43 protein-coding genes and 2 pseudogenes (2 of these 45 only partly in view) are annotated in these 57,671 nt (G+C 68.7%); 28 read left to right on the top strand and 17 right to left on the bottom strand.

Translation table 11 applies throughout. The annotated features are described in order from the left end of the window. Positions 1 to 1,128, bottom strand: partial view of a hypothetical protein gene (locus tag A5745_RS05255; protein ID WP_076115348.1) — the 5' portion only. It extends 195 nt beyond the left edge of the window; the window shows 1,128 of its 1,323 coding nt (coding positions 1-1,128); its start codon is at positions 1,126 to 1,128; the stop codon falls past the left edge of the window. Between the two features lie 139 nt (positions 1,129 to 1,267). Here A5745_RS05255 and dop point away from each other — a divergent pair, with 139 nt between their 5' ends. The 11 genes from dop (at position 1,268) to A5745_RS05200 (ending at position 13,132) form a co-directional block, all read left to right on the top strand. Further along, the gene (gene dop, locus A5745_RS05250) at positions 1,268 to 2,776 is read left to right on the top strand and encodes a pup deamidase/depupylase (protein WP_076115347.1); all 1,509 of its coding nucleotides are present in this window, start codon (positions 1,268 to 1,270) and stop codon (positions 2,774 to 2,776) included. 74 nt (positions 2,777 to 2,850) lie between these two features. Continuing rightward, entirely contained in the window at positions 2,851 to 3,045 is a 195-nt protein-coding gene (locus tag A5745_RS05245; protein ID WP_076058487.1) for a ubiquitin-like protein Pup, read from the top strand. Continuing rightward, positions 3,042 to 3,962 carry a proteasome subunit beta gene (prcB, locus tag A5745_RS05240; protein ID WP_076115346.1) on the top strand — a complete coding sequence of 307 codons (921 nt, stop codon included), beginning with the start codon at positions 3,042 to 3,044 and terminating at the stop codon, positions 3,960 to 3,962. The genes A5745_RS05245 and prcB overlap by 4 nt, the downstream gene beginning before the upstream one ends. Next, positions 3,959 to 4,744, top strand: coding sequence for a proteasome subunit alpha (gene prcA / locus A5745_RS05235; protein WP_076115345.1), 786 nt, complete (start codon positions 3,959 to 3,961; stop codon positions 4,742 to 4,744). Before prcB ends, prcA begins: the two co-directional genes overlap by 4 nt. Positions 4,745 to 4,811: 67 nt before the next feature. Next, positions 4,812 to 6,170, top strand: a complete 1,359-nt coding sequence (gene pafA / locus A5745_RS05230) for a Pup--protein ligase (protein ID WP_139329450.1) — start codon at positions 4,812 to 4,814, stop codon at positions 6,168 to 6,170. A gap of 11 nt (positions 6,171 to 6,181) precedes the next feature. Next, positions 6,182 to 7,195, top strand: coding sequence for a YafY family protein (locus tag A5745_RS05225; protein WP_076115344.1), 1,014 nt, complete (start codon positions 6,182 to 6,184; stop codon positions 7,193 to 7,195). Further along, the gene (locus A5745_RS05220) at positions 7,192 to 8,166 is read left to right on the top strand and encodes a YafY family protein (RefSeq protein ID WP_076115343.1); all 975 of its coding nucleotides are present in this window, start codon (positions 7,192 to 7,194) and stop codon (positions 8,164 to 8,166) included. The genes A5745_RS05225 and A5745_RS05220 overlap by 4 nt, the downstream gene beginning before the upstream one ends. A 90-nt stretch (positions 8,167 to 8,256) precedes the next feature. Beyond that, positions 8,257 to 8,535: a Sec-independent protein translocase subunit TatA gene (gene tatA, locus A5745_RS05215; RefSeq protein ID WP_076058498.1), complete on the top strand. Its 279-nt coding sequence runs from the start codon at positions 8,257 to 8,259 to the stop codon at positions 8,533 to 8,535. Between the two features lie 56 nt (positions 8,536 to 8,591). Next, entirely contained in the window at positions 8,592 to 9,548 is a 957-nt protein-coding gene (gene tatC / locus A5745_RS05210; protein WP_371336853.1) for a twin-arginine translocase subunit TatC, read from the top strand. Between the two features lie 6 nt (positions 9,549 to 9,554). Beyond that, entirely contained in the window at positions 9,555 to 12,317 is a 2,763-nt protein-coding gene (locus A5745_RS05205; RefSeq protein ID WP_076115342.1) for an RNA helicase, read from the top strand. Between the two features lie 50 nt (positions 12,318 to 12,367). After that, positions 12,368 to 13,132 carry a DUF4333 domain-containing protein gene (locus A5745_RS05200; protein WP_076058501.1) on the top strand — a complete coding sequence of 255 codons (765 nt, stop codon included), beginning with the start codon at positions 12,368 to 12,370 and terminating at the stop codon, positions 13,130 to 13,132. An 18-nt stretch (positions 13,133 to 13,150) separates the two neighbouring features. Here the strand turns inward: A5745_RS05200 and A5745_RS05195 are convergent, their stop codons facing one another. After that, a complete protein-coding gene (locus tag A5745_RS05195; RefSeq protein ID WP_076115341.1) occupies positions 13,151 to 14,107 on the bottom strand; it encodes a 5'-3' exonuclease in 957 nt (318 codons plus the stop codon). A 52-nt stretch (positions 14,108 to 14,159) separates the two neighbouring features. Between A5745_RS05195 and A5745_RS05190 the strand changes: the two genes are divergently transcribed. After that, positions 14,160 to 15,287 (top strand): Xaa-Pro peptidase family protein, encoded by a 1,128-nt coding sequence (locus A5745_RS05190; RefSeq protein ID WP_076115340.1) that lies wholly within the window; start codon positions 14,160 to 14,162, stop codon positions 15,285 to 15,287. A 37-nt stretch (positions 15,288 to 15,324) separates the two neighbouring features. Next, positions 15,325 to 17,580 (top strand): alpha/beta hydrolase-fold protein, encoded by a 2,256-nt coding sequence (locus A5745_RS05185; protein WP_076115369.1) that lies wholly within the window; start codon positions 15,325 to 15,327, stop codon positions 17,578 to 17,580. Here the strand turns inward: A5745_RS05185 and A5745_RS05180 are convergent. Together A5745_RS05180 and A5745_RS05175 are read right to left on the bottom strand one after the other, a co-directional pair. Beyond that, positions 17,577 to 17,897, bottom strand: coding sequence for a DUF2563 family protein (locus A5745_RS05180; RefSeq protein ID WP_076115339.1), 321 nt, complete (start codon positions 17,895 to 17,897; stop codon positions 17,577 to 17,579). The two genes, A5745_RS05185 and A5745_RS05180, sit on opposite strands and share 4 nt — an antisense overlap. Positions 17,898 to 17,951: 54 nt before the next feature. After that, positions 17,952 to 18,983 carry a DUF5631 domain-containing protein gene (locus tag A5745_RS05175; RefSeq protein WP_139329449.1) on the bottom strand — a complete coding sequence of 344 codons (1,032 nt, stop codon included), beginning with the start codon at positions 18,981 to 18,983 and terminating at the stop codon, positions 17,952 to 17,954. 606 nt (positions 18,984 to 19,589) lie between these two features. On the opposite strand from A5745_RS05175, the gene A5745_RS05170 reads away from it, so the two are divergent. Further along, entirely contained in the window at positions 19,590 to 20,066 is a 477-nt protein-coding gene (locus A5745_RS05170; RefSeq protein WP_076115337.1) for a hypothetical protein, read from the top strand. A gap of 74 nt (positions 20,067 to 20,140) precedes the next feature. Here the strand turns inward: A5745_RS05170 and A5745_RS05165 are convergent, their stop codons facing one another. From A5745_RS05165 to A5745_RS05150, 4 genes are all read right to left on the bottom strand, one after another. After that, entirely contained in the window at positions 20,141 to 20,605 is a 465-nt protein-coding gene (locus tag A5745_RS05165) for a hypothetical protein (RefSeq protein ID WP_076115336.1), read from the bottom strand. Between the two features lie 219 nt (positions 20,606 to 20,824). Then, positions 20,825 to 21,457, bottom strand: coding sequence for a hypothetical protein (locus tag A5745_RS24215; RefSeq protein ID WP_139329448.1), 633 nt, complete (start codon positions 21,455 to 21,457; stop codon positions 20,825 to 20,827). 60 nt (positions 21,458 to 21,517) lie between these two features. Continuing rightward, on the bottom strand, positions 21,518 to 22,465 hold the full coding sequence (locus A5745_RS05155; RefSeq protein WP_139329447.1) for a hypothetical protein: 948 nt from the start codon (positions 22,463 to 22,465) through the stop codon (positions 21,518 to 21,520). Positions 22,466 to 22,764: 299 nt separating this feature from the next. Continuing rightward, on the bottom strand, positions 22,765 to 23,175 hold the full coding sequence (locus A5745_RS05150; RefSeq protein WP_076058517.1) for a F420-dependent biliverdin reductase: 411 nt from the start codon (positions 23,173 to 23,175) through the stop codon (positions 22,765 to 22,767). Positions 23,176 to 23,210: 35 nt separating this feature from the next. On the opposite strand from A5745_RS05150, the gene A5745_RS05145 reads away from it, so the two are divergent. From A5745_RS05145 to A5745_RS05130, 4 genes are read left to right on the top strand one after another with little or no spacing between them, the layout of a single operon-like run. Beyond that, positions 23,211 to 23,960, top strand: a complete 750-nt coding sequence (locus A5745_RS05145; protein WP_076115335.1) for an SDR family NAD(P)-dependent oxidoreductase — start codon at positions 23,211 to 23,213, stop codon at positions 23,958 to 23,960. Further along, a complete protein-coding gene (gene cbiE / locus A5745_RS05140; protein ID WP_076115334.1) occupies positions 23,957 to 25,126 on the top strand; it encodes a precorrin-6y C5,15-methyltransferase (decarboxylating) subunit CbiE in 1,170 nt (389 codons plus the stop codon). Before A5745_RS05145 ends, cbiE begins: the two co-directional genes overlap by 4 nt. Next, positions 25,123 to 25,875 (top strand): precorrin-4 C(11)-methyltransferase, encoded by a 753-nt coding sequence (gene cobM, locus A5745_RS05135; RefSeq protein ID WP_076115366.1) that lies wholly within the window; start codon positions 25,123 to 25,125, stop codon positions 25,873 to 25,875. Before cbiE ends, cobM begins: the two co-directional genes overlap by 4 nt. Next, positions 25,875 to 26,609 (top strand): cobalt-precorrin-6A reductase, encoded by a 735-nt coding sequence (locus A5745_RS05130; RefSeq protein ID WP_076115333.1) that lies wholly within the window; start codon positions 25,875 to 25,877, stop codon positions 26,607 to 26,609. The genes cobM and A5745_RS05130 overlap by 1 nt, the downstream gene beginning before the upstream one ends. On the opposite strand, the gene sigC is transcribed toward A5745_RS05130, so the two are convergent. Together sigC and A5745_RS24955 are read right to left on the bottom strand one after the other, a co-directional pair. After that, positions 26,606 to 27,160, bottom strand: coding sequence for an RNA polymerase sigma factor SigC (sigC, locus tag A5745_RS24960; RefSeq protein ID WP_240562958.1), 555 nt, complete (start codon positions 27,158 to 27,160; stop codon positions 26,606 to 26,608). The genes A5745_RS05130 and sigC overlap by 4 nt on opposite strands. A 147-nt stretch (positions 27,161 to 27,307) precedes the next feature. After that, positions 27,308 to 27,967, bottom strand: a pseudogene (locus tag A5745_RS24955) (DUF2275 domain-containing protein); the annotation flags it as partial. Between the two features lie 159 nt (positions 27,968 to 28,126). On the opposite strand from A5745_RS24955, the gene A5745_RS05120 reads away from it, so the two are divergent. Continuing rightward, positions 28,127 to 29,629: a PPE family protein gene (locus tag A5745_RS05120; protein ID WP_076115331.1), complete on the top strand. Its 1,503-nt coding sequence runs from the start codon at positions 28,127 to 28,129 to the stop codon at positions 29,627 to 29,629. A gap of 12 nt (positions 29,630 to 29,641) precedes the next feature. Here A5745_RS05120 and A5745_RS05115 read toward each other — a convergent pair whose 3' ends face one another. The 4 genes from A5745_RS05115 to cobG are packed head-to-tail and all read right to left on the bottom strand — an operon-like array spanning position 29,642 to position 33,258. Then, complete coding sequence (locus A5745_RS05115; protein ID WP_076115330.1) at positions 29,642 to 30,010, bottom strand: STAS/SEC14 domain-containing protein; 369 nt, start codon at positions 30,008 to 30,010, stop codon at positions 29,642 to 29,644. A 29-nt stretch (positions 30,011 to 30,039) separates the two neighbouring features. Continuing rightward, a complete protein-coding gene (locus A5745_RS05110) occupies positions 30,040 to 31,518 on the bottom strand; it encodes a precorrin-2 C(20)-methyltransferase (RefSeq protein ID WP_076115329.1) in 1,479 nt (492 codons plus the stop codon). Further along, a complete protein-coding gene (locus A5745_RS05105) occupies positions 31,515 to 32,141 on the bottom strand; it encodes a precorrin-8X methylmutase (protein WP_076115328.1) in 627 nt (208 codons plus the stop codon). Before A5745_RS05105 ends, A5745_RS05110 begins: the two co-directional genes overlap by 4 nt. 16 nt (positions 32,142 to 32,157) lie before the next feature. Further along, a complete protein-coding gene (cobG, locus tag A5745_RS05100) occupies positions 32,158 to 33,258 on the bottom strand; it encodes a precorrin-3B synthase (protein ID WP_076115327.1) in 1,101 nt (366 codons plus the stop codon). A 68-nt stretch (positions 33,259 to 33,326) separates the two neighbouring features. Between cobG and A5745_RS05095 the strand changes: the two genes are divergently transcribed. Beyond that, positions 33,327 to 34,784: an NAD(P)/FAD-dependent oxidoreductase gene (locus A5745_RS05095; protein ID WP_076115326.1), complete on the top strand. Its 1,458-nt coding sequence runs from the start codon at positions 33,327 to 33,329 to the stop codon at positions 34,782 to 34,784. Between the two features lie 3 nt (positions 34,785 to 34,787). Here the strand turns inward: A5745_RS05095 and A5745_RS05090 are convergent, their stop codons facing one another. Further along, positions 34,788 to 35,591 carry an SDR family oxidoreductase gene (locus tag A5745_RS05090; RefSeq protein ID WP_076115325.1) on the bottom strand — a complete coding sequence of 268 codons (804 nt, stop codon included), beginning with the start codon at positions 35,589 to 35,591 and terminating at the stop codon, positions 34,788 to 34,790. A gap of 59 nt (positions 35,592 to 35,650) precedes the next feature. On the opposite strand from A5745_RS05090, the gene cobN reads away from it, so the two are divergent. The 3 genes from cobN to A5745_RS05075 all read left to right on the top strand — a co-directional run bounded on the left by cobN (position 35,651) and on the right by A5745_RS05075 (position 40,637). Then, a complete protein-coding gene (cobN, locus tag A5745_RS05085; protein WP_076115324.1) occupies positions 35,651 to 39,238 on the top strand; it encodes a cobaltochelatase subunit CobN in 3,588 nt (1,195 codons plus the stop codon). Between the two features lie 137 nt (positions 39,239 to 39,375). Further along, positions 39,376 to 39,771, top strand: a complete 396-nt coding sequence (locus A5745_RS05080) for a PPOX class F420-dependent oxidoreductase (protein ID WP_076115323.1) — start codon at positions 39,376 to 39,378, stop codon at positions 39,769 to 39,771. Positions 39,772 to 39,776: 5 nt separating this feature from the next. After that, complete coding sequence (locus tag A5745_RS05075; RefSeq protein ID WP_076115322.1) at positions 39,777 to 40,637, top strand: type 1 glutamine amidotransferase domain-containing protein; 861 nt, start codon at positions 39,777 to 39,779, stop codon at positions 40,635 to 40,637. Positions 40,638 to 40,642: 5 nt separating this feature from the next. Here the strand turns inward: A5745_RS05075 and A5745_RS05070 are convergent, their stop codons facing one another. Beyond that, entirely contained in the window at positions 40,643 to 41,350 is a 708-nt protein-coding gene (locus A5745_RS05070; RefSeq protein WP_076115321.1) for a dienelactone hydrolase family protein, read from the bottom strand. A gap of 73 nt (positions 41,351 to 41,423) precedes the next feature. Between A5745_RS05070 and A5745_RS05065 the strand changes: the two genes are divergently transcribed. From A5745_RS05065 to lnt, 3 genes and pseudogenes are all read left to right on the top strand, one after another. Continuing rightward, positions 41,424 to 41,951, top strand: a complete 528-nt coding sequence (locus A5745_RS05065) for an FxsA family protein (RefSeq protein WP_076115320.1) — start codon at positions 41,424 to 41,426, stop codon at positions 41,949 to 41,951. 91 nt (positions 41,952 to 42,042) lie between these two features. Then, positions 42,043 to 43,575, top strand: coding sequence for an amidohydrolase (locus A5745_RS05060; RefSeq protein WP_076115365.1), 1,533 nt, complete (start codon positions 42,043 to 42,045; stop codon positions 43,573 to 43,575). Further along, positions 43,568 to 46,392: pseudogene (lnt, locus tag A5745_RS05055) on the top strand (apolipoprotein N-acyltransferase). Before A5745_RS05060 ends, lnt begins: the two are co-directional and overlap by 8 nt. An 18-nt stretch (positions 46,393 to 46,410) precedes the next feature. Here the strand turns inward: lnt and rbpA are convergent. Beyond that, a complete protein-coding gene (gene rbpA / locus A5745_RS05045) occupies positions 46,411 to 46,746 on the bottom strand; it encodes an RNA polymerase-binding protein RbpA (protein WP_076058549.1) in 336 nt (111 codons plus the stop codon). 150 nt (positions 46,747 to 46,896) lie between these two features. Between rbpA and A5745_RS24870 the strand changes: the two genes are divergently transcribed. Next, a complete protein-coding gene (locus A5745_RS24870) occupies positions 46,897 to 47,256 on the top strand; it encodes a hypothetical protein (RefSeq protein WP_371336852.1) in 360 nt (119 codons plus the stop codon). A gap of 317 nt (positions 47,257 to 47,573) precedes the next feature. Further along, positions 47,574 to 57,671: the 5' portion of a type I polyketide synthase gene (locus A5745_RS05035; RefSeq protein WP_076115318.1), read on the top strand. It continues 2,415 nt past the right edge of the window; only the first 10,098 of its 12,513 coding nucleotides appear in the window; the start codon lies at positions 47,574 to 47,576; its stop codon lies beyond the right edge, outside the window.

Raw genomic sequence — 57,671 nt, 5'->3', positions numbered from 1 at the left:
CAGCGCGCCGAGGAAAAGTGTCATATGGATCAGCGAATCCGGCACCTGGAGCGTCAATCCCAACACCGTCGAAGTGCTCTTGTAGGTGTGGGTCCACTCGTTGAGCAGCTCAGGGCTGAGGATGATCAGCCCCAGGATGAAGTAGATGACGGTGGTGACCACCGCCACCACCAGGATCTGCGCCAACTGCGAGGCGGCGAGCACGAACACGACATTGGCGCGTTCGGTCCTTTTCAGCGGGGCGCAGTCATGCGTATCGAGCATCGTCGCGAACGGCGTCTGGGCGAGCTTCTCAGTGCCGGCGAGCTTCTCGGTGTCGTCGGGCCCGGTGTCGTCGAGCCCTGTGTCATCGGGGCCGGTGTCGTCGGGCCCTGTGTCATCGGGGGGCGTGTCGCTGGGCCGCACAGTCGTCGAGCGCAGCATCGGCCGCACTCGTTCGAGGGTGGCCGACACGACGAAGGCCGCGGCGATCGACACCAGAAACGCCATCGCCAGCACCAGCCGCTTGCCGCTGATCGTTGCGGCCATCAGCCAGACGTAGGTGTTGAAGAACACCAACGCGGTCAGCAGCACCACCGGCAGCGCCCGCACCGCCAAGGCGCCGACGGTGGCAAGGTGCGAGAGCATCATCCGCACCGCCCAGCCCACCACCGAACCCGCGCCGGCGCCGGTCAGGATCAGCACCGCGGCCACGACGACCGCTTCCTGCACCAGCTGCGAGGGTCCGCCCACGGTCGCCGCGACGCACGCCACGACGACGACCGCGACGGTCGCGACGGCCGCGCGGGTGCGGCCGCTGCCTGACCGGGACACCACCCAGCCGACAACGGCCATCAGCGGAAGCGCCAGCCCGATGATTGCGAGCACGATCCATTCGGAAGTTGTCGGCTCGCCGGTGATCTCGACATCGTTGCCGCCGGTGATCAAGTAGACCGGCAGGACGCAGGCCTGCAATGTCGCGTACGCCGCCAGCATGGGAGCCGACCGCGGCCAGAGCCGTCGCCACCGCGCCCGCCTCGTGAGCACCGAGGGCAGGCCCCGCTCCAAGAACCAGCTTTCGGCCGCGGAGCCCGCCGTCTCGCGGCTATCCGTCCGGCGGCCCGAACTCTGGCGCAGCGAGAGGTCCATGCCGGCTCACCCTAGTGTCGAAACGGCCCGCGCGGAGGCTGTTGCCAGGCTCAATTCGGAGCCCGGGAATGTGACCGGTCATGTGCCCGGCTTACCCCCGCTTCGGGGGCCGCGTCGTCGCCGGGCCTATCTTGAAGTAATGCAACGGATTATCGGGACGGAGGTTGAGTACGGCATTTCGTCGCCGTCGGACCCGACCGCCAACCCGATCCTTACCTCGACGCAGGCGGTGTTGGCCTATGCCGCCGCCGCCGGTATCCAGCGCGCCAAACGGACTCGCTGGGACTACGAGGTGGAATCGCCGCTGCGTGACGCCCGTGGCTTCGACCTGAGCCGGTCGGCCGGGCCGCCGCCCGTGGTCGACGCCGACGAGGTCGGCGCGGCCAACATGATCCTGACCAACGGCGCGCGCCTCTACGTCGACCACGCCCACCCGGAATACTCCGCGCCGGAGTGCACCGACCCGCTGGACGCGGTGATCTGGGACAAGGCGGGCGAGCGGGTGATGGAGGCCGCCGCCCGGCACGTCGCGAGCGTGCCCGGAGCGGCGAAACTGCAGCTCTACAAGAACAACGTCGACGGCAAGGGCGCGTCCTACGGGTCGCACGAGAACTACCTGATGTCCCGCCAGACGCCGTTCTCGGCCATCATCGCCGGTCTCACCCCGTTCCTGGTGTCGCGGCAGGTGATCACCGGATCCGGCCGCGTCGGCATCGGGCCCTCCGGTGACGAGCCCGGGTTCCAGCTGTCCCAGCGGTCCGACTACATCGAGGTCGAGGTCGGGCTGGAGACCACGCTCAAACGCGGCATCATCAACACCCGCGACGAACCGCACGCCGACGCCGACCGGTACCGCAGGCTGCACGTCATCATCGGCGATGCGAACCTCGCCGAGACGTCGACCTACCTGAAACTGGGCACCACGGCGCTGGTGCTCGACCTCATCGAAGAGGGCCCAGAACACGGGATCGACCTGACCGACCTGGCGTTGGCCCGGCCGGTGCACGCCGTCCACGCGATCAGCCGCGACCCGTCGCTGCGGGCCGCGGTGGCCCTGGTCGACGGGCGCGAGCTGACCGGCCTTGCGCTGCAACGCATCTACCTCGATCGGGTGGCCAAGCTGGTCGACAGCCGCGACCCCGACGCGCGTGCGGCCGACATCGTCGAGACGTGGGCGCACGTGCTCGATCAGCTCGAGCGCGACCCGATGGACTGCGCCGAGCTGCTGGACTGGCCGGCCAAGCTGCGGCTGCTCGAGGGGTTCCGCCAGCGGGAGAACCTGAGCTGGTCGGCGCCCCGGCTGCACCTCGTCGACCTGCAATATTCGGACGTCCGGCTGGACAAGGGCCTCTACAACCGGCTGGTGGCGCGCGGCTCCATGAAGCGTCTGGTCAACGAACACCAGGTTCTCGACGCGGTCGACAACCCGCCCACGGACACCCGCGCGTACTTCCGTGGCGAATGCCTGCGCAGGTTCGGCGCCGATATCGCCGCGGCCAGTTGGGACTCGGTGATCTTCGATCTGGGCGGCGATTCGCTGGTGCGCATCCCGACGCTGGAGCCGCTGCGGGGCAGCAAGGCACACGTCGGAGCGCTATTGGACTCCGTGGACAGCGCGGCCGAACTGGTGGAACAACTAACCAGCTAGGCCCGTTAAACCGGGAAACGTCGGCGTTGACCGGTACTGTAGAGAAACAGGCCCAGACCTAGCAGGAGGCGGCGATGGCTCAGGAGCAGACCAAGCGTGGCGGTGGCGGCGGTGACGACGACGATGTCACCGGTACCACAGCCGCGGGCCAAGAGCGCCGCGAGAAGCTAGCCGAGGAGACCGACGATCTGCTCGACGAGATTGACGACGTCCTTGAGGAGAACGCGGAGGACTTCGTCCGTGCGTACGTCCAAAAGGGCGGACAGTGACCTGGCCGTTCTCTGATCGTCTGCCCATCAACTCGGCATTTTCCGGAACCTCAGGGTTAAACCCGTCCTCGTTCGCTGATTTGTTGCGCCGCCAAGCGCCCGAGCTGCTACCGGCGGTCCTCGGCGGGAGTCAATCGGGGAGCGGTCAATCGGGGGGTGGTCCATCGGGGAGCGGTCAACCCGGTGGGCAATTTGCGCATGGCACCACGATCGTCGCGCTTAAATACCCCGGCGGTGTCCTGATCGCCGGTGATCGGCGTTCCACGCAGGGCAACATGATCTCCGGCCGCGACGTGCGGAAGGTGTACATCACCGACGACTACACCGCCACCGGCATCGCCGGCGTCGCCGCGATCGCGGTTGAGTTCGCCCGGCTTTACGCGGTGGAACTCGAGCACTACGAGAAACTCGAAGGGGTACCGCTCACCTTTGCCGGCAAGGTCAACCGGCTCGCGATCATGGTGCGCGGCAACCTGGCGGCCGCGATGCAGGGCCTGGTGGCCCTGCCGCTGCTGGTGGGCTACGACATCCACGCGGCCGATCCGGAAAGCGCCGGCCGCATCGTCACTTTCGACGCCGCCGGCGGCTGGAACATCGAAGAAGAGGGGTATCAGTCGGTGGGGTCGGGGTCGATCTTCGCCAAGTCTTCGATGAAGAAACTGTATTCGCAGGTGACTGATGCCGATTCGGGGTTGCGGGTCGCCATCGAGGCGCTCTACGACGCCGCCGACGACGATTCGGCCACCGGCGGCCCGGACCTGGTCCGCGGCATCTATCCGACCGCGGTCACCATCGGCGCCGACGGGGCGGTCGACGTACCCGAGGGCCGCATCTCCGAGCTGGCTCGTGAGGTCATCGAAAGTCGTTCGCGCGCTGACACTTTCGGCCCCGACGCCGAGCCGCGGGGTGACAAGTGAGTTTCCCGTACTTCATTTCTCCCGAGCAGGCGATGCGCGAGCGCAGCGAGCTCGCGCGCAAGGGCATCGCCCGGGGCAAAAGCGTGGTGGCGCTTGCTTACTCGGACGGTGTGCTGTTCGTTGCGGAAAACCCGTCGCGGTCCCTGCAGAAGATCAGCGAGCTTTACGACCGCGTCGGCTTTGCGGCCGCGGGCAAGTTCAACGAGTTCGACAACCTGCGCCGCGGCGGCATCCAATTCGCCGACACCCGGGGTTACGCCTACGACCGCCGCGACGTCACCGGCCGGCAGCTGGCCAATGTCTACGCACAGACGCTGGGCACCATCTTCACCGAGCAGGCCAAGCCGTACGAGGTCGAGTTGTGCGTCGCCGAGGTCGCGCACTACGGCGAGACGAAACCACCTGAGCTGTATCGGATTACCTACGACGGGTCGATCGCCGACGAGCCGCATTTCGTGGTGATGGGCGGCACCACCGAGCCGATCGCCAACGCGCTCAAGGAATCCTACGCCGAGAACGCCGATCTGCACGACGCCTTGCACATCGCGGTGGACGCGCTGCGAGCCGGCAGCGACGGCTCGAACGGCGACCAGGCCTCCCTCGAAGGGGCCAGTCTGGAGGTCGCCATCCTGGACGCCAACCGGCCGCGTCGCGCATTTCGCCGGCTTGGGCGCTCCACCCTGGAACGCCTGCTCGACCAGGCCGGTTCGAAGGGCCCGAAATCCGACTCGAAATCCGACTCGAAATCCGACTCGAAATCCGACGACGAATCCGACGACTGACCCCCCGTAACATCCGTGGGCGCGGCATGCTCACGGTCGCGCTCTGAGAACCAGTACCCTCAATTGTGTGCAGCGTCGAATTATGGGCATCGAGACCGAGTTCGGTGTCACCTGCACGTTCCACGGCCACCGGCGGCTGAGCCCGGACGAGGTCGCCCGCTATTTGTTCCGCCGCGTCGTCTCCTGGGGCCGCAGCTCCAACGTTTTCCTGCGGAACGGCGCGCGCCTGTACCTCGATGTCGGCAGCCATCCCGAGTACGCCACCGCCGAATGCGACAGCCTGGTCCAGCTGGTCACGCACGACCGGGCAGGCGAATGGGTGCTGGAAGACCTGCTGGTCGACGCCGAGCAGCGGCTGGCCGACGAGGGCATCGGCGGCGACATCTATCTGTTCAAGAACAACACCGATTCGGCGGGCAACTCCTACGGCTGCCACGAGAACTACCTGATCGTGCGGGCCGGTGAGTTCTCCCGGATCTCCGACGTGCTGCTGCCCTTTCTGGTCACGCGCCAGCTGATTTGCGGGGCCGGCAAGGTGCTGCAGACACCCAAGGCCGCAACGTTCTGCCTGAGCCAGCGCGCCGAGCACATCTGGGAGGGCGTCTCGTCGGCCACCACCCGCAGCCGCCCGATCATCAACACCCGCGACGAGCCGCACGCCGACGCCGAGAAGTACCGGCGGCTGCACGTCATCGTCGGCGACTCCAACATGTGCGAGACCACCACCATGCTCAAGGTGGGCACCGCGGCGCTGGTGCTGGAGATGATCGAAGCCGGTGTCCCGTTCCGCGACTTCTCGCTGGACAATCCCATCCGCGCCATCCGCGAGGTCAGCCACGATGTCACCGGCCGCCGGCCGGTGAGGCTGGCGGGCGGGCGGCAGGCCAGCGCGCTGGACATCCAGCGGGAGTACTACAGCCGCGCCGTCGAGCATCTGCAGGTCCGCGAGCCCAACGCGCAAATCGAGCAGGTCGTCGACCTGTGGGGCCGTCAGCTCGACGCCGTCGAGAGCCAGGACTTCGCGAAGGTGGACACCGAGATCGACTGGGTGATCAAGCGCAAGCTGTTCCAGCGGTACCAGGACCGCTACGACATGGAGCTGTCCGACCCGAAGATCGCCCAGCTGGATCTGGCGTACCACGACATCAAGCGGGGCCGCGGGGTCTTCGACCTACTGCAGCGCAAGGGTCTGGCCACCCGCGTCACCACCGACGAGGACATCGCGGAAGCCGTCGACCAGCCGCCGCAGACCACCCGCGCCCGGCTGCGCGGCGAATTCATCAGCGCCGCCCAGGCCGCGGGCCGCGACTTCACCGTCGATTGGGTACACCTCAAACTGAACGACCAGGCCCAGCGCACCGTGCTATGCAAAGATCCGTTCCGGGCCGTCGACGAGCGGGTCAAACGGCTGATCGCGAGCATGTAACTCTGGAGCAAATGACGACCTCGAAAGTCGAACGGCTGGTAAACCTCGTCATCGCCTTGCTGTCCACCCGCGGCTACATCACCGCCGACAAGATCAGGTCCAGCGTGGCGGGCTACTCGGATAGCCCCAGCGCGGAGGCGTTCTCGCGGATGTTCGAGCGCGACAAGAACGAGTTGCGCGACCTCGGCATCCCCCTCGAGGTCGGCAGGGTCTCGGCGCTGGACCCCACCGAGGGCTATCGGATCAACCGCGACGCCTACGCGCTGCCGCCCGTCGAACTCACGTCGGACGAGGCGGCCGCGGTCGCCGTCGCCACCCAGCTGTGGGAGTCGCCCGAACTGATCACCGCGACCCAAGGCGCGTTGCTGAAGCTGCGCGCCGCCGGCGTGGACGTCGACCCCTCGGATGAAGGGTCCCCCGTGGCCATCGCCTCTCCGCCCGGGGTGCCGGGCCTGCGGGGGTCGGAGGATGTCCTCGGAATCCTGTTGTCGGCCATCGATTCTCGCCAGGCCGTGCAGTTTCCGCACCGGCCGTCGCGGGCCGAACCGTTCACCACGCGCACCGTCGAGCCGTGGGGCGTCGTCACCGAGAAGGGCCGCTGGTATCTCGTGGGCCACGACCGCGACCGCGACGCCGTCCGCACTTTCCGGCTGTCGCGGATCGGCGCCGAGGTCGTGCCGATCGGTCCCGCCGGCGCGGTCACCGTGCCCGACGATGTCGACCTGCGCAAGATCGTGGCCCGGATCGTCGCCGAAACGCCGACGGGCGGGCAGGCGCGGGTGTGGGTCGCCGAGGGGAGGGCCACCGCGCTGCGCCGGGCCGGACGGTCCACCGGTGAGCGGCAGCTGGGCGGCCGCGACGGCGAGATCCTCGAATTCGAAATCGGCTGGAGCGACCGGCTGGCGCGCGACATCGCGGGCTACGGCGCCGACGCCGTCGTGCTCGAGCCGCAGTCGCTGCGCGACGATGTGCTGGACCGGCTGCGCGCCCAGGCGGGCCTTGGAGGATTGGGGGAGGCCTCATGACCCCGGTGTCCACCCGCCTGGTTCGGCTGCTCAACATGGTGCCGTATTTCCAGGCCAACCCGCGGGTCACCCGCGCCAAGGCCGCCGCCGACCTCGGGGTGTCGGCCAAGCAGCTCGAAGAGGACCTCAACCAGCTGTGGATGTGCGGTCTTCCCGGCTACTACCCGGGCGATCTCATCGATTTCGAGTTCTCCGGAGACAAGATCGAGGTGACGTTCTCGGCGGGCATCGATCGGCCGCTGAAGCTCACCTCGCCCGAGGCCACCGGCCTGCTGGTGGCGCTGCGGGCGCTGGCCGACATTCCCGGCGTGGTCGATCCGGAGGCCGCGCGCAGCGCGATCGCGAAGATCGAGGCCGCCGCGGGCGCGGTCGGGCACGACGCCACGGGTATTGCGGCGGCCGTCGATGAGCAGGCACCGGTCGAGAGCCGGGCCGCGGCCGCGGTACGTGCGGCGGTGCACTACAAACACGCGCTTTCCATCGACTACTACGCCGCGTCGCACGACACGTTGACCAGCCGCATCGTCGACCCCATCCGGGTGCTGCTGATCGGCGGCCAAAGCTACCTGGAGGCCTGGTCGCGGGACGCCGAGGGGGTTCGGCTGTTCCGCTTCGACCGGATCGTGGAGGCCACCGAGCTGGGCGAGCCGGCCGCCGCGCCCGAGTCGGCGCTGCACGCGCCGCCGGACACGTCCCTGTTCGACGGCGATCCGTCGCTGCCGTCGGCCACGCTGCGGGTGGCGCCCTCGGCGTCGTGGATGCTCGAGTACTACCCGATGCGCGACGTGCGCGAGTTGCCGGACGGCTCGTGCGAGGCGGTCATGACCTACGCCTCCGAGGACTGGATGACGCGCCTGGTGCTGGGCTTCGGCTCGGCCGTGCGGGTGCTCGCTCCCGCGTCGCTCGCGCAGCGGGTGCGGGATTCCGCGGCGGTGGCGCTGGAGTCCTATCAGGTCGCGGCCCAGGGGTGAGGCAGCGCGGGACCTGCGCGCCTCGGCGCGGGGAAACCGGCAGTTCTCGCTACTGCGGTAGCATCGGGTGGACGTCTGGAGGTAATCAAAGTGGGCAGTCTTAGTCCGTGGCACTGGGCGATCCTCGCTGTCGTAGTGGTCCTGCTCTTCGGTGCCAAGAAGCTCCCCGATGCGGCGCGCTCGCTGGGTAAGTCGATGCGCATCTTCAAGTCCGAGATGCGGGAAATGCAGACGGAGAACAAAGACCAAACGCCGTCCCTGCAAACCCCGTCGGAGACCCCCGCGGTGAACCCCCAGCCCGTGCAGTCGGAGCGGGTCGACCCGCCGAAGGCGAGCGAGCAGGGTCACCACGAAGCGCGCCCCGCGTAGCCCGGCGTAGTCGCGGTTAGCCGTCGCGGTTGCCCGAGCGCCACTGACCGAGCGTCGTGAAACTTTTCAAGACTTCAGCGCGCACCGCTGCCTTGCTGAAGCGGCTCAACCCTCGTTACCGGCGCAGCCGCACCAACCCCGATGCGACCATGTCGCTGGTCGATCACCTGACCGAGCTCCGCGCACGATTGTTGATCGCCTTGGCCGCGATCCTGATCACCACGATTTTCGGGTTCGTCTGGTACTCGCATTCGATCTTCGGGCTGGAGAGCCTCGGCGAGTGGTTGCGCCATCCCTACTGTTCGCTGCCGCAGTCGGCGCGCGCCGAGATCAGCCCCAACGGGCAGTGCCGCCTGCTGGCCACTGCCCCGTTCGACCAATTCATGCTGCGGCTCAAGGTCGGGATGACGGCCGGGATCGTGCTGGCCTGCCCGGTGTGGCTGTACGAGCTCTGGGCGTTCATCACGCCGGGGCTCTATCAGCGCGAGCGCCGCTTCGCGATCGCGTTCGTGATCCCGGCCGCGGTGCTATTCATCGGCGGCGCGGTGCTGGCCTACTTCGTGCTGTCCAAGGCGCTGGGCTTCCTGTTGACCGTGGGCAGCGACGTGCAGGTGACCGCGTTGTCCGGGGACCGCTATTTCGGCTTCCTGATCAACCTGCTGATCGTGTTCGGCGTCAGCTTCGAATTCCCGCTGCTAATCGTGATGCTGAACATGGTGGGGCTGCTGACCTATGAGCGGCTCAAGTCGTGGCGGCGCGGCCTGATATTCGCGATGTTCGTGTTCGCGGCGGTGTTCACTCCCGGTTCCGATCCGTTTTCGATGACGGCGCTGGGGGTTGCGCTGTCGGTGCTGCTGGAATTCGCCATCCAGATCGCGCGCCTGCACGACAAGCGGAAGGCCAAGCGCGAAGCGCAGGCGGAGATCCCCGACGATGAAGCATCGGTCCTCGAGGAGCCCGAGCCCATACCCGAGCCGTCGTTCACTGCCGGGCAGCATGACGACGTCACTTAGGCCCGCGTGACCGAGCTGGCCGAGCTGGCCCGGTTCAGCGCGCAGCTGCCATTTGGCCTCGATGACTTTCAGCAGCGGGCGTGCGCGGCGCTGGAACGGGGTCACGGCGTGCTGGTCTGCGCGCCGACCGGCGCCGGCAAGACGGTCGTCGGCGAATTCGCCGTGCACCTGGCGCTGGCGGCCGGCGGCAAGTGCTTCTACACCACGCCGCTGAAGGCGCTGAGCAACCAGAAGCACACCGACCTGACGCTGCGTTACGGCCGTGACCGGATCGGGTTGCTCACCGGCGACATGTCGGTGAACGCCGACGCGCCCGTTGTGGTGATGACGACCGAGGTTTTGCGCAACATGCTCTACGCCGATTCGCCTGCGCTGCAAGGTCTTTCGTACGTAGTGATGGACGAGGTGCATTTCCTCGCCGACCGGATGCGGGGCCCGGTGTGGGAGGAGGTGATCCTGCATCTGCCCGACGAGGTGCGGGTGGTCAGCCTGTCGGCGACGGTGAGCAACGCTGAGGAGTTCGGCGGCTGGATCCAGACGGTGCGCGGCGACACGACGGTCGTCGTCGACGAGCACCGGCCGGTTCCGCTGTGGCAGCACGTCCTGGTGGGCAAGCGCCTGCTGGACCTGTTCGATTACGAGAACGAGAAACCGGCCGCCGATCGTCAGCCGCGGGTCAATCCCGAGCTGCTGCGGCACATCGCGCATCGCCGCGAGGCCGACCGGATGTCGGACTGGCAGCCGCGCCGCCGCGGTGGTGGGGGGCGCCCGGGCCGGCCGCGGTTCTACCGCCCGCCGTCGCGGCCGGACGTGATCGCAACCCTGGATTCCGAGGGCTTGTTGCCGGCGATCACCTTCGTGTTCTCCCGGGCGGGTTGTGACGCCGCGGTCCAGCAATGTCTGCGCTCGCCGCTACGGCTGACCACCGAGGAGGAGCGCGCACAGATCGCGGAGGTGATCGAGCACCGGTGCGGGGATCTCGCCGACTCCGACCTCGCCGTGCTGGGCTACTACGAATGGCGGGAGGGTCTGCTGCGCGGGCTGGCGGCCCACCACGCCGGGATGTTGCCGGCGTTTCGGCACACCGTCGAGGAGCTGTTCACCGCCGGCCTGGTCAAGGCGGTGTTCGCCACCGAAACCCTGGCGCTCGGCATCAACATGCCCGCCCGCACGGTGGTTCTCGAGCGGCTGGTGAAGTTCAACGGCGAGCAGCACATGCCGCTGACGCCGGGCGAGTACACCCAGCTGACCGGGCGCGCCGGCAGGCGCGGCATCGACGTCGAGGGCCACGCGGTGGTGCTGTGGCATCCCGCCGAAGAAACCACCGAGCCGTCCGCGGTGGCAGGCCTGGCGTCGACGCGCACTTTCCCGCTGCGCAGTTCGTTTGCGCCGTCGTACAACATGACGATCAACCTGGTCCAGCACATGGGCCCCGAGCAGGCGCATCAGCTGCTGGAGCAGTCGTTCGCCCAATATCAGGCCGACCGGTCCGTCGTCGGCGTGGTGCGTGGTATCGAACGCGGGCGCCAGCTGCTCGACGAGATCGCCGCCGAACTGGGCGGGGCCGATGCGCCGATCTTCGAATACGCCCGGCTGCGGGCCCGGATTTCCGAGCTGGAGCGCGCGCAGTCGCGCGCGTCGCGATTGCAACGACGGCAGGCGGCCAGCGCGTCGCTGGCCGCGCTGCGTCGCGGGGACATCATCAGCATCACCCACGGCCGGCGCGGGGGACTGGCGGTGGTGCTGGAGTCGGCCCGCGACAGCTCCGACCCGCGGCCGTTGGTGCTCACCGAACATCGCTGGGCGGGACGCATTTCGTCGGCGGACTATTCGGGTGCCTCGGCGCCGGTCGGATCGATGTCACTGCCCAAGCGGGTCGAACACCGGCAGCCGCGGGTCAGGCGCGACCTGGCGTCGGCCCTGCGATCCGCCGCCGCCGGGCTGGATGTCCCGACAAAGCGCGGTCGCGGGGGCGGCTCCGACGACGACGGCGCGTTTCACGACCCGGAGCTCGCGTCGTTGCGCGAGCAACTGCGCCGGCACCCCGCCCACAACAGTCCCGGCCTGGAGGAGCGGATGCGGCAGGCCGAGCGCTACCTGCGCATCGAACGCGACAACGCCCAGTTGGAGAAAAAGGTTGCCGCAGCGACCAATTCGCTGGCCCGGACCTTCGACCGGATCGTCGGTCTGCTCACCGAGCGTGCGTTCATAAAAGGCCCGGCCACCGATCCGCGCGTCACCGATGACGGCCGGTTGCTGGCCCGCATCTACAGCGAGAGCGACCTATTGGTCGCCGAATGCCTGCGCACCGGCGCATGGGCGGACCTAAACCCGGCCGAGTTGGCGGCGGTGGTCTCGGCGGTGCTCTACGAGAGCCGCGGCGGGGACGGCCCCGGCGGCCCGTTTGCCGCCGACGCACCCACATCGCGATTGCGGCAGGCGCTGAATCAGACGTCGAAGCTGTCGCTCGCGCTGCGCGCGGACGAGCAAACCCACCGGATCGGCCCGAGCCGCGAACCCGACGACGGCTTTGTCACCGTGGTTTATCGCTGGGCGCGGACCGGCGATCTGGCCGCGGCGCTGGCCGCCGCCGATCCGGCGGGCACCGGTTCGCCATTGTTGGCGGGCGATTTTGTACGGTGGTGCCGCCAGGTGCTCGACCTGTTGGACCAGGTCCGCAACGCCGCCCCGGACGCTGAGCTGCGAGCAACCGCCAAGCGCGCTATCAATGAGGTTCGGCGCGGCGTCGTCGCAGTTGACGCCGGGTAGGCTGAGCCCGAGCTACGGTGGCAGCCAAAGACCAGAGGCGAGGAGACACGATGAGCGGACCCCACGGATCGGACCCGGGCCAGCAATGGCAACCGCCCGGCGAGGGTGGCGATCGGTCCCAGGAACCGACCCAGGTGGGATCGCCGTGGCAACAGCAGCAGCCCGCCCAGGAGCCGACGTGGCAGGCCCCGGCGTACACGCCCCCTGCCGAATACCCGCAGTACCAGCAGCCGACCGAACAGGCCTACCCCCAACAGCCCGGTCAGTATGGTCAGCCGGGTCAGTACGGCCAGCCTCAGTACGGGCAGCCCGGCCAGTACGGCCAGCCTCAGTACGGTCAGCCCGGCCAGTACGGCCAACCGACCCAGTACGGCCAGCCCCCGTACGGTCAGCCCGGCCAGTATGGCCAGCCGGGTCAGTACGGCCAGCCCGGCCAGTACCCGCAGCAGTACCCGACCTACGAGCAACCGGGTAAGAAGCGTTCCGTCGCGCTGATCGGCGGCATCGCCGGGGTGATCGCGTTTCTGCTCATCGCCGTCGTGCTGGTGCTCGGCTTCTGGGAGCCCGGGTTCTTCGTCACCACCAAACTGGACGTCAACAAGGCGCAGCAAGGCGTGCAGCAGGTCCTTACCGACGAGACCAACGGCTACGGCGCGAAGAACGTCAAAGACGTCAAGTGCAACAAGGGCCAGGACCCGACCGTCAAGAAGGGTGGCACGTTCGACTGCAGCGTCAGCATCGACGGTGCCACGAAGCACGTGACGGTGACGTTCCAGGACAACAAGGGCACCTATGAGGTGGGCCGGCCCCAGTAGTCCGCCCCCAGTAACCCGTCAGCCGGGCAGCGCGTCCAGCGCTTTCTGCAGGCGGCCGATCGACGACCCGACGCCCAGCTCGGTCGCCAATTCGGCGGTCCGCTTGGGGTGAGCGGCGGCCAGCGGTAGCTTGTCGGTCGGTGTTGAAAGCGTGACTGGCGCGTCGGTGGCCACGCGCACCACGTGGCCCGCGGCCTCGATGTAATCGGTGGCGGCAAGCAATTTCGCCCGTAGGCCTTTGGCCATCTTGGATTTCGGATCGTGTGCGGCGGCGAGGATCCGCTCCAGCGAGCCGTGTTGGGCCAGCAGGGTGGCCGCCGTTTTCTCGCCCACGCCGGGCACACCGGGCAGGCCGTCGGACGGATCGCCGCGCATCAGCGCCAGTTCGGCGTAGGCGGCCCCGGCCCGATCCGCCGGGACGCCGTATTGTTCGGCCACCTCGGCGGGCCCGAACAGCGTCGCCTTCGACAGCCCGCGGCCCAGGTAGAGCACCCGGACCGGGACGGGATCGTCGGCGACCACCTGCAGCAGGTCGCGGTCTCCGCTGACGACCACGACTGGGTCGCGGCGCTCGCGCGCCGCCAGCGTGCCCAGCACGTCGTCGGCCTCGAAACCTTCCGCGCCCGCCGTCGGAATCCCGAAAGCGTCCAGCAGTTCCATGATCATGTCGATCTGGGGGGTCAGGTCGTCGGGCACTTCCTCGATGTCGGGCTCACCCGGCGGCTCCGGCTCGGCGACCCGATGCGCCTTGTACGACGGGATGAGGTCCACCCGGAATTGCGGTCGCCAATCAAGGTCGAGACAGACCGCGAGCCGGGCGGGCCGCTGCTGGGTGATCACCACGGCCATCGAGTCGATGAAGCCCCTCACGGCGTTGACCGGCCGGCCGTCGGGGGTGGTGATCGACGACGGCACCCCGAAATACGAGCGGAACCACATGCTGGCGCCGTCGAGCAACAACACGGGTGCGGGCATGCCGGCTATGGTCTCACGCCGCCGAACACCGGCGCGGGTTAGCCTGGCTGCCATGGATTCTGACCGATTCGACGCCGCGGTGTATGCCCGCCGGCTGGCCGCCGCGGCCGCCGCCACCGCCGACGCCGGGCTGGCCGGCCTGGTGATCACCCCGGGCTACGACCTGCGCTACCTCGTCGGTTCGCGAGCCCAGACGTTCGAGCGGCTCACTGCGCTGGTGCTGCCGGCCTCCGGTGCGCCGACGGTCGTGGTGCCGCGGCTGGAGTTGGCGTCGTTGCGTGCGTCGGCCATTCCGGAACTCGGCCTGGCGGTGCGTGATTGGGTCGACGGCGACGATCCGTACCGGTTGGTGGGCGCCGCGCTGGGTGGCGGCCCCGTCGCGACGGCTGTCACCGATTCCATGCCGGCGGCGCATTTGTTGCCGCTGGCCGGTGTGCTCGGCGTGCTGCCGGTGCTGGCCACCGGCGTGCTACGCGGGCTGCGGATGGTCAAGGAGGAGTGTGAGATAGACGCGCTGCGCAAGGCCGGCTCGGCCATCGACAGGGTGCATGCGCGGGTGCCGGAGTTTCTGCGTCCGGGCCGCACCGAGGCCGACGTTGCCGCCGACATCGCCGAAGCCATTGTGGCCGAAGGGCATTCGGATGTGGCGTTCATCATCGTCGGCTCCGGCCCGCACGGCGCCGACCCGCACCACGGTTATTCGGATCGTGAACTGCAGATCGGCGACATCGTCGTCGTCGACATCGGGGGAGCCTACGAGCCCGGATATCATTCGGACTCCACCCGCACCTACAGCATCGGCGAACCTAAACCCGATGTGGCCCAACATTATTCGGTGCTGCAGCGAGCCCAGCGCGCGGCGTTCGACGCGGTGCGTCCGGGGGTCACTGCCGAACAAGTCGACGCGGCCGCCCGCGATGTACTGGCCGAGGCCGGGCTCGCGGAGTTCTTCGTGCACCGCACCGGCCACGGCATCGGGCTCTCGGTCCACGAAGAGCCCTACATCGTCGCGGGCAATGACCTTCCGCTGGCCGCGGGGATGGCGTTTTCCATCGAGCCGGGCATCTACTTCCCCGACCGCTGGGGCGCCCGCATCGAGGACATCGTCGTGGTGACCGAGGACGGCGCGCTGGCCGTCAACAACCGGCCGCACGAGCTGATCGTGGTGCCCGCGTCATAGCGATCGGGACAGCGGCTGTGCGCGTAGGTTGGGCGTGGTGTCAATCCTGGACCTAGCCCTGCTTCCGATCCGCATTGCACGACACGTCACCGACGCGGTGTTGCACCCCGTCTCGCCCCCGCCGGCGCCGCCCGCTGAACTCGTCGTGGTCGACGGCATGCCCGAGGGGGCGCCGCCCGCAGCGCGCCGGCCCGAGCCGCAACTTCCGGCGCCGGCCGGATGGCCGTTCGGCGAGGAGTTCCCGCGCACCTGCGGTAGCGGCCGGGTGGCCGGCGGCGCCCTGTTCTGGACCGACTTCCTGTATGACGACCACGGGGCGACGGGCCTGCCGGTCGGCGACCTGAAAATCCAGGCGCCGCCGCGCGGCACCTACGTCTATCCCGACGGCCCCGCGGCCGGCAACGGCGCCGACATCTTTCGCGTCGCCATCGGGCTCACCGACACCCACTCGTGGTGGCGGATCGACTGGAACACGCTGGTGGACGCCTCGGTGCCAATCGCGGTGTTCGCCTTCGACACCGGCCCGAGCCGGTCGGCGCCGGAGCAGTGGCCGGCCGGGGCGGGCGTGCGCTCCGCGGGTATCGACCGGGCCCTGCTGGTTTCGGGCCGCAGCGCCGCACTGATCGACCTGACCACGGGTGTTAGCACGCCGGTGCAGCACAGCGTCGACATGGCGTCGCGTTCGTTCGTGGCGCAGGTCCCGCGGGCGTTGGTGGACCCGGCAGGCAGCTGGACCGTGCGGCTGGTCGCGGGTTTGGCCAACGCCGTGGGGGACGGGTTCGCCGATGTGCCCGCCGGACATGGCGCGCTGCCTGGACAACCGAACGTCTATAACGTGGCATTTCGCACCAACGCGCAGGAACCACCGCACCTGAACTTCTGGTCCGATGCCGCCCAGGCCGCGGCCCTGACGCGGGGCGACGTGTCGGAGTTTGCGGTGACGGTGCAGTGGGAGCAGCTGGCGGCGGGCGAAACCACGCCCGAACCGGTGATCACCGGCCCGTCGACGCGGTGGTACGTGTCCTCGGTCGAGCTCGGGCAGGGCGTGGAACAAGGCTGGGCGGCGGAAAATATCTTGAGCACCAAGCCGCAATTCCTCGGCCGGGTTCAGCCGTATGCGGTATGCCTGCCTTCGACGTATGCGCCTGGTCTGCCGTTGACTCTGCTGCTGCACTCGCTTGCGTTGGGGCAGAGCCAGTTTGCCGCGATCGATCCGCGGCTGCTGCACGAGGTGTGCGAGGGCCGCAATTCGGTGGTGGTAACGCCGCTGGCCCGGGGCCCGTCGACCTGGTACTTCGACACCGGCGAGCTCGACGTGTGGGAAGTGTGGGCGCGGGTGGCCGAACAGCTGGGCACCGACCCCAATCGCACTGTGGTGTCGGGTTATTCGATGGGCGGCTATGCGGCCTACAAGTTCGGGCTGAGCTATCCGGAGGTGTTCGCGCAGGCCGTCGTGCTTGCCGGCCCGCCGACGTGCGGCGTGCGCCTGCTGCCCGATGTCGACATCCCCGCCGACCTGGACCCGGATTCGCCGTGCGCCCGCGAGGGCGACACGTGGAAGTTACTGGTGAACGCCCGCTGGCTGCCGTATGTCATTGCCCACGGGTTGGTCGACGAACTGGTGCCGTTCGCATCGGCCGCCGAGCAGGTGCTCGAACTCGACCGCCTCGGCTACCGACACCGGTTCACCGTGTATCCGTTTGAGGATCACATCGCCTGGGTGTTTCAGGACAAGTTCGCGGATCCGATCGCTCACATGGGAACCGGTGTGCGCCAAGCTGATCCGGGCCATATCACGTTCGCGTGGTATCCACAGCTGGTGCGGGCCGACCTGGGTATCGGTCCCGATCGGGCGTGGTGGGTCTCGGAGCTGACCGCGGATCCGGCGGTTGCCGCTCGGCGCGGGGCGGTCGCATCGGTGGATGCGCGGTCGTATGCCCGGCCGGATCCCACGCACACCGTTCGGCATCGCCGCGGCGTCATCCTCAACTTCGAGCCCTCGCCCGGGTTGTACAGCGAGCTGGATTGGCGCGTGGGATTGCCCGTCGACCCGCTGCCGTATCTGACGTTGCGATTGAGTGGGGTTGCCAGTCTCACAGTGGATCTGCGGCGCGCCGGGTTGGCGTCGTTGCCGTCGTCGACGATCACGGTCGCCGCCGACTCCGCCGCGCGGATCACGCTTGGCGAACTACCCGCCGGGGTTGAGGTGCGCCTCGACGGTGAGCCGGCGGGATCGACCGTGGCGATGCCACCGGGACGGCACCGAATCACGTTGGGGGCCGCGGCTCGCTAACCGAATTTGGCAGAGCCGGGCCGCACCGCTCGCAATTGCGCGGCGTTGCGCTCCTCCATGTCCGTGAACCCGTTCGCGGCCAGGTGTGCGTTCTTGCCGACCGTCGTCAGCGTTTCCTGGTGTGCCTGCAGGGTTTTCACATGCTGAGCATGCGCCGACGTGACCGCCTCGTGAAACGATTCGGCCGCGGCGAACTGACCGAACATCCCGGGCGTCAGCGGCCCGCGCGCCAGGTGACCCGCCGCCTCCTGGGCGTGCCCACCCGCGCGGTGCGACTCGTTGCCCCCCGAATGCAGCAATCCCGTGTCGACTTCCATCGCTCATCCCTTCCGAACAGGAGTCACTCTAATACGGAGGATTTGCTGGTCAATTCACCTTTGGCCGACTGTCGTTGTGCTGCAGGCCTTGAACCACGCGAGGTGATAGTTCGCGGATGTCTTGTCTCCGGTGATGAGTGCATCGATGGCGGCCAGCAGCTGCCAGTTGCCAATGTCGGTGGGGTCCACGTGGTCGGGATAGTTGTCGAGGACGCGGGCGCTGATCGTGGCCAGGTGCTCGTGCAGCTGGTCGACTTCCTTGTCCAGCACGCCGGTTCCCGCGGACGCCGCTTTGGCCAGCGTGTGGGCAAGCCGCGGCAGACCGTCGCGCCATTGGGTGGCTTGGTTGAGCTCCCAGCCGAGTTCGTCGATGTCGGGTAGTCGCCGAGCGCGCGGCGACGTGACGACTGGTTCGTCGTCCTCGGGGATGTGGTGGATCGGGGTGTAGCCGGCGGCGACGCTGACTTCGCCGAGGAGGGCCTCCAAGTCGCCTCGGCGTCGTTCGGGGGGCAGCAGCTTGACCGCGGATGGGAGATCGATGCCCGGGGGGATCCAGCCGCTGGCCAGATCGGTTGCCAGCACGGTGGTGTTGTCGGGGCGGTCGCCAGCTGCCCAGGCCAGCCGGGGTTGTTGCCGGGCGACCGCGAAGACGAGCCGCTGCAGGCGGGCCCGGGCGGTGGCGTTCGCCGATGCCGCGCCCGCAACCGCGCCGGTCGCCGTGGCCGCGACGGCCTGGGATCCAAGGCTCGACGGTGACGATGGCGGCATCGGCACGGCTTCTCGACGCACCACGGTCGGTTGGGCCGGCGTGGCCTGCCCGGCTGTCGGATGGACGGGCGCCGAAGCCGGCGTCGTCGAAGGCGGTGCGCTCGGCGGCGCGGAGGGCGCTGTGGCTGCTGAGATCGAGGGCCTGATGTCGGAGGCGTACGCGGGAAGCGGACCCGACGGCGGGGCCGCGGCCGCAACCGGTCCTCCCGTCGTGGCTGGCCCCGCGACCACCTGCGGCGCCGGCGTCGCGTCGGCCGTTGGCGTGTGCGCGACGGGCGGCGGTGCATCGAACGCCTGCGCTGTTACCGGGGCGCTCACGCCGGCCGACGGCGTCGTTGCCGCCGTCGGGTCTGTCGGCGCCGTTTGGGGCGGCGGAATCGCACCGGCTGCATTCGATAACGGCGCGCCTGTCTGCAGTCCCTGGTCGAAGCTCTGCATCAATTGCGCTGGGGTCGTGCCTTGCACAGGGCCCGTCGGAGCCATCGGCGTGCCACCGGTCAAGGGGCCCATACCAGCAGAAGGCATCGAACCCGTGCCTGGTGTGGACAATCCCGAGGTTGGGATCGGAGCGGCGTGGCCAGCGACCGTTGCGGATGGCGATGCTGGTGCGGGACTCGGCGCAGGAGCCGATGTCGGTGGGATGCCGCCCGCTTGGGTGAAGCTCATCGGCGAGCCAGTGGGTGGTTTTGGCGCAGGTTGTACGGGCGCATTGACCGCATTGTTTGTGAATGCAAGTGGGCCAGGGGGAGGGTCTCCTTGTGGAACAGGGGCTTGTGGTGGAGGGGCTTGAGTCGTCACGAAGTTAGTGGATTCTTGGTGTGTTCCAGCGTTATTGGAGAATCCCGCTGTTGGGCTGGTGGAATTCTGCAACATCGTCCGTACGCGGTCAGTCAGGTCGCCCTCGTCTTGGGGCGGCCGAAACATTTGCCCGACATCAAGGCCGTGGGATTGCGCGAACTGACGGGCGGACTGCCCTGTGGCCTCCTCATCCAGGATCCGCTGCATCGCATCGAAGACATTGCCGCTATATTTCGCGGCAGCAAGACCGGCCAGCGCTCGATACTGGTTTATGGCGGCCACAATCTGCGGCACCTTGGCAGCCGCGGGCTCTTTGGAGTCCTGGATCTCTTTGATCCGTTGATTACCCTCGTTAGCCAAATTGGTCAGATCGTGCTGGAGGCTCTCCATGCTGTCGTAGGCAGTGCTGTACGCGCCTTCCTTGGTGCCGTTCTTTTCAGCAATCCGTCGCGCTTGATCCTCACCTTGCCGGAAAGCGTTACGGAGATCGTCAGCCGTATAGCCCTGCTGTTCGGCGAGCGGACCGGTTTGCGCATTGCGAAGCATATCTGCGAAATGCACAAACCCAGCTTTGATTTGCCCACGATTCATCTTCCCGTGTGAAAGCGCCGTCAGGTCTTGGTCATCAGGCCACTGATCACCAACGAGCAAAAATGACCATTCACCAGGCGGGAAAATCATTTGCACAAGCTCTCAATTGTTGAGTGAGCTTCGTCCCCCGCGCGCAGTAGCGGGTCTAGTTCCGGGTCCGAATTAGAAAGGCCGTCCAAATAGTCAACTGTCATCTCCTGATAGACATCGGCTAGCTTTCGAACGGCTGCCGCGAGATCGGGCGGCGTCGCCGGTTCCTTGGCCAGTTTCGTCATGAGGTACCGGCTCCCAACATCGAGTACTTGCCGCGTGCTGGTCGCAACCGTCAGAACCGCGTTCGGGTCCGAACCCCCAGATCGTGCCCCCGCCATATCGCCTGCCTTCCGTACTTGCTGATAGGCGGCGCAGACGCTGGCCTTGGCGTCGGTGATCTGCTGTTGGCTGTAGGTAACCGGGGGCGCTGCAGGCGTGGGTTTACTGTCCGACGCAGTACGGAACCACGAACCAACCGCGACGCCGAGGGCGACAAGCGCGATAAGCAGAGCGGCCACTGCAGTCCATGGCGGACGACGCGTGGATGCGGGCGACCCCGCAGGCGGCCAAGGAGGTGGTGGCAAAGGAGTAGGTGGCATGGGAGGCAGATGCGACACAGAACTAATGGTATCGCTCACAGGCGAGTGTGCTAGTCACTCCCAGCGGGGGACGAATATCGGGTGTAACGCTGGCTCTTCGATTTCACATAGGATTAGTGAATACGGGACGCAACGGGCTCATTTACAGAGTCTTTCAATTGTTAATGTTGCGTCATTCCCGGCTTGCAGTGGCGACGACATTTGAGATTCATTCCAGCCATTCAGATACTCGACCACAAGTTCTTGGAACACATCGGTGAGTTTTCGGATCGACGTCGCGAGCTCATGGGGCGTTGCCGGCTCCGCGGAAAGCACAGTCCGAAGATATTCGCTGCCGGCGAGGAGAGCTTGTCGCCCGTTCAAAGCGAACGCTAGTTGCGAAGTCGAGTCCGTGCCCTCTTCTCGTGCGGAACTCGCTTTGACCGCACTCTGGACTTTGTCGTAGGCAGCGCACACCTTGGCTTTAGCGTCGGCGACTTGTTGGTCTGTGTAGGTTGGCGCCGGCGGCGGCTTGGTTGGCACCGGTCGGAACCAGCCAACGATCTCCACGGCGAGCGTTACCAGGAGAGCTACGTCACTAATGCGAACATTGGCCACCGCCGCGGCCGGGTGGGTGGCATCCCGGGCATCCAAAGGGGCGGGCTGGGCGGCAGATTTTGGGGCGGAGGCAGATCCTGCACGTTCCGATCGTATCGTCTGAGAGCCAAGATTCAGCGTTCCCGTGCGGCACACATCGGACGGGTGCAGCTGGAAGAAGAATTCGAAACTCATTGCTGGACACTTGCTCTGATGCTCAACCCGTGCCGTAACCGTGTCCGCCGGAGCTGCCCTTTAGCGGCTTGAGTCCGCCTCGTCCTCGCGCTTGTGGTCGGGCAGCAGGATGCGCCGACTCGCAATCGGTTTGCCCTCACCGCGTTTGGTCACTTCGGGTGTCGGCGGGGGCGTAGTGATACGGCCTTGCACCGGCGCGCCGTTCTTTACGGACGGCGCAACAACGCGTTTGGTGTCGGCCTTTGCATCGCTGCCCGTCCCGCCCGCGCCGTGCATGGCGCCCGGCGGCATCATCGGCATCGCACCCATCGCGCCCCTTTGCACCGCCGGCTGTGTCGACGCGTTGGCTGGCGGCGGCGTAGCGCCATGAGCCGATGCAGGCTCAGTACCCGCGGACGGGGCGGGAAGCGGCCCGAGCATCGCCGTCGGTGTGGTTGCGCCCAGGCCACCGCCGCCTAGACCACCACCGCCGCCACCGCCAAGTTCACCCGCACCGCCCTTAGCCCCGAGCAACTCACCTGGAATGGCCTCGCCTGTCTGCGCAGCTCCACCGTGCTGTAGGCCGCTCATACCTGCTTGCATCGCTTGCTGCCCGATCTGAGCGACCTGCTGTGTCATCTGGCCCAGCGGTTGCAGCAAGCCGCCCAGGGCACCCGAGAGGCTGCCGGCAAGGCCGGACGCCATCTGCGGGATCTGCTGAAGCATCTGCGACATCTCATTTTGACCGCCGGAAGCGGCCAGCTTCGCCGATGAATCTGCTTCGTTGGCAGGGAATTTGGTAAGGGCGTCACCGGTTTTCATGCCACGCTCGTCATACCCGGCCTGCGCAGCGGTCATGTCACCGGGATCGCCGCTATTTGACGCCATGCCAAGGATTTTCAGCAGTTGGCTGATGTACGAGCGACCGGCAGCAAGCGGATCGGGCGGGATGCCTGGAGGCGGCGGCGAATCACTCAGCTGTGCGAGCTGATCGAGAATTATTTGTATCCGGCCGTCGCCCCCACCCATCACGCCCTCCTGGGCACTGTGGCGCGGAACGGGTTGAAAGGATGATCAGCCGAATTACGCGCGGATGGCCGCCCGCGCAGTGCGACTGGTTTACGGCCGACCGCGGCCAAACCAGCGCCGATCACCATCACAACCCTTCCTCAGCTATCAACATTCTCGGTACCCGAATCATGCAGGTCCGACCTATATTGTGCCCCCGCGTCCGCTGATTGTGAGGCTAACGACGGCTTTGATGCCGGTCAATTCACCTGGCCCCGCGACGCCACGAGGGATTGTCGACCCGGCGAACCAACCGCGCGCTACTCGCTACGGTCGAGCAGATCCGACGACCCCAGCACCCGCTCCACTTGCACCTCAATGACCACCCGCCGTGGGTTGGCGCGGGGGGTGCGGTAGCGCTGGGCGTAGCGCAGCTCGGCGTCGCGCACGGCGTCGACGTCGCTGTTGACCTTGGACCGGCCCTCCAGCGACAGCCACCGAGCCCCGTCGACCTGGCTGAGCACGGCCACCCCGCCACGGTCGGCGTTGACGGCCTTTTGAGAGCCGCCGGTGGTGATGACGCGCGCGATATGCGTCTTGGGATCGAAGGTGAAACCCACGGCCACCACATGCGGCGAATTGTCAGCGCGAAGCGTGGTCAGCATCGCCAGATGACGTTCGGACAGAAACGCCAGAGCGTCGTCCGTGAGCCGCGTAGTGGTGTTCGCCATCAACGCCCACGCTAGCGCAGGTCATAATCGCAGCCGTGGATGACACGGGCGCAGGTCCGGTACTAATTCTGGGCGGTCGCAGCGAGATCGGCATCGAACTCGCGCGGCGCCTGGCTCCGGAAAAGGCGGTGATACTGGCCGCGCGCCGAGCAGATCAGCTCGACGAGCAGGTGGCGACGCTCACCGAGGCCGGGGCCGCGGCGGTGCACACCCGAGAATTCGACGCGGACGACCTCGCTTCGCACGGTCCGCTGGTCGCGTCGATCGTCGCCGACCACGGTCCCATCGGCACCGCGGTGCTGGCCTTCGGGATCCTCGGCGACCAAGCCCGCGCCGAGGCCGACGCCGCCCACGCGATCTCCATCGTGCACACCGACTACGTCGCCCAGGTCAGCATGCTCACGCATCTGGCCGCCGCGATGCGGACTGCCGGCACAGGATCGCTGGTCGTGTTCTCCTCGATCGCCGGAGCGCGCGTGCGCCGCGCCAACTACGTCTACGGCTCGGCGAAGGCGGGCCTGGACGGCTTTGCCAGCGGCCTGGCCGACGCGCTGCACGGCACCGGGGTGCACCTGCTCATAGCCCGGCCGGGATTCGTCGTCGGGCGCATGACGCAGGGCATGACGCCCGCGCCGCTACCGACCACCCCGGAAAAGGTGGCCGCCGCGACCGCGCGTGCGCTCGTCAAGCGCCGGCGCACGGTGTGGATCCCATGGGCGCTGGGGCCCGCGTCTGTCGTGATGCGGCTGCTGCCGCGATTCGTCTGGCGAAGGATGCCGCGATGATCACCGTGGTCGGTATCGGCGCCGACGGCATGCCGGGGCTGGCGCCGGCATCGCGCGCCGAATTACAAAGGGCAACAATCATTTACGGTGCAAAACGACAACTCGCCCTGCTCGACGACACCGTGGCCGCCGCCCGCCGGGAGTGGCCGTCGCCGCTGCTGCCTGCCCTGCAAGCGCTGCCGCTCGACGACGACATCCACGTCGTCGCCAGCGGCGACCCGCTGACGCACGGCATCGGCGGCACCCTGATCCGCCTGTACGGCACCGAGAGGGTGCGGGTGCTGCCGCACGTCTCGGCGGTGACGCTGGCGTGCGCGCGCATGGGCTGGAACGTTCACGACACCGAGGTGATCAGCCTGGTCACCGCGCAGCCACACACGGCGGTGCGCCGGGGCGGCCAGGCGATCGTATTATCCAAGAACTCGTCCACGCCGAAAGCGCTTGCGGTACAACTGAACACCCACGGCCGGGGCGAGTCCGGATACAGCGTGCTCGAAAACCTCGGCGGCCCAACCGAACGCCGCCGCGACGGCACCGCGCGCCAGTGGGCCCACGACACACCCACGGACATCGACGATCTCAACGTCATCGCCGTCCGCTACCTGCCCGACGAACGCGTGTCACCGCTGCACGACGACGCGTTCGCCCACGACGGGCAGATCACCAAACACGGAATCCGCGCGGTGACCTTGGCGGCGCTGGCGCCGCGGCCGGGGGAGCGGCTCTGGGACGTCGGCGCGGGCTCGGGCAGCATTGCGGTCGAGTGGTGCCTGCGCTGGAAGGGTTGCAGTGCGGTGGCTTTCGAATGCGACGAACGACGCCGCCTCAACATCGAATCCAACGCCGCCGCCTCCGGCGTGGAAATCGACGTGCGCGGCGAAGCCCCGGACGCGTTCGATGGTGCCCCACCACCGTCGGTCATCTTCATCGGCGGCGGCATGACCCGGCCGGGTCTGCTCGACGCGTGCCTCGACAACCTGCCCACCGGCGGCAGGCTGGTCGCCAACACCGTCACCATCGAGTCCGAAGCCGTTCTGTTGCAGGCATATTCACGCCTCGGCGGCCAACTCCGCCGCTTCCAGCATTATCGGGCCGAGCCGCTGGGCGGCTTCACAGGGTGGCGCCCGCAGCACCCGGTCACGCAATGGGCGGTGACCAAACCATGACGGTGTACTTCATCGGCGCCGGCCCCGGGGCGGCCGACCTGATCACCGTCCGCGGCCAGCGCCTGCTCGAGTGCTGCCAAACATGCCTCTACGCCGGTTCGATCATGCCCGACGAGCTGCTGGCGCTCTGCCCGCCCGACGCGAAAATCATCGACACTGGCCCGTTGACGCTCGACCAGATCATCACCGAAATCGCCAACGCACACACCGCCGGCCACGATGTTGCCCGGCTGCACTCCGGTGACCCGTCGCTGTTCAGCGCGCTCGCCGAACAGTGCCGCCGACTCGACGCGCTGGGCATCGACTACGAAATCGTCCCGGGTGTACCGGCTTTCGCCGCCGCCGCGGCCGCGCTCAAACGCGAACTCACCGTTCCCGGGGTGGCGCAGACGGTGACGCTGACTCGGGTGTCCACCCTGTCGACGCCCATGCCCCCCGGGGAAGACCTACGCACCCTCGCCCAATCCGACGGCACCCTGGTCCTCCACCTGGCCGCCGCGCAGATCGACGCCATCGTGGCCCAACTACTAGAAGGCTACCGACCCGAAACACCCACCGCGGTGGTGGCTTTCGCCAGCTGGCCGCGGCAGACCGTGTTGAAAGGCACCCTCGCCAGCATCGCCGGGCAAATGCATGACGCGAACATCACCAAGACCGCCGTCATCATCGTGGGCGACGTGCTGGCCGCCGAGGGATTCACCGATAGCTACTTGTATTCGGCCGCCCGCCGCGCCAAAGGTCCACACTAATGCGGGTGCTGGTGCTCGGCGGCACCGCCGAGGCCCGCGCGCTGGCGAAAACGTTGCACCCAAAGGTCGACATCATCAGCTCGCTGGCCGGACGGGTCCCGGACCCGGCGCTGCCGGTGGGGCCCGTGCGCATCGGAGGATTCGGGGGCCTGGACGGCCTAAGGCGCTGGCTCCAGAAGGAGCGCATCGACGCCGTCGTCGACGCCACTCACCCGTTCGCGGCGACCATGACCGCCCACGCCGCCGAAGCGTGCGACGAATTGCGGATACCCCACCTTGTGCTGGCCCGTCCGCCGTGGGATCCCCGCAACGCCATCATCGTCACCAAAGACGCCGAGGCCGCGGAAGTCGTTGCACGGGAGCGCTATTCGCGCGTCTTTCTCACCACCGGTCGTTCCGGGGTCAACGCGTTCGCCGGCAGCGACGCCTGGTTTTTGATCCGCGCGGTGACCGAACCCGACGCCGCCGTGCTGCCGCGCCACCACGAGTTGCTGCTGTCCCGCGGCCCGTATCGCTACGACGACGAATTGGCGATCATGCGTGAGCACCGCATCGACGCGTTGGTCACCAAGAACAGCGGTGGCGACATGACCCGCGCCAAGCTGGATGCCGCTGCCGCGCTGGGCATTCCGGTGGTGATGGTGGCTCGCCCACCGCTGCCGGCCGGGGTGAAGGCGGTGGACACCGTGCAAGAGGCGGCCGACTGGGTAACAGGACGAGCCCGGCTGGACTAGCCGGTCAGGTCGTCGCGTTCGGCATCGGCGAGCAGCGCGTCGCGGGCGCGGGCGACCCGCGACCGGATGGTGCCCACCGGGCAACCGCACACGGCCGCGGCGTCGGCGTAAGGCAGCCCCAGCAGCTGGGTGAGCAGCAGGGCCTCCCGTTGTTCGGCGGTCAGACCGGCGATCATCGTCGTTACCTCGACGAGGTCTTCGAAGCCGCGGGCGTGGCGGTCGCCGTTGAGTACCTGCTCGGGATCGGCGCCGGGCGCCGTGCGCGGCCGCGATTGGGCGTGGCGGATGTGATCGGCCACGACACGACGGGCGATGGCCAGCAACCACGTTCGGGCAGTGGAGCGTCCGGAAAACCGTTCAATCGCGCCGATTGCCCGCAGGTACGTCTCCTGCGTCAGGTCGTCCGCGACGCCCGCGTCCGACAGGTAGGTGACAAAGCGCCACACGTCTTGCTGGGTGGCCTTGATGAACGCCTCGAGCGCTCGTGCATTCCCGCGTGCAGCCGACAAAGCGAGTTCGGTAACGGCCTCGTCGTCGCTTGACGCGGTCATGGCCAACCACCTTAGTTGCGCGGGCACGGCGAGTCTACGACGGGTTGTCGTAGAGGCGGCAAGGGGGTCTCGAGACGACCGGTTGATCGGCCACAGGTGCCCACGGCGCCGAGCGTGACCCGACGCGGTAGGTGCGCTGGGGTGCTCAACATCGGCATCGCTGTCGCGCCTGCGCGGCCGATGCGACCCCGCACGCTCCCGCGCCACCAGCAACGTGAACACCAGGCCCAGCAGCACCGGCACGTGACTGGCGATTCGTGCCACGGTGACCTCGCCGTTGAACGCGTCGACGATCACGTAGCTCAACAGCGCGACCGAATACACGCCGGTGATCGCCGCGACGCCGATCGCGGTGACGGGCCAGATGCCGGCGGCCATCATCGCCAGACCCAACGCAAGCAGCCACGCGGTGGACTCGTGCATCAGATGCTCTCCGGACATCGCGCCGTGCATGTGCATCGACACCATGCCGAAATTGGTTCCGCTGATTTGCGCCGCGGCGATCGCGACCTGGAACGCGCCGACGCCGATCAGACCCCAGCGCCGATAGTGCGATCGCAGCCAGCGCATCCCACGCCGATACGCGGTGGACTCGGCCGCGGCGCTCGCCAGAATCTTGTCGACGAGGTCCGGTGCCTCGCCGGGCTCCATCGAGACCAGCCGGCGGGTCTGCACCGCCGCGCCGATCAGCCAGGTGCGGCAACCTCGGCACGTTTCCAAATGCGCGTCGACCTGCTGCGCGAGCACTTGGGGACGCTCGCCGTCCAATCGCGCGGAAAGCGCCTCACGGGCAACGTCACACCGCATCCCTGCATCGTTGCGCAAGCCCGGGCCGCGCGCAAAGGGCGCGCGAAAAATGACGGGGAACCAAACCGCTCGGCAAACCGACCAATGGAGGCAAGCACCCTCACACTCACGAACACTCATCGAAGAGGTATCCGTGTTTCCGCTCGAAGGCCGCCGACGATGACCGCCCCGATCTGGATCGCCTTTCCGCCGGAGGTGCATTCGACATTGCTCAGCAGCGGCCCGGGACCCGGGCCGCTGTTTGCCGCGGCGGCAGCGTGGACGTCCCTGGGCACCGAATATGCCACGGCAGCAGACGAACTCGTCGCGTTACTGGGCGCTGTGCAGGGTGGCGCATGGGATGGGCCCAGCGCCGAACAATACGTGGCGGCACACGCCCCCTATCTGGGCTGGCTGATCGACAGCGCCGCCAAGAGCGCGGCGGCGGCCACATTGCACACGACGGCGGGCACCGCTTACACCACCGCGCTGGCCACCATGCCGACGCTGGCCGAGCTCGCGGCAAACCACGCCACTCACGCCGTGCTGGTCGCCACCAACTTCTTCGGTGTCAACACCATCCCGATCGCGGTAAACGAATTGGATTACGCGCGCATGTGGGTGCAGGCCGCGGCGACGATGAGCACCTACCAGGCCGTCAGCGAATCCACGCTCGCCGCGGTACCCGCGACCACCCCCGCGCCGCAGATCGTGGCGACACAAGCTGCCACCACGGCGGCCGACAGCAGCACCTCGTGGCAGGACGAGCTAGCAAAGGCACTTTCGGACTTCACCCAAAGCGTCCTCTGGCCGCTGGGGAAGGAGATATACCCCGACGGCTGGCCCATTGACGCGGTTCCATTTGCCAACGCGGTGTCCTCCTTTTTCATGCAAATTCCCGGCATGAGCCCCGCGCTGGCGACAGCGTTGGGTTGGTTCATCTTTCACTCGTTGATGCTCGTCTGGCCCTTAGTGCAAGCGGCGCAGCTGGGAGTGATGCTTGCTCCGGTCATGATCGCGGCTGTTTCCGCCGCCGCCGCCGCGGGCGTGGCCGCGGCTGTCGCCGGTGCTGTGAGTGCCGCCGCCGCTGCTGCGCCGGCGCTAAGCGTGCCGTTGGCAACGGCGCCGCCGGCGCCGATGGCCACCACGCCGGCTGCGACGCCGACAACGTCCGCCAGTACCGCGGCGAATGCGAGCGCCACGGCTTCCAGTCCGGCGCCGAGTGTGGCCACGGCGTCGGGTGGCGGTCCGGTCGGCGGCGGACCCGGAGTTGGCTTCGGCCCGACGGCGACCGACGGAATCGGCGCGGGCGTCTCCGACTCGCTGTACGCCGTGGGCCTGTCCGGACTGTCGGGACGCAGTAGCGCCCAAAGCCGGGCGCGCCGCAAGTCCGAGGAACCGGCGCCCGACGACGCCGACGCACCGGCCGCCGCGGCGGCGGACAAGCGAGCCCGGGCCCGCCGACGGCGCGGGGCAACGGCCAAGGACCTCGGATACCGCTACGAATTCATGGATCCGGAGGGGGTCTGGGCATCGGCGCAGAGCGCCGGATCGCTCGGATTTGCCGGTGCCGCAGCCAATTCCGACGGACCCCAACCCGCGGGGCTGATCACTGTCACCGGTGAAGGGGTGAGCGACGGCCCAACCGTGCCGATGATGCCGAGCAGCTGGGACCAGGATTAAGACCAGGGTTAATCAGCCGGCGGCCCATTGTTTGGCGCGCTCGAGTTCGTCGAGGCCGAACAGGGCGAGCTCGCCGGGCACTAGCCACGCCAGCGCGTGCAGGGTATGGGCGACCCACTCCTTGTCGGACACGACGGCGATTCGCTTGAACGCCGAATGATGTGGCAACACGGTGCCCATGCCCAGCTTGATGTCTTCGACCAGCCCGCCGGGCCCGAAGCCCTCGTAGTCCGGCTCGATGACCTCGACGATCCGGATCTCGCCGGTCTTGACCAGTTCCTCGATGGTGGGCCTGATCTCGCGCAGTTCGTCACCGCTCAGACGCCCTGACACGCGGATGCCGATTACGCCCTCGGGCACGTCCGGCAGCAGTTCGATCATCGACCTCTCCTTCCGTCAGGCAGGGTATGTCAGGCAGGGTAGCGACGGGGGGTGAACACCCGGTCACCGGAATCGTCTGAGTACCACTGGGTTTGCGACGATCCGACGATCAGCAGGCAGCGCATGTCGACCTCGGCGGGGTTGAGATCGGCCAGCCGCACCACGCGCACGTCTTCGTCGGGACCGGAAACGCTGCGGCCGATCACCACCGGCGTGCCGGGTTCGCGGTGTGCGAGCAGCACGTCGCGCATCGCGGCCACCTGCCAAGTCCGCGACTTCGAGGCCGGGTTGTAGATGGCCAGCACCAGATCGGCGGCGGCCGCGGCGGCCAGGCGAGCCGAAATGACATCCCACGGCTTGAGCCGGTCCGAGAGCGAGATCACCGCGTAGTCGTGCCCCAACGGCGCGCCCACCCGGCTGGCGACGGCCTGCGCGGCGGTCATCGCGGGAATCACCCGGATCCGCACCCCCGGCCATTGTTTGGCCTCTTCCAAAACCGCCGTGGCCATGGCGAAGACGCCCGGATCGCCCGACGACACCACCGCGACGGTGTGGCCCTGCTCCGCCAACGCGCACGCCAGCCGCGCGCGCTCCGGTTCGTCGGTGTTGTCGCTGGGGTGGCGCCGCTGGCCGTCGCGGACCGGGACGCGATCCAGGTAGCCGCCGTAGCCGATCAGATCGGTCGCGGCGGCCAGCTCGCGTCGGCTCTGCGGCGTCATCCAGTCGAGGTCGCCGGGGCCCAGGCCCACCACCGCGACGGTGCCCTCATGCGAGGGATGCTGCGCGCGACGTCCGCCCGGCAGCATGGCCAGCGAGAAGTACGGCACGCTGTTCTCGTCGACGTCGGCGGCGGGCAGAATGCGCTCTCCGGCGCTGCTGGCACGCTCCACATAGAACGCGCCATCAAGCTGCCCGGACGCCGAAAGCGCTTCTCGCACAGCGTGATACGACCGGCCCAGTTTGAGGACCACGGCGGCGTCGGCGTCGGCGAGCCGACGGGTCAGCTCCGCGACCGGCAGTGTGCCCGGCAGCACCGACAGCACCTCGTCGCCGGCCACCAGCGGTGTCGCGATGGCAGCCGAGGCCGCGCTGACCGACGTCACACCCGGCACGATGACGGCGTCGAACCGCTGCGTCAGCCGGGTGTGCAAGTGCATGTAGGAGCTGTAGAAGAGCGGGTCGCCCTCGGCGAGCAGCGCCACATTGCGTCCCGCGTCCAGATGCGCGGCGATCCGCCGGGTGGCATCGGCGTAGAAGTCCTCCAGCGCGCCGGCGTACCCGCCGGGATGATCTGTCGCCTCGGTAGTCACCGGATAGACCAGGTGCTCCTCGATCTGGCCGGACCGCAGATACGGTTCGGCGATGCCGCGCGCGATGCTTCGGCCGTGCCGGGCGCTGTGGTAGGCCACCACGTCCGCTTCGCCGATCACCCGGGCGGCCTTGACGGTCACCAACTCCGGGTCGCCGGGGCCAAGCCCGACGCCCCATAGCCTGCCGCCCGATGTCATTCGCTGTTGCTCGCAATCGCGTTGACGGCCGCGGCCGCCATGGCGCTGCCGCCCCGGCGGCCCCGCACCACCAGATAAGAGATGCCGCGCGGACGCTCGATCAGCTCCTGCTTGGACTGCGCCGACCCGACGAAGCCGACCGGCCCACCCAGCACCGCGACCGGCGGCGCCACCCCCTCGTCCACGAGTTCGAGCAGCCGGAACAGGGCGGTCGGCGCGTTGCCGATGGCCAGCACCGCCCCAGCCAGCCGGTCGGCCCACAGCTCCACGCCGGCCGCCGAGCGGGTGGTCTGCCGGCGCGCGGCCAGGTCGGCCGCGCCCGGGTCGGCCACCAGCGAGACGACCTTGTTGTCGGCGGGCAGCCGCGCGGTCGTGATCCCCGCGGCCACCATCGACGAATCGCACAGGATCGGGGCGCCCGCTTGCAGGGCGGCGCTGGTCCGCGCGACGACGTCGTCGGTGAACGCGACATGCTCGGCGACGTCGACCTGGCCGCAGGTGTGGATCAGCCGGACCACCACCCGCGCCACGTCGTCGGGAAAACGCGACAGATCGGCCTCGGCGCGGATGGCCGCGAACGACAGGCGATAGATCTCCGCCGCGTCGCGGATGTAGTCGAGCACGTGCTCACCCTAAGCGCTAGCCGCGCAGCAGCCGATAGCCCTGTCCGCTGGCGACCAGCACCTGACCGGCCGGTGGACTGCCGCACGCGCGTTCGCAGCCGACGAAATGACGATGCACGGCCGAATCCGCGTCGAGCGACAGCGCCGCGTCGGCCCGTACGTCGGCCGCCGAATGTTCGCACCCGGGGCTGCCGATGCACGCGCTGACGTTGAGCCAGGGGGAATTCTCGTCGAACACCAAGCCCAGCGGGGCAAGGACCCGCAGCGCGGTGTCGGCGACGCCCTCCTCGAGGTCGCACACGAATACCGAGCGCCACGGCGTGACCACCAGCGGCGCCTCGATCGCGGCGAGATACTCCGCGACGCTGGCGGGCAGCGCCCCCAGCGGCACCGCCGCGCCCAGCGCGACCCGGCCGTCGTCCTGGTCGATCCAGCCCACCGGTGGCCGGGTGACGGGCGGGAAGGTGGTGTCACTGAGCACCGCGCCGGGAACAAGTCCAGCGATGTCATCCAATTCGCTGACGCGCCAAGCTTTTCCGCGTATGTCCACGAACCGGCGGGCCACTTCCACGAGTGTCTGGATCGCGTCGCGCGGGGCCAGCCGGACGCCTGCGTCCCGCCCCGCCAGCAGCAGCGCACAGTCGTCGCCCAGCACGTGCACGCCGACGTCGGCGCCCAGCCCCGACACGTCGGCGCGGCCGTCGTCGAGGCCGAACCAGAACCGGCCGCCGAGCTCCGCGAGCGCGGGTTCGGCGCAGATCGCAGCGTCCAGCTCACCAACCCAGGGACGCACGTCGGCGCGCCCGCCGGCCCGTCCCGACAGCGGCGACGCGACGATGTTGCGGACGCGCTCATGCGTCGTCGACGGCAACAGCCCGGCGCCGGCGATCGCCTCGGCCGCCGCAGTCACGTCGGTGATCCCGCGTAGTTGCACGTTGCCCCGGGACGTCAGCTCGAGCTTTCCCGAACCGAACCGGCTCGACACATCGGCGAGTGCGGCCAGCTGGGCGGCCGTGATCATGCCGCCGGGCAGCCGGACGCGCACCAGCGCACCGTCGGCCGCCTCGTGCGCCTGCAGTGCGCCCGGGCAACCGTCCGTGTCGCGCGATCTGGCCATCCGTTTACGGTACGACCCGTGGACTTTCCGGCGTAACGTGCAGGCCAGCGAGAGGTCGGGTGATTGCCATGGCACAGAAGCGCCCAGTGAAGGTCGCGATCATCGGCGCCGGGATGTCCGGCATCTGCATGGCCGCCAAGCTGCAGGACGCCGGCATCGACTCGTTCACCATTTTCGAGAAGGCCGACGAGGTGGGCGGCACGTGGCGCGACAACACCTATCCCGGACTTACCTGCGATGTCCCGTCGCGCTACTACTCCTATTCGTTCCGGCCGAATCCCAACTGGTCGCACTGGCTGCCGCCGGGCCCGGAGATCCAGGCGTATTTCCAGCGGGTGGCCGACGAACGGGGCATCCGTCCGCACATCCGGTTCGGCACCGTCGTCACGGCGGCCCGATATGACGACGGGACGTGGCGACTCACCACCCCCGACGGTGAGGAGACGTTCGACGTGCTCGTCACCGCGACGGGGGTCCTGCGGGTGCCTCGCTATCCGGACATCCCCGGACGGGGCACCTTCGCCGGCCCGGCCTTTCACTCGTCGCAGTGGGACCACTCGGTTTCGTTGCCGGACAAGAGGATCGGCCTGATCGGCACCGGTTCGACCGGTGTGCAGATTACCGCGGAGCTCGGCGGCAAGGTGCGCCAGTTGAAAGTCTTTCAGCGCACCGCGCAGTGGGTTTACCCATTCCCTAACCCGCGCTATTCAAAGTTGGCTCAGGCGGCGCTGTCACGGTGGCCGGCGCTGAACGGTCTGCCCTATCGCTTCTGGGGGTGGCTGATGCGGCACTGGTTCGGCGTGGCACCGATCCGCCCGGGCTGGCAGCGCCGTCAGATCCAGGCCTGGTGTCGATGGAACCTGCGGCTGTCGGTGCGCGACCCGCAGCTCAGGGCCAAGCTGACTCCCACCTACCAACCGATGTGCAAGCGGCAGGTGATGGCCGGGCATTTCTACCGGTCCGTACAAAAGCCCGGAGTAGAGATCATCACCGACTCGATCGACCACATCGAGCCGCGCGGCATCGTCACCGCCGACGGCACGCTGCACGAACTCGACATGCTGGTCTATGCCACCGGATTCGACGCGCGCGCCTACGTGCGCCCACTCGAAGTGATCGGGGAGGGCGGAATCACCCTGGACGAGGTCTGGGAGGACGGTCCGATGGCTTATCGGTCTATCGCGGTGCCGGGATTCCCCAATCTGTTCATGCTGATGGGGCCGCATTCGCCGATCGGCAACCAGTCGCTCGTTCCGATCGCCGAGGACCAGGCCGGCTACGTGATGTGGTGGATCGAGCAGCTGCGTGACGGAGCGGTGCGCGCAGCGGCTCCGACCGAGGCGGCAACCAAGGAATACAACGAGCGCATGAAAGCCGCGATGCCGCAGACGATTTGGGTTACCGGCTGCAGCAGTTGGTACCTCGGCAAGGACGGTCTGCCGGAGCTCTTCCCGTGGACGCCCGAGACCCACCGCGAGCTGTTGCGACGACCCGAGCCGACGCACTTCGAGGTGCGCACCGCCTGAGCGCTAGGACGTTCCCGTCCGTCGGGCATAGGTAGCGCGCTTATCCACTTCGACGTCGCTGGTGAAAACGCGTCCGGTGCCCAATAGCCGCCCTAGCGCCTCGTATGCGCCTTGCGGCATCAAACGCTGAGCGGACGCGACCACGCCGATGGAACGGGGTACGACGACACGTGATTTCGGTTTGGCGATCACGTCGGCGACTGCCCTGGCGACGTCGTCAGGCTCGGCGTTTTTGAAGCCGCGCGCGTGGCCGATGCCGGCGATCATCTCGGTGTTGGTCAACGTCGGCATGATCACCGAGAAATGGACGCCGCTCCCGCGGTTCTCCATGCGTACGGCGTCGGTGTACCCGAGAACGGCATGTTTCGTCGCGCAATACGTTGCGATGCCCTCGGTGGGCAGCACGCTCGCCAGCGACCCGATGTTGATGATGTGACCGCGTCCGCGGGGCAGCATGCGTTGGGCGGCCAGCTTGGTGCCCAGGATGACGCCGTAGACGTTAACGTCGAGCACCCGCCGGGTGATGTCGTCGGACTCGTCGACGGCGCCACCCACCGCGATGACGCCCGCATTGTTCACCACGACATCGATCGGCCCCAGGTCGCTTTCGACGCCGTCGAGGAAATCGGTGAAGGATTGACGATCCGTCACGTCCAGCCGACGGCCCGCGTCGGCGCCCACCGGATCGATGTCGCCGACGGCGACCTTGCCGCCCAGGTCCCGCAGAACCGTGGCGATGGCCAGACCGATTCCGCGCGCTCCGCCGGTGATGGCAATGACCTTGTCCGCAACCGAGGCAGCCTTCATCCCCTCACGCTAGCGGCACCGCCGCCGCCAGCCGAGCCCCGCTGGGGTACGAATGGTGGGTGGCCGAGCCGACCATCCTGCTGCTGTCGACGTCCGACACCGACCTGATCAGCGCCCGGTCCAGCGGCAAAAACTATCGGTGGGCCAATCCGTCGCGGCTGTCCGACCCTCTAACCGATTCAGAACTGGGGGAGTTGCTGTCCGGCGCCGCGATCGTCGTGGTCCGGATCCTGGGTGGCTATCGCGCCTGGCAGAGCGGCATCGACGCCGTGATCGCCAGCGGTGTCCCGACGGTACTGGTCAGCGGTGAGCAGGCCGCTGACGCGGAATTGACCGGCCTGTCGACGCTGGCGGCCGGCATCGCGGTGCAGGCGCACATCTACCTGGCCCACGGCGGCGTCGAGAACCTGCGGCAGCTGCACGCCTTCCTTTCGGACACCGTGCTGATGACGGGCTTCGGGTTCACGCCGCCCGTGGTGACGCCGACGTGGGGCGAGCTGCAGCGCCACGACGCCGCGAACACCGAAGGCCCGACGATCGCGGTGTTGTACTACCGGGCGCAGCACCTGGCCGGCAACACCGCATACATCGAATCGCTGTGCCGGGCCATCGAGGACGAAGGCGGGCGCCCGCTGCCCGTCTACTGCGCGTCGCTGCGCACCGCCGAACCGGAGCTGCTGCAACGGCTGAAAGATGCCGACGCCATGGTCGTCACCGTGCTGGCCGCCGGGGGACTGAAGCCGGCCACGGTGTCCGCCGGCGGCGACGACGACAGCTGGAACGTCGAACACCTTGCGGCGCTGGACATCCCGATCCTGCAGGGCCTGTGCCTCACCAGCCCGCGCGATCAGTGGCGCGACAACGACGACGGGCTCAGTCCGCTGGACGTGGCCAGCCAGGTGGCGGTCCCGGAGTTCGACGGACGCATCATCACGGTTCCGTTCTCGTTCAAGGAGATTGACGACGACGGCCTGATCTCCTATGTCGCCGACCCGGAGCGCTGCGCGCGTGTCGCGGGCCTGGCGATCCGTCACGCACGGTTGCGGCACGTCGCGCCCGCGGACAAGCGCGTGGCTCTGGTGTTCTCGGCCTACCCGACCAAGCACGCCCGCATCGGCAACGCGGTCGGCCTGGACACCCCGGCCAGCGCAGTCGCGCTGCTGCGCGAGTTGCGCGAGCGCGGTTACCGGGTGGGCGACCTGCCCGGAGTCGAGTCCAACGACGGCGACGCCCTGATTCACGCGCTGATCGAACGAGGCGGACAAGATCCCGACTGGCTCACCGAAGGGCAACTGGCCGGCAACCCGATCCGGGTGTCCGCCAAGGATTATCGCGACTGGTTCGCGACCCTGCCGCCTGAGCTCACCGACGCCGTCCAACAGCACTGGGGCCCGCCGCCCGGCGACCTCTTCGTCGACCGCGGTAACGATCCCGACGGCGAGATCGTCATCGCCGCAATGCAAGCGGGCAATCTGGTGCTGATGGTGCAGCCGCCCCGCGGTTTCGGCGAAAACCCCGTTGCCATCTATCACGACCCGGACCTGCCGCCCAGCCACCACTACCTGGCTGCCTACCACTGGCTGGATGCCGGCTTCAAAGCCGACGCCGTCATCCATCTTGGCAAGCACGGCAACCTGGAATGGCTGCCCGGAAAGACGCTGGGCATGTCGGCGGCGTGTGGATCCGACGCCGCGCTGGGGAACCTGCCGCTGATCTACCCCTTCCTCGTCAACGATCCCGGGGAGGGCACCCAGGCCAAGCGACGGGCGCACGCGGTGCTCGTCGACCACCTCATCCCGCCGATGGCACGCGCCGAAACCTACGGCGACATCGCGCGCTTGGAGCAGTTGCTCGACGAGCACGCCACTGTAGCCGCGCTCGACCCCGGCAAGCTGCCCGCCATCCGCCAGCAGATCTGGACGCTGATCCGGGCCGCCAAGATGGATCACGACTTGGGCCTGACCGAGCGACCCGCCGAGGATTCGTTCGACGACATGATCCTGCACATCGACGGCTGGCTGTGCGAGATCAAGGACGTCCAGATCCGCGACGGCCTGCACGTCCTCGGCCAAAGGCCAACGGGCGAGGCCGAACTCGATCTGGTGTTGGCGATTTTGCGGGCCCGCCAGCTGTTCGGCGGCGAGCACGCCATGCCCGGCCTGCGGCAGGCCTTGGGGCTGGCCGAGGACGGCACCGACGAGCGGACGTCAGTTGACGAGGCGGAGGCCGCCGCCCGTGAACTGGTCGCCGCGCTGCAGGCCACCGGTTGGAATCCCGACGCCGCCGAAAGCCTCACCGACAACGCCGAGGTGGCAAGAGTGCTGCGGTTCGCGGCCACCGAGGTGGTGCCCCGGTTGGCCGGCACGGCCTCCGAAATCGGCCAGGTGCTCAGGGCGCTCGACGGCCGGTTCATCCCCGCCGGTCCGTCGGGTTCGCCGCTGCGCGGCCTGATCAACGTGCTGCCCACCGGACGCAACTTCTACTCCGTCGACCCGAAGGCGATCCCGTCCCGGCTGGCGTGGGAAGCAGGTGTGGCGCTGGCGGATTCGCTGCTCACCCGGTATCGCAACGACCACGGCCGCTGGCCGCAATCGGTGGGGCTGTCGGTATGGGGCACCTCGGCCATGCGCACCGCCGGTGACGACATCGCCGAAGTCCTTGCGCTGCTGGGCGTTCGACCGGTCTGGGACGACGCATCGCGGCGGGTCGTCGGGTTGACCCCGATGCCGCTGGTCGAGCTGGGCCGCCCGCGCATCGACGTGACCGTGCGCATCTCGGGATTCTTCCGCGACGCGTTCCCGCACGTGGTGACCATGCTCGACGACGCGGTGCGGTTGGTCGCCGACCTCGACGAGCCGGAGCAAGATAACTACGTACGCGCCCACGCTCAGGCCGACCTGGCCCAGCATGGCGATCAACGCCGCTCCACCACAAGGATTTTCGGATCCAAGCCGGGAACATATGGCGCCGGCTTGCTGCAGCTGATCGACAGCCGCAACTGGCGCGACGACGCGGATCTGGCGCAGGTGTACACGGCGTGGGGCGGCTTCGCCTACGGACGCGACCTGGACGGACGCGAGGCCGTCGACGACATGAACCGCCAGTACCGACGAATCGCGGTGGCCGCCAAGAACACCGACACCCGCGAACACGACATCGCAGACTCCGACGACTACTTCCAATACCACGGCGGGATGGTGGCCACCGTGCGGGCGCTTACCGGTCAAGCGCCCGCCGCCTACATCGGCGACAACACCAGGCCCGACGCGATCCGCACTCGCACCCTGTCGGAGGAGACCACCCGGGTATTCCGCGCCCGCGTCGTCAATCCCCGCTGGATGGCCGCGATGCGCCGGCACGGCTACAAGGGTGCCTTCGAGATGGCCGCGACCGTCGACTACCTGTTCGGCTACGACGCCACCGCGGGGGTCATGGCCGACTGGATGTACGAACAACTCACCGAGCGCTACGTGCTGGACGCCGAGAACCGCAAGTTCATGGCGGAGTCCAACCCGTGGGCGCTGCACGGCATGGCCGAGCGGCTGCTGGAGGCAGCCGGCCGCGGCATGTGGGCGGACCCGCAACCGGAAACCCTGGACGGGCTGCGTCAAGCGCTGTTGGAAACCGAGGGTGACCTGGAGGGCTGACACGGGCTACTCCGAATTCGCCGCCCCGGTCGCGAACGTGCGGCTAGCCGCACACTCGGAGCCGAACGTGCGGCTGACCGCACACTCGGCTTGAGAGGGCCGCTGTCAGGAGTCCTCTCCCGGAGTAGGTTGACACCGTGACGCCTACCTTCGCCGATCTCGCCAAGTCGGAATACATCCTGCTGACCACGTTCACCAAAGACGGCCGACCCAAGCCGGTGCCAATCTGGACCGCCGTGGATAAGGAGCGCGGGGACCGGCTCCTCGTCATCACCGAGGAAAAGTCGTGGAAGGTCAAGCGGATCCGCCACACCCCGCGCGTGACGCTGGCCACCTGCACCATGCGCGGCCGCCCGACGAGCGAGGCGGTCGAGGGGACCGCGACGATCCTCGACAAGTCGGAAACGGCCGCCGTCTACGACGCGATCGGCCAGCGCTACGGCATCGTGGGCAAGGTGTTCAACTTCTTTAGCAAGGCGCGCGGCGGCATGGAGAAGAACGTCGGCCTCGAGCTCAAAGTGGCTGCGCCCTAACGCAAATGGGCAGCGTCCTGATCCCGATCCCTGATCGCGACTTCGACCCCACCGAGGTCGCCGTCAGCTGGCGTGTACTGACGCGGAGCGGTCATCGGGTGGTGTTCGCCACCGAAAGCGGCGCGGCAGGGGTGGCCGACGACATCATGGTCACCGGCCGAGGGCTCGACATCTGGTCTGCGCTACCGATATTGGGCGCCATCCCGGTCATCGGGCTGATGCTGCGGGCCAACAAGGACGGCCGCGACGCCTACGCCGCGATGGTCGATTCGACCGAATTTCGCCATCCCCTCAGCTGGTCTCAGGCCACCCTGGACGACGTCGACGCGCTGCTCCTGCCCGGCGGACACCGCGCCCGCGGCATGCGCAGCTACATCGACAGCGACATGTTGCACCGGCTGGTGGTGGACGCGTTCGGCCGCGGCATGATCGTGGCCGCGATCTGTCACGGTGTGCTGCTCGCCGCGCGCAGCGTCGATCCCGCCACGGGGCAGTCCGTGCTCTACGGACGCAGGACCACGTCGTTGACCTGGGCAATGGAACGGCTTGCCTGGCGGCTGACCCGCCGCACCCGATTTCGGGACCCCGACTACTACCGGACCTACACCGAGCAGCCCGGGCAGCCCGGCGGTTACATGTCGGTGCAGTCCGAAGTCACCCGCGCCCTTAAAGATCCAGCAGATTTTTGCGACGTCGTCCGCGGAGAACCGCACTGGCGGCGCAAATCCTCGGGAATGGCAAGGGATACCGCGACCGACTCGCGGCCGGCATTCGTCGTCGACGACGGCAACTACATCTCGGCGCGCTGGCCCGGCGACACGCACACCTTCGCCACCGTTTTGTCGCAGAAGCTTAAGAAGCTCTGACGGCACTATGTCGTTGCGCCGGCGCCCAGGTGCTCGCCGAAGAACGCGAAGACCCGATCCCACGCATCGTCGGCCGCCGCCCGGTTGTAGCCGAAGCCGACGACGCGAAGCAGCGGCTGGGCGGGGAGCTGGTTCGCGAAGCTGTGACCCGCACCGGGGTACGCCTTGATATCGGTGGTGATCCCCTTGGCGGCCGTCACTTCGCGAAACTTCTTGGGTGCGCCGATGCCCAGCGGGTCACGGCTGCCGAAGCTGGCCACAATCGGGCAGGCCCCGTCCAGCGTCTCGCTCAGGTTGCGGGGCAGGGGCGTCCCATAGAACGGCGCGGAAGCGCCAAAACCCTTGGGCGACATAATGAGTGAGAAACCGCCACCCATGCAGAAGCCGGCGATCCCCACGCGGCCGGTGCATTCCGGCATCGACAGCAGGTGATCGCGCGCGGCCAGGATGTCGTCAAGCGCGCGACCACGCTTGGTCAGCAGCTCGCGCATGACCCTGGTGATGCATCGCGCGCGACCACCCCGGGCGTACATGTTCGGGGTCAGCGCCAGATAGCCCGCCTGCGCGATGCGCCGCGAAATCAGTTCATTGTCGGGGCCGTAGCCGACGGCGTCGTGGATCACCACCACACCAGGCCAGGGACCGTCGCCCTGGGGAACGTCCAGCAGCGCATCGATGGGTCCGTCGGGGGCCTCGATCTGAATCGTCGTCATAGCGTCATCTAACTGCAGCCGGGTTGTGCCTCACCAGGGGAACTCAGCGTCGGTCCGCGGACGTTGGCGTGACATGCTGTCGCGGCTGTTGCTCGTCTATGCGGTCGTCGAACTCGCGGTGATCTTCGCGCTGGTGTCGACGATCGGGTGGGGCTGGACCCTGCTGGTGCTGCTGGCCACCTTCCTGCTCGGGTGGGGTCTCTTGGCGCCGATGGCCGGGTCGCAACTCATTCGCCAACTCGGGCAACTGCGATCGGGCCTGACCGAACCGCAGGCCGCGGTGAACGACGGCGCACTGGTCGGCTTGGCCATGGCGCTGGTCTTGGTTCCCGGACTGGTCACCACGGTGTTGGGGCTGTTGTTGCTGGTGCCGCCGATACGGGCGGTTGCCGGCCCCGGCCTGAGCGGGATCGCACTGCGCGGACTGCGCGGGCGGGCACCGCGGGTCACCCAGACGACGGTCTTCACGACCGACCCTCGCCGCGGCCAAGCCGGCGACGGCCGCGACTACATCGACGGCGAGGTCATCGACGGCGAGGTCATCGACGTGCACGACGTCGAGCTGCCACCGCGGCGCCCGTCGTCGCCTGGCTCGATCTAAGTTTTGGCGTGTGGCGCAAACCGATCGTCAGGCTACGACGCTGCTGCTGAACGGCCGGGTGCACAGCCCCAGCCACCCCGAAGCCACCGCCATGGCGGTGCGGGGCGACGTGGTCGCATGGTTGGGCAGCGATGACGTCGGCCGCAGCCAGTTTCCCGACGCCGAGGTCGTGGATCTCGACGGCGGCTTCGTCGCACCGGGATTCGTCGACAGCCATATCCACCTGACCGCGACCGGCCTCGCCCTCACCGGGCTCGACCTGCGGCCTGCCACGTCGCGCGCACAGTGCATCCAGATGGTCGCCGAGCATGGCGCCGCGCACCCCGGCCAACCGGTGTGGGGGCACGGCTGGGACGAGTCGTCGTGGCCCGACAACACCGCGCCGAGCACTGCCGACCTCGACGCGGTGCTCGGGGACCGGCCCGCTTACCTGGCTCGCGTCGACGTTCATTCCGCCCTGGCCTCGTCGGCGCTGCGACGCATGGTTGCGGAGCTGCCGGCGGCGGGCGGCTTCAGCGCCGAGGGGCCGCTCGCCGACGATGCGCACCACCTGGTCCGGGCGACCGCCCGTAACCTGCTGACCGCCGGGCAGCTGGCCGACGCCCGGAGCGCCGCGCTGCGTGCCGCCGCCGCGGCCGGCATAGTCGCGGTGCACGAATGCGCCGGGCCCGAGATCGGCGGCCTTGACGACTGGCTGGCGCTTCGCGCCCTCGATTTCGGCGTCGAGGTCATCGGTTACTGGGGCGAGGCGGTGACCAGCCCGGCGCAGGCCCGCGCGCTGATGGACCGGACTGGAGCCCGCGGGCTGGCCGGCGACCTGTTCGTCGACGGGGCGCTCGGGTCCCGCACCGCCTGGCTGCACGAGCCGTACACCGACGCGCCCGACCAAATCGGCACCTGCCACTTGGACCATGACGTCATCGAGGCGCATCTGCGGGCATGCACCCAGGCGGAGGTGACGGCGGGTTTCCATGTCATCGGCGATGCCGCGGTCTCCGCGGTCGTCGATGCCATCGAACGGGTCGTGGCCGACCTGGGGGCGGCCGCCGTCGCCCGCTGCGGGCATCGTCTGGAGCACCTCGAGATGGTGACGGCCGATCAGGCCGCCAAACTCGGCGCGTGGGGCGTCATCGCCAGCGTGCAGCCCAATTTCGACGCGCTGTGGGGCGGCGACGACGGCATGTACGCCCGCCGGCTCGGCGCCGAACGAGGCAGCCGGCTCAACCCGCTGGCGCTGTTAGCATCCCAAGGCGTGCCCCTCGCGCTCGGTAGCGACGCCCCGGTGACGGGTCTTGACCCGTGGGCCGGCGTGCGCGCGGCCGTCAACCATCACACCGCAGGCAGCGCCGTGTCGGCGCGGGCCGCATTCGCCGCCGCCACCCGTGGCGGCTGGCGCGCGAGCGGCGTCCGAGACGGCGTGACGGGGACCCTGGCGCCGGGTGCGCCCGCCTCCTACGCCGTCTGGGACGCCGAAGCCCTGGACGTGAGCGCACCGCGCGACGCGGTGCAGCGCTGGTCCACCGACCCGCGCTCGCGGGTGCCCGCATTGCCGCGGCTGGGGCCGGCCGACGCTTTGCCGCGTTGCCGGCGGACCGTCCATCGGGGCGCTGTCATCTATGGCTAACGGTCGGCACGAGCGGCCCGACGACGCCGAATCGGAGCGCGACGAAGAGCCCACCGACGCGCCGGTACGCACGGACAGGCATGACGCTCCCGGCGTGGCCGAGCGCGCGGGCGCGATAGCGCGGCGGGCACTGGCGGGGGTGGTCGCCGCGGTGGTCGCTCGGCTGCCGGGCCTGCAGGCGGCGCTGCAGCCACGCCTGGCGCGGCTGCTGGTCACCGTCGTGGCCGGATTGCTGATGTGCGCCAGCTTCCCGTCGCTGAGCTGGTGGTGGGCCGCGGTGGTCGCCGCCGCGCTGTTGGCCTGGGTGCTCAAGCACCCCGCCACCACGGTGGTCGGCGGCCTGGGCTACGGATTTCTGTTCGGGCTCGCGTTTTATCTACCGCTGCTGCCGTGGATCAGCCTGCTGGTGGGCGACGTGCCGTGGTTGGCGTTGGCGATGGTGTGCGCGCTGTTTCCCGCGCTGTTCGGCCTGTTCGCCGTCGTGGTGCGGCGGCTGCCCGGCTGGCCGGTCTGGTTCGCGTTGGTGTGGGCGGCCCAGGAGTGGTTGAAGTCGATCGTTCCGTTCGGCGGGTTTCCCTGGGGGTCGGTGGCGTTCGGTCAAGCCGACGGTCCGCTGCTGCCGTTGGTCAAGCTCGGCGGCGTTGCGCTGCTGTCGACGGCCGTCGTGTTGGTGGGCTTTAGCGCGACCGCGATCGCGCTGGAAATCATGAAATGGTGGCGAACCGAGGCGCCCCACAAGGACGCCAAGGATGCCGAGGGCGCCGATCAACGGCCGCCCGCGGTGGTGCTGCCGGGGATTTGCATCTGCCTGGTGTTGTTCACCGCCGTCATCATCTGGCCGCAGGTGCGGCACGCCGGCGCCGGAGCGGGTGGCGAACCCACGGTCACCGTCGCGGCCGTGCAGGGCAACGTCCCCCGGCTCGGTCTCGACTTCAACGCGCAACGCAGAGCGGTGCTGGACAACCACGTCCAGGAGACGCTGCGGCTGGCCGAGGACGTGCGCGCCGGGCTCGCGCCACAACCTCAATTCGTCATCTGGCCGGAGGACTCCTCGGACGTCGATCCGTTGCTCAATGCCGACGCCGGGCAGCAGATCGCGCAGGCGGCCCATGCGATCGGCGCGCCAATCCTGGTCGGCACCGTCCTCGCGGCGCCCGGCAGCACGCCGGAACGCGAGGAATACACCAACACCATGATCGTCTGGAATCCGGTCAGCGGCCCGGCCGACCGCCACGACAAGGAAATCGTGCAGCCGTTCGGCGAATACCTGCCGATGCCGTGGCTCTTCAAGCATCTCTCTTCCTACGCCGATCGGGCGGGCAACATGGTGCCCCGCAAGAGCAGCGACGTGGTGCAGATCGCGGGGGTGCCGGTCGGTGTGGCCACATGCTGGGAAGTGATCTTCGACCGCGAGCCGCGCAAAGCTGTCCGCAACGGCGCCCAGCTGTTGGCCGTGCCAGCCAACAACGCCACCTTCAACAGGCGCATGAGCGAGCAACAGCTCGCCTTCGCCAAGGTCCGCGCCGTGGAACACGACCGATACGTCGTGGTCGCCGGCACCACCGGGATCAGTTCGGTGATCGCGCCGGACGGGGCCGAGTTGGTCCGCACCGGATTCTTCGAGCCCGGCTATCTGGACATCCAGGTGCGCCTCAAGACGCAGCTGACGCCGGCCACCCGCTGGGGGCCGATCGTGCAATGGTTGCTGGTCGTGGCGGCCGGAGCGGCCATTCTGGTCGGGATACGGCACAATGGGTGGTCCCCGCGTCCGGTTCGGCCGAGGTTGCGGCCCTTCCGGGCGAGGCCTTCGGGTGAATCGGACGATTCCGGTAAGTTCCCGGGCGACGCCGCGGGCGACTTGGATATGACGCAAGACGCCGCGCCCGACGAGGACGGCGACCACACTCCGCCGGAAGAAGGCGGTGACGAGACCCCGCTCGACGAGGGCGGCCCACCCAGTTTCGGGCGACACAGTTTCGGGCGACACAGAGGAGCTACATGACCACCGGCCAGCAGGCGCCCCGCGTTCCGGGCAACCGGCCCAGCCAACGCGTCCTGGTGATCATCCCCACCTTCAACGAGCTGGAGAACCTGCCGGTGATCCACCGGCGGCTGAAGGACGCGTGCCCCGAGGTGCACCTGCTGATCGTGGACGACAGCAGCCCGGACGGTACGGGCGAGCTCGCCGACGAGTTGGCCGCGGCCGATCCAGGCCGCACCCACGTCATGCACCGCACGGCCAAGGACGGCCTGGGCGCCGCCTATCTGGCGGGCTTCGCGTGGGGGTTGAGCCGGGACTACTCGGTGCTCGTCGAGATGGACGCGGACGGCAGCCACGCGCCCGAGCAGCTGCACCGCCTGCTCGACGCCGTCGACGCCGGGGCCGACCTGGCGATCGGTTCGCGCTACGTCGACGGCGGAACGGTACGCAACTGGCCGTGGCGGCGCTGGGCCCTGTCCTGGACGGCCAACACCTATGCGCGGGTGGCGCTCGGCATCGATGTCCACGACATCACCGCCGGCTACCGCGCCTACCGTCGCGAAGTCCTCGAGGCGATCGACCTCGACGGTGTTGACTCCAAGGGCTACTGCTTCCAGATCGATCTGACCTGGCGGACGGTGTGCAACGGCTTCGCCATCGTCGAAGTGCCGATCACCTTCACCGAGCGCGAACTCGGCGTGTCGAAGATGAGCGGATCCAACATCCGCGAGGCCCTGGTGAAGGTCACTCGGTGGGGGATCCAGGGGCGAACCCCCAGCGCCCGTGCGGCGCGCGCCGACAACCGCACCAAGTCGGCGGGGGCCCAAGGGGCTTAAGGACGGAGTCAGCCCGCGTTAGCCGCGGCGCTTTGACCTGATCAGTTCGAGGCGCTCCTTGAGCAGCTCTTCGAGCTCATCGACCGTGCGGCGTTCCAGCAACATGTCCCAGTGCGTCCGCGGCGGCTTGACCTTCTTCGGCTCCGGCAGGTCACCCTCGACCAGGGTGCCTTCCATGCCGTTGCGGCACAGCCAGGTGCCGGGGATCTCGGCGTCGTCGGCGAACGGCACCTCGAACTCCTCGCCGTTCTCGGTGCGGTAGCGCGCGATCTGGCGCGGCGCCAGGTCGTGGTTGCGGTCGGTTTCGTAGCTCACGGCTCCGAGGCGACTGCCCCTCAGTACTCGATCCGCCATGGGTGCTACTCCTCTAGGTTCTGTGGGATTCTCTCCGCTTTGGCAAACGTTACGGTGCTCGGCGTAGTTCCCGGGCCGACACGCGGCCTACGCGGCGCGACCATCAATGATACCGGGATGGCCGAACGTGGCCGACTAAAGTCGGCAAGCGTGACCCGCCGTGCCCGTCCGCAGCCCTGCCGTTGGTGTGGCCGAGACGTCGCCGATGTCGGCATGGGGCGCCGCCGCCAGTACTGCCGGCAGTCGTGCCGGCAGCGGGCCTACGAGCAACGGGCCTCGCTCAGCCGGGGCGAGGCGGGGGCAGCCCTGGCGCTGCCGGCCGATGCGGTGGTGCTGTCGGCCGACGAGGCGGCCGACCTCTCGGATCGCGTTTACCAGGTGCGATGCGCGGCGGAGGACGTCGCCACGGCGCTCGATGAGGGAGCCGAGGCAATCGAACTGCGCGCCCTGTGCGACGTGCTGATCCGCGCCGCCCGGGCCGCCGACGGCTGGCGCCGAGTGGGCGTCTGACCGCGACGCCCGTCAGCGCGGCGCCCGGACGGCTCGCGTCGAGATTCGCAGCGCCATGCGCCTGACCACCGCCGATGCGTAGGCGGGTACAGTCACGCCATGGACGGTGCACCGAATCTGAGGGACTTCGGGGTCACCGCACGCGTCGCCGGGCCGCGTCGGACGTTTTGAAATCCAGCCGGAGTTGGCCATACTCACCAGCGACATTCTTGGGTCGGACAGCAGCACGACGACGTCGCTTCGTGCCGCAACTTCCGTGACTCGGCGACAGCCGCATCCGGCGGTGAACGACGGCCAATGGTAGGCGAGGGGCAGTGATGGTGGACCAACTCCAGCATGCGACCGAGGCGCTGCGCAAAGCGCTGGTCCAGGTCGAACGCCTGAAGCGCACCAATCGCGCGCTGCTGGAGCGGTCGAGCGAGCCGATCGCGATCGTCGGGATGTCCTGCCGCTTCCCGGGCGGCGTCGACAGCCCCGAGGCTCTGTGGCAAATGGTTGCCGACGGCCGCGACGTGATCTCGGAGTTTCCCACCGACCGTGGGTGGGACCTGGCGGCACTGATCGACCCCGACCCCGACGCGCGCCACAAGACCTACGCGCACACCGGGGGCTTCGTCGACAACGTCGCGGACTTCGACCCAGCGTTCTTCGGCATCGCCCCCAGCGAAGCCCTGGCGATGGACCCCCAGCATCGGATGTTGCTGGAGCTGTCGTGGGAAGCGTTGGAGCGCGCGGGAATTGACCCCAGCGGGCTGCGCGGCAGCGCCACCGGGGTGTTCGCCGGGCTCATCGTCCAGGGCTACGGCATGCTCGCCGAGGAGATCGAGGGCTATCGCCTGACAGGCATGACGTCCAGCGTCGCCTCGGGACGGGTCTCGTATGTGCTGGGCCTGGAGGGCCCGGCGGTGTCGGTGGACACGGCGTGTTCGTCGTCATTGGTGGCGCTGCACATGGCGGTGCAGTCGCTGCGCTCGGGGGAGTGCGACCTGGCCCTGGCCGGCGGCGCGACGGTAAACGCCACGCCGACGGTCTTCGTCGAATTCAGCCGTCACCGCGGATTGGCGCCCGACGGGCGGTGCAAGGCCTACGCCGGGGCCGCCGACGGTGTCGGCTGGTCCGAGGGCGGGGCGATCCTCGTCGTGGAGCGGTTGTCGGACGCGCAACGGCTGGGTCATCCGGTGTTGGCCGTGGTGCGCGGTTCGGCGGTCAATCAGGATGGCGCGTCGAACGGATTGACCGCGCCGAACGGTCCGTCGCAGCAGCGGGTGGTGCGCGCGGCACTGGCCAACGCGGGGCTCTCGGCGGCCGAGGTCGATGTGGTCGAAGGCCATGGGACGGGCACCACGCTGGGTGACCCGATCGAGGCCCAGGCCTTGCTGGCTACCTATGGCCAGGACCGCGACGAGCCGCTGTGGCTGGGATCGATCAAGTCGAACATGGGTCATACCCAGGCCGCCGCCGGGGTGGCCGGTGTGATCAAGATGGTGCAGGCCATGCGCCACGGGGTGCTGCCGGCGACGCTGCATGTGGATGCGCCGAGCCCGCACGTCGATTGGTCCGCGGGCGCAGTGTCGCTGCTGACCGAGGCGCGGGCGTGGCCGGCGGATCATCAGCGTCGAGCCGGGGTGTCGTCCTTCGGGATCAGCGGAACCAACGCGCACGTGATCGTGGAGGCCGCTCCCGCGGAGCCGGCGCGCGACCTTGCTCCGGCGCGGCCGGTGGTGCCGTGGGCGATCTCGGCGAAGTCGGAGGCGACGCTGCGGGCGCAGGCGGCGCGGTTGGCCGCGCACGTGCGCGCGCGAGACGAGCTCGATGTCGCCGATGTCGGGTGGACGCTGGCGGGGCGGGCGACGTTTGACCATCGGGCCGTTGTCGTGGGTGGCGACCGCGACCGGTTGCTGGCCGGGTTGGACGAGCTGGCCGACGACGACGTCGCCGCGTCGATTGTGCGCGGCACCGCGGCGCCGGCGGGCAAGACCGTGTTCGTTTTCCCCGGCCAAGGTTCCCAGTGGCTGGGCATGGGCATCGAATTGTTCGACACCGCACCGGTATTCGCGCGGCAGATCGAGGCATGCGCGGAGGCTTTCACGGAATTCGTCGACTGGTCGCTGATCGACGTGCTGCGCGGCGCCCCCGGTGCGCCGGGGATGGACCGCGTGGACGTCGTTCAGCCGGTCCTCTTCGCGATGATGGTGTCGCTGGCCGAGCTGTGGAAGTCGATCGGAGTAAATCCGGATGCGGTGATCGGCCACTCACAGGGAGAAATCGCCGCGGCCTATGTCGCCGGGGCGCTGTCGCTGCGCGACGCCGCCCGGGTGGTCACGCTGCGCAGCAAGCTGCTGACGTCGCTGGCCGGCCCCGGGGGCATGCTGTCCATCGCCTGCAGCACCGAGCGGGCCCGGGAGTTGTTGGCGCCCTACGGTGATCGGGTCAGCATCGCCGCCGTCAACGGCCGGTCGGCCGTCGTGGTGTCGGGTGAGGTGGCGGCGCTCGACGAGCTCGTCGGTTTCTGTGCCGACCTGGAGCTGCGAACCCGGCGGATCGACGTCGACTACGCGTCGCATTCGGTTGAGGTCGAGGCGATCCGCGGCGAGCTCGCGGAGGTTCTCGCCGGTATCGAGCCGCAGTCCTCCCGCATCGCTTTCTTTTCCACCGTGACCGGAACCCGCTTGGACACAGCGGGATTGGATGCCGACTACTGGTATCGCAACATCCGCCAGACCGTGCAGTTCGACCAGGCCGTGCGTAGCGCGGGTGAGCACGGGTATCGAACATTCATCGAATCCAGTCCCCATCCGGCCCTGGTCGCGGGGATCGAGGACACCGTCAACGACTGCCTGGGCGGTGACGGCGAGGCCATCGTTGTTCCCACCCTGGGCCGCGACGAAGGTGGACTCGAGCGGTTCCTGACGTCGGCCGCCACCGCGTTCGTCGCGGGAGTGCGCGTGGATTGGCGCGGTGCCCTGGGCGGCGCCGGCTTCGTGGAGCTGCCAACGTACGCCTTTGACCGCCGCCGGTTTTGGCTGTCCGGTGAGGGTGTTGCGGCCGACGCCACCGGCCTGGGGCTGGGCAGCAGCGAGCACCCGCTGCTGAGCGCGGTCGTCGAGCTGCCCGCGTCCGGCGGGGTGGTGCTGACGGGTCGTTTGTCGCCTAGCTTGCAGGGCTGGCTCGCCGATCACGCCGTGTCCGGCGCGGTCGTGTTCCCCGGCGCCGGGTTCGTGGAGTTGGCGATCCGTGCGGGCGACGAAGTCGGTTGCTCGACGGTCGACGAGCTGACGCTGCAGGCGCCGTTGATGTTGCCGGCCAAGGATTCTGGGCTCGGCTCGGCCGCCGTCCAGGTGGTGGTGGGCCCCGCCGACGAATCGGACCGGCGAAGTGTCTCGATTTTCTCGCGCACCGATGCCGACTCCGGCTGGGTGTGCCACGCCGAGGGCACGCTGAGCCCCGGCTCGATCGAGCCGGATGCGGATCTGTCCGCGTGGCCGCCGGCGAACGCGGTCATGGCCGACCCGGCCGACGGCTACGAGCAACTGGCCGCCCTCGGCTACGGCTACGGCCCGGCGTTCAAGGGATTGACCGCGACGTGGGTGCGCGGCGACGAGGTGTTCGCCGAGGTGCGGCTGCCCGAAGCCGCCGGCGGCGTCAACGGGTTCGGCGTGCACCCCGCGTTGCTCGACGCGGCGATGCACGCCCTGGCGATGGGCCACCAAATCACCGGCCGGACCGGCGAAATGATGTTGCCCTTCTCGTGGCAGGGCGTGTCGTTGCATGCCGCGGGCGCATCGGCGGTGCGCGCGCGCATCGCACCGGCGGACGGCGCAGCCGCCAACGCGGTCTCCATCGAGCTGGCCGACGCGCTGGGATTGCCGGTGCTGTCGGTGCGCGCGATGGTGGCGCGCCCGGTCAACGAGCGGCAGCTGCGTGCGGCGGTGTCGGGCGCGGGCCCGGACCGGCTGTTCGAGGTGATCTGGTCGCCCGCCGCGACGAAGACCGCCGCGACGCAAGCCGAGTTACCCATTCACCAGGTATTCGAATCGCTTGCGACCCATGACAACCCGATCGCGGAAACCTACGAGCGCACCCACCAGGCACTGGGCGCCGTGCAGTCGTGGCTGACCAAGCAGGACTCCGGCGTCCTGGTCGTCGCGACCCGGGGTGCGATGGGATTGGCGGGCGAGCACGTCACCGACCTGGCGGGCGCGGCGGTGTGGGGGCTGGCGCGCTCGGCGCAGACCGAGCATCCCGGCCGGATCGTGCTCGTGGATTCCGACGCGGCACTCGACGACGGCGCGATAGCCGCCGTTCTCGCGACCGGTGAACCCCAGGTGTTGCTGCGCGACGGCAAGGTTTACATCCCACGGGTGCACGGCAGCCGCGCGGTCGACGGGATCATGACACCTCCTGGCGAGGGGCCCTGGCGGCTGGGTATCGACACCGCGGGCACCTTCGAAAACCTGCAACTGGAGCCGGTTCCCAACGCCGACGCGCCGCTGGAACCGGGCCAGGTCCGGGTCGCCCTGCGCGCCATCGCGACAAACTTCCGCGACGTCATGATCACGCTGGGCATGTTCACCCACGACGCCCTGCTCGGCGGCGAAGGCGCCGGCGTGGTGGTCGAAGTCGGCCCGGGCGTCACCGAGTTCGCCGTCGGCGATTCGGTATACGGCTTCTTCCCCGACGGCAGCGGCACGCTGGTCCCCGGCGACGTCCGCCTGCTGCTGCCGATGCCCGCCGACTGGACTTACACCGAAGCCGCCGGTATCTCAGCGGTTTTCACCACCGCATACATGGCGTTCATCCACCTGGCCGACGTCAAGCCGGGGCAGCGGGTGCTGGTGCACGCCGCCGCCGGCGGGGTGGGAATGGCTGCCGTTCAGCTGGCGCGGCATCTCGGCCTCGAGGTGTTCGGGACCGCGAGCCGCGGCAAGTGGGACACGTTGCGGGCCATGGGCTTCGACGACGACCACATCGGGGACTCACGCACTTTGGAGTTCGAGGACAAGTTCCGGTCGGTGACCGGCGGCCGTGGCATGGATGTGGTGCTGGACTCGCTGGCCGGTGAATTCGTCGACGCCTCACTGCGGCTGGTCGCGCCCGGCGGGATTTTCCTGGAGATGGGCAAGACCGACATCCGGGACCCGGGCGCGGTGGCCCAGGAATACCCCGGCGTGCGCTACCGCGCCTTCGACCTCTTCGAGCCCGGCCGTCCCCGGATGCATCAGTGGATGCTGGAACTCGCCGGCCTTTTCGACGCCGGAGTGCTGAAGCCCTTGCCGGCGACGACATTTGACGTGAGGCGCGCGCGCAGCGCGTTGCGGTACCTGAGCCAGGCTCGTCATGTCGGCAAGGTCGTCATGACGCTTCCCACCGGGCCAGGGGGTGCGCTGGGGGCCGGCGCCGTGTTGATCACCGGCGGGACCGGCATGGCGGGCTCGACGTTGGCCCGTCACCTCGTCGCGCAGCACGGGGCACGCGACTTGGTGTTGCTGAGTCGCAGCGGACCCGAGGCACCCGGGTCCGCCGAATTGGTCGCGGAATTGGAGGCGGCCGGGGCCCGGGTGCGGGTGGTCGCGTGCGATGCGGCCGACCGTGCCGCACTGGCGAGGGTGATCGCCGATGTCTCGGCGCAAGGGCCGCTGACGTGCGTGATTCACGCGGCCGGTGTGCTTGACGACGCCGTGGTGACGTCCCTGACGCCCGAGCGCATCGACACGGTGCTGCGGGCCAAGGTCGACGCGGCGTGGAACCTACACGAGTTGACCCGCGAGCTGAATCTGTCTGCGTTCGTGATGTTTTCGTCGATGGCCGGGCTGGTCGGGTCGTCGGGCCAAGCCAACTACGGGGCCGCCAACTCGTTCCTCGATGCGCTGGCCGCTCATCGGCGGGCGCACGGGCTGCCGGCGATCTCGCTGGCGTGGGGGCTGTGGGATCAGGCCAGCGCGATGACGGGCGGGCTGGACGCCGCCGACCTCGCGCGGCTCGGCCGCGACGGGATCCTCGCGTTGTCGTCTGCCGAGGCGATGGAACTGTTCGACACCGCGCTGATTGTCGACGAGCCGTTCATCGCGCCCGCCCGCATCGATCTCGGCGCCCTGCGCGCCCACGCGGTCGCGGTACCACCGATGTTCAGTGACCTCGTCAAAGCGCCGACCCGGCGCCGGGTCGACGACTCGCTGGCCGCCGCGAAATCGAAATCGGCGCTCGCGCATCGCCTGGACGGGCTGCCCGAAGCCGAGCAGCACGCTGTGCTGCTGGATCTGGTGCGCTCGCACATCGCCACGGTGCTGGGGAACACCACGGCCGAGGCGATCGACCCGGACAAGGCATTCCAGGAATTGGGCTTCGACTCGCTGACCGCGGTCGAAATGCGCAACCGGCTCAAAACCGCTACGGGACTGGCTCTTTCGCCCACGTTGATCTTCGACTACCCGACACCCAACGGCCTGGCCGGCTACATCCGCAGCGAACTCGCCGGAGTGCCGCAAGAAATCAAGCCCGCCCCGGTCGCGCGCGCCACCGGCGACGATCCGATCGCAATCGTGGGCATGGCGTGCCGCTATCCGGGCGGGGTGAATTCTCCAGACGACTTGTGGGACATGCTCATCGAGGGCCGTGACGTGCTCTCCGAATTCCCCACCGATCGCGGCTGGAACCTGACCGGGCTGTACAACCCGGACCCCGACGTTCCGGGCACCTGCTACACCCGCACCGGTGGCTTTGTGGACGGCGTCGCGGACTTCGACCCCGCCTTCTTCGGCATCACACCGAGCGAGGCGCTGGCCATGGATCCGCAGCAACGGCTGTTCCTGGAGTTGTCCTGGGAAGCCTTGGAGCGCTCGGGAATCGAGCCCGGCGGGCTGCGCGGCAGCGCCACCGGCGTGTTCGCCGGGGTGTACACGCAGGGCTACGGCATCGGCGCCGCGCCGGCCGCCGAGGGCTTCCGCCTGACCGGGCAGTCGTCGAGCGTGGCATCCGGACGGATTTCGTACGCGCTGGGGCTGGAGGGCCCCGCCGTCTCGGTGGACACGGCCTGCTCGTCGTCGTTGGTTGCCTTGCACATGGCGGCGCAGTCGCTGCGCTCGGGCGAATGCGACCTGGCCCTGGCCGGTGGAGTCACCGTCAACGCCACACCCGATATCTTCGTCGAGTTCAGCCGCATGCGCGGGCTGTCCGCGGACGGGCGCTGCAAGGCATACGCCGGCGCGGCCGATGGCACCGGATTCTCCGAGGGCGGTGGCATGCTCGTCGTGGAGCGCCTGTCGGACGCGCGACGCCTGGGGCACCCCGTGCTGGCCGTGGTCCGCGGGTCGGCCATCAATCAGGACGGCGCCTCCAACGGGCTAACCGCGCCCAACGGCCCCTCGCAGCAGCGCGTGGTGCGCGCCGCGCTCGCCAACGCCGGGCTGTCGACGGCCGACGTGGAGGTGGTCGAGGGCCACGGGACCGGAACCACATTGGGCGATCCGATCGAGGCACAGGCCTTGTTGGCGACCTATGGACAAGACCGGGCCGAACCGCTGTGGCTGGGGTCGATCAAGTCGAACATGGGCCACACGCAGGCCGCCGCCGGCGTCGCGGGTGTCATCAAGATGGTGCTGGCGATGCGCCGTGAAATGCTGCCCGCGACTTTGCATGTCGACGAGCCCAGCCCGCACGTGGACTGGTCGGCGGGCTCCGTGTCGTTGCTGACCGAGGCGCGGGCATGGCCCGCGGACCATCCGCGTCGGGCCGGGGTGTCGTCGTTCGGGATCAGCGGCACCAACGCACACGTCATCGTCGAAGCGGTCCCGGCCGAGCAGCCCGCCGAGGCGGAACCGGGTCCCGGCGTGCCGGTGGTGCCGTGGGCGGTGTCGGCGAAGTCGCCGTCGGCCTTGAGATCTCAGGCCGCGCGGTTGGCGGCGCACGTGCGCGCCCACGGTGAACTTGACATCGCCGACGTGGGGTGGTCGTTGGCCGGCCGGTCGACGTTCGAGCATCGCGCCGTCGTCGTCGGCGGTGACCGCGAGGAGTTGCTGACCGGGCTGGACGAGCTGGCCGGCGACGACCTGGCCGGGTCGTTCATCCGTGGTACCGCGATGCCCGGCGGCAAGACCGTCTTCGTATTCCCCGGGCAAGGCGCCCAGACACTGGGCATGGGAATGGAATTGCACGCCGCCTATCCGGCTTTCGCCGAGGCATTCGACGCCGTGGTGGCCGAACTCGACCGGCATCTGCTCCGCCCGCTGCGCGACGTCATTTGGGGGTCCGACGAAAACCTGTTGAACTCCACCGAATTCGCGCAGCCCGCGTTGTTCGCGGTGGAAGTCGCCCTGTTCCGGCTGCTCGAATCCTGGGGCGTGCGCCCGGATTTCGTGATGGGCCACTCGATCGGCGAGCTGTCAGCCGCGCACGTCGCCGGTGTCCTGTCGCTGGAGAACGCCGCGGTACTGGTGGCCGCCCGCGGCCGATTCATGCAGACGCTGCCGGCGGGCGGGGCGATGATCGCCGTGCAAGCCACCGAAGAGGAGGTGCGGCCGCTGCTGGTGCCCGAGGTCGGCCTCGCCGCGGTCAACGGGCCGGCCTCCGTGGTGATTTCCGGCCCCGACGACGCCGTGACCGCGATCGCGGAGCGGCTCCGCGCCGACGGTCGTCGCGTCCATCAGCTCGCCGTCTCCCACGCCTTCCACTCCCCGTTGATGGATCCGATGATCGACGAATTCGGCACGGTCGCAGCCGGACTCGCCGTCGGCGCCGCCACCATCCCGATCGTGTCGAACGTGACCGGACAGCTCGCGGGCGACGACTTCGCGTCGGCGGCGTACTGGAAGCGGCACGTGCGCGAAGCGGTGCGCTTCGCCGACAGCGTGCGCTTCGTGCACTCGGCCGGCGGCAACCGTTTCCTCGAAGTCGGTCCCAGCAGCGGGCTGACGGCGTCGATCGAAGAGTCGCTACCGGATGTCGCCGTGACCACGATGTCGGCTCTGCGCAAGGACCGCCCGGAGCCGGTGTCCCTGACCAACGCCGTAGCGTCCGGGTTCGTCGCCGGGATGGCCGTGGACTGGCGCGGCGCTCTCGGCCAAGCTGGTCTTGTCGAATTGCCCACGTATGCCTTTGAGCGGCGGCGCTTTTGGCTGGCCGGCGATGGCACTGCGGTCGATGCCGCCGGGCTGGGCCTCGCGGCCGGCGAACATGCCCTACTCGGCGCGGTGGTGGAACTGCCGGCCTCAGGCGGAGTCGTGCTCACGGGCCGGTTGTCGCCGGCCGCGCAGGGCTGGCTCAACGATCATGCCGTCGGCGGGGTCGTGCTGTTCCCCGGCGCGGGATTTGTCGAGTTGGCGATCCGCGCCGGCGACCAGGTGGGCTGCGGAGTCGTCGACGAGCTGAATCTGGCGGCGCCGCTGGTGTTGCCGGCCGATGGATCGGTCGCCGTTCAGGTTGTGGTTGGCGGACCGGACGATTCGGGCGCACGCGAGGTGTCGGTGTTCTCGCGGACCGATACCGGGTCCGGGTGGTCGGTGCACGCCGAAGGCGTTCTGCGTGCGGGATCGATACAACCGGGCGCGGATCTGTCGGCGTGGCCGCCGGTGGGTGCGGTCGCGGTGGACGTCGGCGACGGATACGAGCGGCTGGCCGAGCGTGGCTACGGATACGGGCCCGCGTTCCGTGGCCTGACGATGATGTGGCGCCGCGGCGACGAAATCTTCGCCGAAGTCACCCTGCCCACCGACGCCGGAGTCTCGACGGCCGGGTTCGGCGTCCACCCGGCGATGCTCGACGCAGCACTGCACGCGGTCATCCTCGCGTCCGATAGCGGCGAGCTTCCCGAGGGCTCGATGCTGGTGCCGTTCTCCTGGCAGGGGGTGTCGTTGCACGCCGCGGGCGCGGCCGCCGTGCGAGCGCGCATCGTGCCGAACGGCCAATCGGCGGTGTCGATCGAGCTCGCCGACGGGTTGGGCCTGCCGGTGCTCTCGGTGGAGTCGATGGTGGCCCGCCCGGTGACCGACCAGCAGCTGTTGGCCGCGGTGTCCAGTTCGGGGCCGGACCGGCTCTTCGAGGTCGTCTGGTCCGCTCAGCCGTCGACCGCGGTGCAGCCCGTATCGGTGTCCGCTTGGGGGACAACGGAATTGGAGCAACCGGTCGAGGCCGAGCGATCGGCGGTGCTGTTCGAATCGGCACCAGTGGCCGGTGATGTCGTGACCGAGGTATACGCGGCGACGCGCGCGGTGCTGCCGGTGCTGCAGTCGTGGCTGGCCCGCGACGGCGCGGAAACGTTGGTGGTGTCCACCCGCGGTGCGATGGCGCTGCCGGGGGAGGACGTCACCGATTTGGCGGGCGCCTCGGTGTGGGGGCTGGTGCGGTCGGCGCAGACCGAACATCCCGGCCGGATCGTGCTCGTCGACACCGACGAGCCCCTGGACGCCGACGCGATAGCGGCG

Origin of the sequence: Mycobacterium sp. IS-2888, assembly GCF_001954215.1 — a bacterium.
In the GTDB taxonomy this organism is placed as follows: Bacteria; Actinomycetota; Actinomycetes; order Mycobacteriales; family Mycobacteriaceae; genus Mycobacterium.
This window is presented reverse-complemented; position numbering and strand designations above follow the sequence as displayed.

Bases quoted from the DNA above. Each gene is read 5' to 3' on its own strand.
- dop (WP_076115347.1), top strand. From the start codon at position 1,268: ATGCAACGGATTATCGGGACGGAGGTTGAGTACGGCATTTCGTCGCCG.
- A5745_RS05245 (WP_076058487.1), top strand. From the start codon at position 2,851: ATGGCTCAGGAGCAGACCAAGCGTGGCGGTGGCGGCGGTGACGACGAC.
- A5745_RS05225 (WP_076115344.1), top strand. From the start codon at position 6,182: ATGACGACCTCGAAAGTCGAACGGCTGGTAAACCTCGTCATCGCCTTG.
- A5745_RS05220 (WP_076115343.1), top strand. From the start codon at position 7,192: ATGACCCCGGTGTCCACCCGCCTGGTTCGGCTGCTCAACATGGTGCCG.
- A5745_RS05200 (WP_076058501.1), top strand. From the start codon at position 12,368: ATGAGCGGACCCCACGGATCGGACCCGGGCCAGCAATGGCAACCGCCC.
- A5745_RS05195 (WP_076115341.1), bottom strand. From the start codon at position 14,107: ATGCCCGCACCCGTGTTGTTGCTCGACGGCGCCAGCATGTGGTTCCGC.
- A5745_RS05190 (WP_076115340.1), top strand. From the start codon at position 14,160: ATGGATTCTGACCGATTCGACGCCGCGGTGTATGCCCGCCGGCTGGCC.
- A5745_RS05180 (WP_076115339.1), bottom strand. From the start codon at position 17,897: ATGGAAGTCGACACGGGATTGCTGCATTCGGGGGGCAACGAGTCGCAC.
- A5745_RS24215 (WP_139329448.1), bottom strand. From the start codon at position 21,457: ATGAGTTTCGAATTCTTCTTCCAGCTGCACCCGTCCGATGTGTGCCGC.
- A5745_RS05155 (WP_139329447.1), bottom strand. From the start codon at position 22,465: ATGGGTGGGGGCGACGGCCGGATACAAATAATTCTCGATCAGCTCGCA.
- A5745_RS05150 (WP_076058517.1), bottom strand. From the start codon at position 23,175: ATGGCGAACACCACTACGCGGCTCACGGACGACGCTCTGGCGTTTCTG.
- cbiE (WP_076115334.1), top strand. From the start codon at position 23,957: ATGATCACCGTGGTCGGTATCGGCGCCGACGGCATGCCGGGGCTGGCG.
- cobM (WP_076115366.1), top strand. From the start codon at position 25,123: ATGACGGTGTACTTCATCGGCGCCGGCCCCGGGGCGGCCGACCTGATC.
- A5745_RS05130 (WP_076115333.1), top strand. From the start codon at position 25,875: ATGCGGGTGCTGGTGCTCGGCGGCACCGCCGAGGCCCGCGCGCTGGCG.
- sigC (WP_240562958.1), bottom strand. From the start codon at position 27,160: ATGACCGCGTCAAGCGACGACGAGGCCGTTACCGAACTCGCTTTGTCG.
- A5745_RS05120 (WP_076115331.1), top strand. From the start codon at position 28,127: ATGACCGCCCCGATCTGGATCGCCTTTCCGCCGGAGGTGCATTCGACA.
- A5745_RS05115 (WP_076115330.1), bottom strand. From the start codon at position 30,010: ATGATCGAACTGCTGCCGGACGTGCCCGAGGGCGTAATCGGCATCCGC.
- A5745_RS05110 (WP_076115329.1), bottom strand. From the start codon at position 31,518: ATGACATCGGGCGGCAGGCTATGGGGCGTCGGGCTTGGCCCCGGCGAC.
- cobG (WP_076115327.1), bottom strand. From the start codon at position 33,258: ATGGCCAGATCGCGCGACACGGACGGTTGCCCGGGCGCACTGCAGGCG.
- A5745_RS05095 (WP_076115326.1), top strand. From the start codon at position 33,327: ATGGCACAGAAGCGCCCAGTGAAGGTCGCGATCATCGGCGCCGGGATG.
- A5745_RS05090 (WP_076115325.1), bottom strand. From the start codon at position 35,591: ATGAAGGCTGCCTCGGTTGCGGACAAGGTCATTGCCATCACCGGCGGA.
- A5745_RS05075 (WP_076115322.1), top strand. From the start codon at position 39,777: ATGGGCAGCGTCCTGATCCCGATCCCTGATCGCGACTTCGACCCCACC.
- A5745_RS05070 (WP_076115321.1), bottom strand. From the start codon at position 41,350: ATGACGACGATTCAGATCGAGGCCCCCGACGGACCCATCGATGCGCTG.
- A5745_RS05065 (WP_076115320.1), top strand. From the start codon at position 41,424: ATGCTGTCGCGGCTGTTGCTCGTCTATGCGGTCGTCGAACTCGCGGTG.
- A5745_RS05060 (WP_076115365.1), top strand. From the start codon at position 42,043: ATGGCGGTGCGGGGCGACGTGGTCGCATGGTTGGGCAGCGATGACGTC.
- rbpA (WP_076058549.1), bottom strand. From the start codon at position 46,746: ATGGCGGATCGAGTACTGAGGGGCAGTCGCCTCGGAGCCGTGAGCTAC.